This window comes from Kitasatospora sp. NPDC022785 (assembly GCF_055561295.1).
The window spans coordinates 1-57,671 of record NZ_JBVHHB010000038.1; the positions used below are offsets into that span (position 1 = coordinate 1).

A 57,671-nucleotide genomic window follows, 5' to 3' on the forward strand; every position below is an offset into this window, starting at 1 on the left:
CATTCCGAACCCGGAAGCTAAGCCTCACAGCGCCGATGGTACTGCAGGGGGGACCCTGTGGGAGAGTAGGACGCCGCCGAACAATCATTCACAAATAGGCCCCATCCGGGAACGGATGGGGCCTATTTGCATTTCTGCTAACGGCCACCCACGAAGGCCCCCGCCGACGCGCCCCGTGAACCGGGGAAGCGTCAACGGGCGGCCTGCCAAATGGCGTGCGCGCTGGTGCTACGCGGATGGCGCTACGGATGGTGCTACGCGGAGAGTCGCGTCAGCGCGTCCTCGACGGTCAGCTCCTCGCGCTCACCGGTTCGCCGGTTCTTGAGTTCGACGACGCCCTCGGCGGCCCGCCGGCCGACCACCAGTACCGTCGGCACGCCGAGCAGCTCCGAGTCGGTGAACTTGACGCCGGGGGAGACGCCGGCACGGTCGTCGACGATGACCCGAACCCCGGCCGCCGCCAGCTTCTCCGAGAGTTCCAGGGCCAGTTCCGTCTGGACGGCCTTGCCGGCCGCCACGACGTGGACGTCCGCCGGGGCGACCTCGCGGGGCCAGCAGAGGCCCTGCTCGTCGGCGGTCTGCTCGGCCAGCGCGGCGACGGCGCGCGAGACGCCGATGCCGTACGAGCCCATGGTGACCCGGACCGGCTTGCCCTCCTGGCCCAGCACGTCGAGCTCGAAGGCGTCGGCGTACTTGCGGCCCAGCTGGAAGATGTGGCCGATCTCGATCGCCCGGTCCAGCCGCAGGCCGGTGCCGCAGCGCGGGCAGGGGTCGCCGGACTCGACGACGACCACGTCGAGGTACTGCTCCACCTGGAAGTCACGGCCGCAGACCACGTTGCGCGCGTGCGTGTCCGGCTTGTTGGCGCCGGTGATCCAGGCCGTGCCCGGGGCGATCCGCGGGTCCGCGAGGTAGCGCACCCCGGTCAGTCCCTGCGGCCCGACGTACCCGCGCACCAGGTCGGGCCGGCCGGCGAAGTCCTCGGCGGTGACCAGCGCGACCGCGGCCGGGGCGAGGTGCTCGGCGAGCTTGCCGAGGTCCAGCTCGCGGTTGCCGGGGAGGCCGACGGCCGTGATCTCGCCGTCGACCTTGACCAGCAGGTTCTTCAGGGTCGCGGAGGCCGGGACGCCGAGGTGGGCGGCGAGCGACTCGATGGTCGGGGTGTCGGGAGTGGGGATTTCCTCCAGTGCGGGGTGCGCCGCACCCTCGGCCGCGGGGACGACCGTGGTGACGGCCTCGGTGTTCGCTGCGAAATCGCACGCGGGGCAGTCCGCGAAGGTGTCCTCGCCGGCCGCGGCGGGGGCGAGGAACTCCTCGGAGGCCGAGCCGCCCATCGCGCCGGAGACGGCGGAGACGACCCGGAAGTCGAAGCCCAGCCGCGTGAAGATCCTGATGTAGGCCTCGCGGTGCAGCCGGTAGGCCTCGCCCAGGCCCTCGTCCGTGACGTCGAAGGAGTACGAGTCCTTCATCTGGAACTCGCGGCCGCGCAGCACGCCCGAGCGGGGCCGGGCCTCGTCGCGGTACTTGGTCTGGATCTGGTAGAGGATCACCGGCAGGTCCTTGTAGGACGTGCACTGGTCCTTGACGACCTGGGTGAAGATCTCCTCGTGCGTGGGCCCGAGCACATAGGGCGCGCCCTTGCGGTCCTTGAGCTGGAAGAGCAGGTCGCCGTACTCGTCGGCGCGGCCGGTCGTCTCGTAGTTCTCGCGCGGGAGCAGTGCCGGCAGCAGGACCTCCTGGCCGCCGATCGCGTCCATCTCCTCGCGGACGATCCGGGAGACGTTCTCCAGGACCCGCTTGCCGAGCGGCAGCCAGATCCACACGCCGGCCGCAGAGCGGCGGACGTACCCGGCCCGGACCAGCAGCTTGTGGCTGGTGGTCTCGGCGTCGGCCGGGTCGTCCCGCAGTGTCTTGAGCATCAACTGGGACATGCGCAGGACCATTTGGCTCTCCCCGGGGGTTCTTTGAACGCTGCTGCCAAGCGTATCGAGCCCTGTGACGCCCGCTCCGGGAGCGCGGCCGACCCCCTCGGCCGTACTCGTCGCCCGGGCACTCGGGACGGCCGCCGCCCGTGCCCGGCGGCGGCCGTTGCGGGGCGGCCGTCCGGCGGGGGCGGTGCGGTGCCGGACGGGCGGGAAGGGCGGTGTGCCACGGGAAGGCCATGCTCAGAGGGGGTCCGGCCGAGGGGGCGCAGCGGCCGGAAGGTAGCATGAGGGCACCCTCCTAGCTCGAAAGATGGACTTGTGACTGTCAACGACGACGTGTTCACGGACTGGAAGAACCGCGAGGAGATCGCGGAGTCGATGATTCCGATCATCGGCCGACTGCACCGGGAGAGGGACGTCACAGTCCTGGTTCACAGCCGCTCCCTGGTGAACAAGTCGGTGGTCAGCATCCTCAAGACCCACCGGTTCGCCCGCCAGATAGCCGGGGAGGAGCTCTCGGTCACCGAGACGCTGCCGTTCCTTCAGGCGCTCACCACGCTGGACCTCGGTCCCTCGCAGATCGACATCGGCATGCTCGCCGCCACCTACGGTGCCGACGACCACGGCCTGTCGGTGGAGGAGTTCACCGCCCGGGCGGTGGCCGGCGCGACGGGTGCCGACAAGATCGAGCGCTCCGGCTCGCGTGACGTCGTGCTCTACGGCTTCGGCCGCATCGGCCGTCTCGTCGCCCGTCTGCTGATCGAGAAGGCCTCCGACAACGGCCTGCGGCTGCGGGCCATCGTCGTCCGCCAGGGCGGCGACCAGGACATCGTGAAGCGCGCCTCGCTGCTGCGCCGCGACTCCATCCACGGGCAGTTCCAGGGCACCATCACCGTTGACGAGGCGAACAGCACGATCATCGCCAACGGCAACGCGATCAAGGTCATCTACGCCAACGACCCGTCCGAGGTCGACTACACGGCGTACGGGATCAACGACGCCATCCTGATCGACAACACCGGGAAGTGGCGCGACCGCGAGGGTCTGTCGAAGCACCTCCGCCCCGGCGTCGACAAGGTCGTCCTGACCGCCCCGGGCAAGGGCGACGTCCCGAACATCGTGCACGGCGTCAACCACGACACGATCAAGCCGGACGAGCAGATCCTGTCCTGCGCCTCGTGCACCACCAACGCGATCGTCCCGCCGCTGAAGGCGATGGACGACCAGTACGGTGTGCTGCGCGGCCACGTGGAGACCGTCCACTCGTTCACCAACGACCAGAACCTGCTGGACAACTACCACAAGGCCGACCGCCGCGGCCGCTCGGCACCGCTCAACATGGTGATCACCGAGACGGGGGCCGCCTCGGCCGTCGCCAAGGCGCTGCCGGACCTCAAGGCGAAGATCACCGGCAGCTCGATCCGCGTGCCGGTGCCGGACGTCTCGATCGCCATCCTCAACCTGCAGCTGGCCCGCGAGACCACCCGCGAGGACGTCCTCGAGTACCTCCGCGACATCTCGCTGACCTCGCCGCTGAAGCGCCAGATCGACTTCACCACCGCCCCCGACGCGGTGTCGAACGACTTCATCGGCTCGCGCCACGCCTCGATCGTCGACGCCGGCGCCACCAAGGTCGAGGGCGACAACGCGATCCTCTACCTGTGGTACGACAACGAGTTCGGCTACTCCTGCCAGGTCATCCGGGTCGTCCAGTACGTCTCGGGCGTCGAGTACCCGACGTTCCCGGCCCCGGTGGTCTGATCCCGGCGGTCTGCTTCCGGGGTTCGGTCCCGGTCCTGATCCCTGATCCCTGATCTCGGACCCTGGATTCCGGACCCTGATCCCGGACCCTGATCCCGGACCTCGGTCCAAAAGCGCAGGCCCGAAGGCCGCTCCCGCTTCCGGCGGGAGCGGCCTTCCTGCATGGCCGGGGTGCCGGCCCTGGCGTTTGCGCCGGCCCGTCCGTGAGGCGAGGATCATCCCCGCTATTGACGGTGGCATGCCAGTGTCGGGAGGATGCCGGGGTCGTCCGTCCGGGCTGAGGAGAGGGACACCGATGGCTGTTCGTCCGCTGATCCGCCGAGCCGGCCGCCTGCTGGGGGCGGCTGTGCTCGCCCTCACCGGGGCGCTGGCCGCCGCCGGTCCCGCGCAGGCCGACTTCGGGAGCGACTACCACGACCCCGTCAGCGCGGCCAAGCCGCTCACCAGGCCGGACACGCGCTCCTGCACGGTCGAGGTGATGCACGACCAGCCGTTCCGGGACGGGTACGGCAGCCCGCCGGACACGCCGTACAGCGCCACGGTGGTGCCGCCCGCGGGGTGCGCGGGGCCGTGGTCGGCCGTGGTGATGGAGCTGCACGGGCAGGTGGCCGGGCGGCAGTTCGACCGGCTGTTCAGCGTGCGGGTCGGCGGGGTGCAGGTACTGCTCTCGTCCACGCCCGAACCGTCCAAGGACGGGATCGAGTGGGCGGTCGAGCGGGACGTCACCCGCTACGCGCCGCTGTTCGCGGGCGGGGCGCAGCCCTTCTCCTTCGACCTGGCCAACGTCACCGACGACACGTACACCGGCGTGTTCCGGATCTCGGCGAGCTTCACCTTCTACACCACCTCCGCGCGCTGGCCCGCCGCCCGCACCGCCGACCGGGTGCTGACCACCGGGGCGTTCGGGCTCACCCAGGCCGCCCCGACGGCGGCCCGCGAGCTCACCTTCCCGCAGAACCTGGAGCGGCTGACCGCCGAGGTGTACGCGCGGGGCGGGGGCGCCTGCGAGGAGTTCGCGTACGCCTCCGCGCCGGACGAGTTCGCACGCGCCAACCCGGGGACCGGCATCTGCGGGAAGGGGCCGTTCCGCGAGCTGCGGCTCAGCGTCGACGGGCGGACGGCCGGTGCGGTCTGGCCGTACCCGGTGATCTACACCGGCGGGTGGGACCCGCTGCTCTGGCGGCCCACGCCCGGCATCTTCGCGTTCGACCTGCCCGCCTACCGCCTCGACCTCACCCCGTACGTCGGCCTGCTGCTGGACGGCCGCCCGCACAGCGTCGGCATCACCGTCAACGCGGCCGAGGCCCAGAGCAACGACCTCTGGAGCGGGCAGGTCAACCTCTTCGCCGAGACCGACCACGGCGCCGCCCGCACCTCCGGGCAGCTCACCGAGTACCGGGTGGCCCCCGAGGCGACGGTCGGGACGGTCCTGGCCGACCACGGCGGCGGCAGTGGGGACTGGGACGTGACGGCGAACCGGCACGACCTGGCGCGCGGCTGGGTGCAGACCTCGCACGGGCGCATCACCACCGAGGTCCGCGACGACCTCGTGTTCGGCTCGGCCCAGCAGCTGCGCGACAGCGGCAACGACCTGACCCTGCGGGACCGCACCGACCTCACCCGGACCACCGCCACCTGGGGCGCCGGCCCGCGCCGCACCACCACCGTCCACGAGGGCGAGCCGCTGGACGTCACCTACAAGGTCACCCACGACGCGGCCGGCAACAGCGACCAGCGGACGGCCATGGAGCTCGGCTACCACCGCGAGTCCACCACCACCGTCGGGGCCCGGACCACCGAGCGTTCCACCGTCGACCACACGCTGCGCCCGACCGCCCACCGGCACGACGGCGACACCACCGTCCGCACCGGCGGCTCGGCGGAGGACTACCGCAGCACCGGGCCGGACGGGCCGTACCACCGCAGCATCACCACGGTGGACGGCTGGCCCGTGGGGTAGGGCCGGCGGCTGCCGGGGCGGCGGCGGTTCCGAGCCGCCCCGGTGGTCCCCGCGGGGGCGGTTCGGGTGAACGGGGGCGGTGTGTCCGGGACGGTGGCGGGCGTGGCGGCGACAGCCTGTCTGTATAGGTGGCAGTCGGACCGAACGGCACCGCCGAACGCCTCGGAAGGGGACACCATGACCCAGTCGAAGACCAGGGCCGCGCAGAGCGTCGAGGAGGTCATCGAGCGGATGCGGGCGATCAAGGCCCGGCTGGACCCCCGGGACGGCGTGGCCTGTTTCAACCGGATGTACCTGCGGGTCACCGAGCTGGTCGGCGAGCGGCTGGTGGCGGGCTACTTCCAGGACCAGTCGTTCATCGAGCGGCTGGACCTGGTCTTCGCCAACCTCTACTTCGACGCGGTGGACGCGGACGAGACCGGCCGGCCGGTGAACCCCTCCTGGCAACCGCTGTTCGAGGCGAGGGACAACCGGGTGGTCTGGCCGGTCCAGTTCGCCTTCGCCGGGATGAACGCCCACATCAACCACGATCTCCCGCTCGGGATGGTGGCCACCTGTATCGATCGCCGCACCACCCCGGACACCCCGCCCGTGCACGCCGACTACCTCAGGGTGAACGAGCTGCTCGCCCAGGTCGAGGCGGAGGTCCGGGCCTCGTTCGAGGCGCAGATCGTCAAGGTCACCACCGAAGCGGCCGAACCGCTGAAGCACCTCGTCGCCAGCTTCTCCATCGCCGACGCCCGCGACGCCGCCTGGGCCACCACCCAGACCCTCTGGCACCAGCGCAACCTGCGCCCGCTCTACGACGCGACCCTCACCACCGTCACCGCGGGCACCGTCCTGGCGGGCCGGATGCTCCTCACTCCCGTGCTGCCCCCGGTCGACCGGCCAGACGGTGGCGCCTGACGGATCCCACTTCCCCCTGGCCCGCCCGCCGGGGTCAGGCAGTCGGCCCAGTCCGACGGGCGGCGGTCGAGCGGGCCGGTTGGACTGGTGGGCGACCCGTCCCGTCGCAAGGCCCCGCAAGGCGCCGTAAGGTCCCACGGGGTCAGCCGAAAAAGGCCCCCGCAAGGCCCCCGCAAGGCCACCCCCGAAAGGCCCCGCCGATGTCCCAGCCGGTGTCCGCCCCGCCCCACCGCTACGACGACCTGCGCGCGGTGGTCCTCAACTGCACGCTCAAGCGCTCACCCGAACGCAGCCACACCCAGGGCCTGATCGACGTCAGCACCGGCATCATGCAGCGCCAGGGCGTCCAGGTCGACGTGCTCCGCGCGGTCGACCACGACATCGCCACCGGCGTCTGGCCCGACATGACCGAGCACGGCTGGGAGACCGACGACTGGCCGGTCCTCTACAGCCAGGTGATGGCCGCCGACATCCTCGTCCTCGCCGGCCCGGTCTGGCTCGGCGACAACTCCTCCGTGATGAAGCAGGTGATCGAGCGGCTCTACTCCTGCTCCTCGCTGCTCAACTCCGAGGGCCAGTACGCCTATTACGGCCGAGTCGGCGGCTGCCTGATCACCGGCAACGAGGACGGCGCCAAGCACTGCGCGATGAACGTCGTCTACAGCCTCCAGCACCTGGGGTACGTCATCCCGCCGCAGGCCGATGCGGGCTGGGTCGGCCCGGCCGGCCCCGGGCCGTCGTACCTCGACGCCGGGTCGGGTGGTCCGGAGAACGACTTCACCAACCGCAACACCACCTTCATGACCTGGAACCTGCTCCACCTGGCCCGGATGCTGAAGGACGCCGGCGGCATCCCCGCCCACGGCAACCAGCGCTCCGAGTGGGACGCCGGCTGCCGCTTCGACTTCGAGAACCCCGAACACCGCTGACCGCGCCCGACCCGGCAGGCCCCGGATCTGCCCGGGGAGCGGTGTCGGCGCTGTCGACATGGTGCGGCCACTGTTCGTAGACCGTCGGTGGCCATGATGGCGATCTCCCGGCAGCGGGTGAGCGACTCCGGCGCCACGCTGGCCAGAAGACCCGGGCCGCCGCGATCGCTGCCCGCCCCATCGGCCCGTGGGGCTCCACGCTCTACCGTCGGGATGGTGCATGGCCATTCCTTCTCGGGAGTGAAACAGGGCCGGGTCAACCCAACGAGCGGCGCAGGCGTTCCAGAAGTTCCGACCATCGATGCAAGCGCGCGGCCCCCGGATGTTCGGCCGCCACACGGGCTGCTTCCGCGGCCGCGCCGAGCACGCCGTTCTCGTCGGCCCAGCGGTACCAGCCGATGGCCTCTCCATATGCGCCGCGACGTTCATGCGCCCGGGCACCATCCAGAATGGCCGCCGCCTCGCCAGCCTCTCCGGCTCTGCGTAGCCAGGACAGGGCGGCCTGGACGTGCTCGTCGCTGCCTGCCTTCAGCTGGGCCCGGGCGACGCTCCGCATGGCCTGGGGGTTGCCGGCCTCTGCGGCCCGCAGCCGCCAGTCGAATGAGTTGGCCGAGTCCAGTCCCACCAGGGCCAGCATGGCCTCGATCTCCCCGGCCTCGGCGAGAGCGCGGTACAGCCCCATGGCCTGTCTCATCAGCTGTTTGCGCTCGCCAGGGCGGTTGGTCCGGTCGCGCAGTGCGAGGCACAGCCGGGCGGCGTCCCACCGGACGGTGTGGTCATGCAGTTCCTCGGCCTGAAGAAGGCACCGCAAGGCGTCCTCCAGCCGGCCACTTGTCTCGTGTTCCATGGCGGCGGCCCGCAGCGACGCGGGATCCGGCTGCCCTGCTGCCGTCGGCGCCTCGGGCTTCCGGCCAGGCGGAGTCGTGGTCCTTGGCGCGGCAGACTTCGGCCTGCCCGTCTCGTCCCTCCCCACCGTGGGGTTCGGCGCCGTCTGTCCCGCGGCCTTCGTCGGGACGGGACCGGCGGACGCGGGCTCTGATGCCGTGGCCGGGCCGGTGTCGGCCAGTGCGGCGCGAAGGCGTCTCACTTCGCGGGGGGCCTTCGGAAACCCCTTCTCGGCGGCGCGAAGGTACCACTTGAGCGCTTCCTGCCCCCGCCCCGTCTGTTCGAGGATCTCCGCCGTGTCGGTCATGGCGCCGAGCAACCCCTTGTCGGCGGCTGCGCGGAGATGGGCCAGCGCTTCGGTCGGCCGACCCTCCGCGCGATGCCAACGCCCCATCCAGTGCTGTGCCGTCGCGTTGTCCGCAGCGGCCGCCCGACGGTACCAATCGAGTGACTGGGCCTGTTGGTTCGGATCCTTGACCAGGATCTGGGCGGTCATCACCATGGCGTGGGTATGGCCGGCCTCGGCGGCGCACTGGTACCAGGCGAGGGCTTCTTGCTCGCGCTTCGCTCGCTGATGCCAACTGGCGAGTGCCACCATGGAGTTGACCTGGCCGTGGCGAGCTGCGACCTCGTGCTCGCGCATCAGCGCGTCGTCCGCACCGGACACCTGGGCGCGGGCCAGTGCGGCTCGGACGCGGGCCACCGCCTCGGGGGCCTTCTCATGCTTCCAGGCGGCGGCCTTCTCGTACCATTCGAGGGCTTCTGGCAGCTCGCCAGGTTCCTGCTCCAGTAGCTCACCGAGCCGCATCGCGGAGTCGACGAGTCCTCCCTCGGCCGCCCTCCGATGGAGGGGGACGACCTGGTCCTGCCGTTCCGGGAAGTGCTGCTCGATCAGTTGCGCCGCCTCCAGCGCGCCGGTGGGATTACCGGATTCAGCCGAGCGCAGGTACCAGTGCAGGGCTTCCTGCCAGTCACGGACAGTATGGTAGGCGGTCCCCAGCCGGCGCATGGCATGAGAGCTCCCTGCCTCGGCAGCAGCTCGGTACTGGGAACCCGGCCCACCTGCGGACACCTGAGCGGCCGCAGCCTCGTCAGTGGGCGTTGCCGGCGGCTGCGGCGACGGTTCAGTCTTCGGCGCAGTCTGCGCGGGCATCCGGTGCACGGGCCTGGCGTTGGTCGCCGACCGGGTAGTCGCCTCGTGAACCGACGGTCCAGGCGGTGCAGGCGGAAAGTCACGTTCGCGGGCTGGTCGGGCGGCCGGCGACGTGCCGGCGGCTGGGGGCCCTCCGGCACCGGGCCCGGGGCGGGACGGCGGTTCCTGCTCGGGGCACCGATACCGCATGGGCTCGGCCAGGTCAACGGCGAGATCGGACAGCCCGGCCAGCGCGCGTCGAAGCCCGGGTGGCAACCACTCCTGCTCCTTCGGTGACACGCTCGGCGGCAGCAGTCGGGCGAGCTCCTCAGGGGTCGGCCGGTTCTGTGGCGTCGGTTCCAGACAGGGGAGGACGACCTTTTCGACGGCGGACGGCAGGCCGGCGAGCTGCCAGCGTCCGTGCAGGATGTTCGCCCCGATCTGGGTCGCGGATCCCGGCCCGAACGGGTGCCGGTTCAGCGCCGCATACGCCAGCACCAACCCGAGGGAGAAGATGTCGCTCGCCGGCCCCACCCCGGGTTCTTCCTTCAGCTGTTCGGGTGAGGAGAAGGTTTCCGTGCGCGGTGAGGCCCCGGAGCCGGTCAGCGTGACCGCGGCGGGGGAGACGTTCCGTGCGATCCCGAAGTCGATGACGTACGGTCCGTCGCCGGCCAGCAGGACGTTCGCGAGTTTGAGGTCACGGTGCACGAGGTCCGAGGCGTGGATGCTGCGTAGGGCGTCGGCCAGGCCGGTCGCCAGGACTCGCCATGCCCGCTCCGGCAGCGGGGTTCCGCAGTGGTCGAGTGCCTCCGCCAGGTCGACCCCGCGGATGTAACGGGTGGCGAGCCAGGGCTCGGCGGCGCTCGTGTCGGCGTCCACCACCTCGGCGGTGTACGCGCTGTCGACGGCGCGGGCCGCCTCGACCTCCCGGGCGAACCGGCTGCGGAAGTTCTTCGGATTCCTCGCCAGGTGCTCGGGCCGGATCGTCTTGAGCGCGACTCCGCGGCCGAACTCGCTGCGAGCGAAGTAGACGCTCCCCCAGCCGCCCCGGCCAAGCAGGGCGAACAGCCGATACGGCCCGATCGTCTCGGGATCGTTCTCGCTCAGCGGTTCCACCTCGGCTCCCTTCCCCGGTCTTCCGGCCACCACTGCACCCCGGCGAGCGCGTTCTGCGCCCCAGCCTGGCAGTCTCATGAGGCCGCCCGCCTGCGTGTGCCGCTGGACGACCCGTGGCGTCGCACCGGTGTGACGCCGCACGACGCTGGACGACTACTCGACGCTCAGTCTGTTCTGGTCATCTGGTCGTCGTCCGTTGCACGCCTGGGCGGTTTCGCCCGCACGCCCTCGCTGCGTTCCCCCGGCCAGCGTTGGCCACTACGCCGGAGGACGACCCCGGGAACGAGCTCGATCTCGTCATCGGGACCGAACCCTCGGAACAGCCGCTCCCGTAGCGCGCCCTCGGAGCGCTCGTCATGATGAGGTAGGGGCTGCCATGGTGTGGGTTCCCGCCCCGGCCTGAGGGTACGGATCCGACTGCGGGCGGTGCTGGTGTCCAGGACCTTGAGTGTGCCCCGACGCGAGACGATGATCAGGTGGTTCCGGCTGATCCTTCCCCGGCGGTCGTCGGAGAGATGGCGCTCCTCGATCTGCGCGAGGTGGCCGCGCCCGAGGACGGACTCCCGAGTGTCGTCCTCCGTGAGGTTCTCCCAGGCTCGGCAGACGCCGTCGATCATGATCTTGAGCTGCACTCGGGGTCGGCGAGGGCCGAGGTCGTTCAGCAGTGTTCCGTGAGACCGGCAGACCACCCTGCCGGCTCGAATCGCCGGGCTGGGGTTGCAGGGTGTGCGCGGGCAGCGCCAGGACCGCTCAAGGATCTCAGAGCGAGGGCGGCCCCGGAAGTCCAGCAGGTTCCGCGCCTTGAGCTCGTCCCGCTCGCCCTCGCGGGAGATCTCCCGGTCCGCGAACACGCGCATGTCGCGCAGGACCAGCCGGACCGTACCGTCGGCGCCGCGCTTCGGCAGGAGGAAGTGCTCGCGGTCGTCCTGGATCCAGGGGTGTTCGCCCCGGTGCCCCCGGAAGTAGTCGCCGCTGATGACCCTGGTGCCGAACACCTTCGCATGGTCGAGGAGGTTCGGGTCCGCCTTGGCGATCGCGGCGATCAGGCCGCGGTCCCGCCACCCGCGGAGCAGCGCACCTTCGGCGGGGTCGGGAAAGTCGGGGTCGGACCGGCGGTACAGGAGGTTGTCGTCGGCGATCGCGTGGACGGTGACCTCCCGGTCCCCGGTCCAGTCCTGCAACGCCTCGAGGACCAGCCGGAACCGTTCGAGCGAGTTCCGAGTGCCACCTCCGAGCGCCTTCTCGCGCACCACGTTGGAGAGGTCGACCAGGTAGTCCGCCCGGGCCGCCTCACCCCGTAGGTGACGCTCCATGCGGCGGAACGCCGCCAGGTCGCTCGTCACACCTCTCCCGCACACGTCGCCGGATCCATTGTGATGGGAGAGAGGGTACCGGCAACCGGTGCTGCACGCTCCGCAGTTCGCACAGGACGCCTGCGTCCTGGCAGGACCGGAAGCATGACCGTGAGTGCCGTGCAGATGCTGAAGGGTGGCCGGAGTGGGACGCCGGCTGCCGCTTCGACGTCGAGAACCCCGAACACCGCTGAGGACGCAAACGGCCTGAGCTGACCAGGGCGCCGACGTCGATGGTCAGCCGACCTCCGGAGGGGCGGCCGGGGTTCGGAGGAGGTACCCGAGGTCCCGGCGGCGGTTCACGGGGTTGCGCGCAGGGCGTGTTGAAGGCTTGCGATGAACCGGTGGAGGACGGCGCGGTGTCCCGCGGCGCGGGCGGGGTTGAGCTCGCAGACCGAGAGTGCCCGGAAGCGCGGGTCCCGGCAGGCGGTGTCCAGCGCCTCGGACACGGCGTCGAGAGTGGGGCCGCTGTTGCGGCCGTCCGTGCTCTCGGCGAGCGGCGCGTCGGTGAAGTCCAGGACGTCGACATCGAGGTGCACGGCCAGGGGACCGGACGGGAGCGTACTGAGGGCCCGTGTCACCTCGGTCGCCGGCGTGGCGGCGAGATCGATGTGCGAGCCCCATCGCAGGCCCAGGCCTCTTGCCTGCTCGCGTTCCCAGGAGGTGGCGGCCTCGGGGTCGATGCCGAGGAGGTGGACCCGGTCCGGGGTGAGCAGCGGGCGGCGGGCGAAGGCGGCCGCCAGCGGTTCCGCGGCTCCGGGCAGGTCCAGTCCGTGGGCGAGCCCCATCCAGTCGAGGGCGCCGTCGCGGGTGCTCGCGGGCGTGTTGAGGTCGAAGTGCCGGTCGATGTAGAGCAGACCGGCGTCCGGGTCGCCTGCCGTGAGAGCTGCCATCACGCCCAGTGCGACGGTGCAGTTGCCGCCGATGACCAGGACGTCCGCGTCCTCCTCCAGCGCTCGGGCGACGTGGTCGGCGACCGCCTTGACGGCTTGGACCACTGCCGCGAGGTTCTGGGCCCGAGGGTGCTGCGGGTCCGGGGCCCACACGTGCAGCGGCCCGTCCCCGGCGTCCCGTACCCGGCGGCCCGCCGCCCTCAGGCGGTCGATCAGGCCCAGCTCGCGCAACACGCTCGGTGCGGCCTCCTGGCCGGGTGCGTAGCTGCCCGCGCTGGTCGGCGCGCCCACCACAACGAGATCCCGTCGCATCCAGCCATCATCGCCGTCCGCCCGGACGGGCGCGAGCGGGCTGCGCCGGTCCCGAGCACCGCTGACCGCGCCCGACCCGGCAGACCCCCGCGACCTCCGGGGCGGGCGGTCAACGGCCCGGGTCCGGCGGCCGGTCGTCCAGGAGCTGGAGGAGCAGGCCGTCGAGGTCGAGGTGGAGGCGCTCGGTGCCGGACGGCACCATGCGCTCGGTGGCGGCGAGGAAGGTCCGGACGGCTGCGGCCTCCGCCCGGAGGACGACCGTGCCGTTCTCGCCGCCGAGCGCGATGAAGAGGGTCTGCGGGCTCGCCCCCGTGCCCGGGTAGACGGAGACGTCGCCCAGGCCGGCCCAGGCGTCCACGCCGGCGGCCAGCAGGTCGCGGGCGAACATCCAGGTGATCGGTTCGTCGAGGTCGGTGTGGTTGTCCAGGTACACCGCGTACGGCTCGGAGGAGTCGTAGCGCAGGCGGGCGGCGACCGGGACGGTGAGGCCGGGGCAGACGACGGCCCGGAGGACCAGCGGCATGGCGCAGAGCCCGGCGGGCGCGCGCTGGGAGGGGACGCGTGGGGTCTCCGGGCAGGTCACGCCTCCTCCCCGGGGTGCACGGCGGCCGTGCTGCCGCGGCCGGGGCGGAAGAGCGGCGGGGGTTCGGTCAGGTGGCACCACTCCTGGTCGGGGCGGCCGGGCACCATCCGTCCGGCGTTGCGCCAGAGCAGGGCGAGGTGGGCGAAGATCGGGGATTCGCGCAGGATCGTTTCATGCAGAATCGTTTCGTCTAGGGCGTTGCCGCTCGCCCGGAAGTCTGAGCTCATACCGGGAACAACGAGCGGATCCGGCTGCGGCAACACCCCCGCCGCGCGGAAGCGGGCCCGCCCGCGCGCGGCGGGCCCGCCCCGGGTCAGCAGGGACCGTCGTCGGACCAGACGCCCCACTGCCCGCTCGCGGACGGATTCTCGTTCAGCGTCCACCACTTGGCGTGGTACTTGTGGCCGCTGTACGACACCTTGGCACCGCCGGTGTACGTGGTGGCGGCACTCCACGCCGGATCGGTGCAGACCCCCGGCGAGGAGCTGGTCGGCGGCGGGCTGGTCGGGGGTGTGGTGGGCGGCGTGGCCCCGGCGAACCGCACGGTGAACCTGGTGAAGTCCCAGTCGTTCTGCACCACGCTGGAGCACGACCCGGAGAGCCCCGGGTCGACCGTGCCCGGGCACTGGCGGTCCCGGTTGACCGACCAGTACGTGTACCGGGCCAGCTTGTGCGCGAGCGCGAAGTCCAGCACGGTCTGGAAGTCCGCCTGCCGGAAGTACTCGGCGGCGTCGGTGCGGCCGTTCATCAGCGAAACGCCCTCGTGCGCATAGGCGTTGGCCTCGGACCAGCCGAAGGTGGTCTGCAGCAGCCGGTTGAAGTTCACCAGCGCGTCGGTCTGCGCCGCCGCCCCGTTGAACCCGCCGTCGAACGGCATGATCGAGTAGTTGTCCGGGGTGAAGCCCTGCGCCTTGGCCTCGTTGAGCATCTGCTGCCCGAACCACCCGGTGCCGGCGTTGGTCCCGGCCGTGGTGATCGAGACGTACAGCCCCGGGTTGTCCCGCTGGAGGATCCGGGCAGCCCCGATCTCGTTGCGGATCGCGGCCGCGTTCTCGTACTCCGGCTCCTCCAGGTCGAAGTCGACGGCCTTCAGCCCGTACTTGGTGACCACCTTCTGGTACCCGGCGGCCGTGGCCTCCGGCGTCCCGCAGGTCTGGCCCAGCTTGGTGCCGCCGTACCCGCCGACCGAGACGGAGACGTCGCCGCCCTTGGCCCGGATCGCCTGGATCACGGCCGGCATGGTGGTGTCGGTGTCGATCGACGAGGTGCCGCCCCAGGCGGGCGAGCACCCGCCCTTGTCGAGGATGAACGCCAGCTGGAACGCCTTCTGTCCGGTGGCGTCCATCACCGCCGCCGCGTCCGGCGGGCTGTTGTCCTCGGGCATCAGATAGGGCGCCGAGGCGTACCAGTTGCTGCCCGGCCCGGTGCCGGTCTGCGCCGCGTCGGCCGCCGCGACCGCCGGCCCGCTCCCGGCCAGCGCCGCCAGGCCGCCGGCCACCACGCCGAGCACCCCGGCCACCGCGACCGCGGCCTTCCGGTGCCTCGGCTGCCGGTGCTGATGTCCGGGCTGTCGTCCCGACTGCTGTGGGGGAAGAGCACGTTCCATGGGAGACCTCTCAAGGAAACGGCAGGAGGAGGCCCACCCGCGCCAACAGTGGGGGAGACGCGCCGGGCCCCGGGGAGGCCGACGGCAACGCCGCGTCACCGAAGGCCCTCACTGGTATAGACCTGTCCCGAGGGGCCGTCAACCCCCGGGCAGCACACGGCTCCCGGACGCACCGAGCGGGCGGCGGGCCGGTGAGAGGCCGGCCGCCCGCGCCCGCGGCGGCGCCGAAGGCCCGTCAGCCGGTCGGCTAGGCTGGCCGGATGGGTGCGAACGGGGCGGACGAGGGGCGGCAGCCCGTCGCCGTCCGGGCGGCCCTCCGTACGCGGCCGCTGCGGTTCCTCCGGTCGCCCGCCCCGCTGCGCTGCTGGGCGCACGTGCTCAGCGGCGCGGTGCTCGGCCTGCTGCTGTTCGTCGTCCTGGCCGTGCTGTTGCTGGCCGGCCTCGCGCTGTCCGTGGCCGGTGTCGGTCTGCTCGTCCTCCTGCTCGTCGCTCTCGCGGGCCTGCCGGTCGGGGCCCTGGAGCGCCGACGGCTGCGGCTGGTCGAGCCGCTGCCCGTGCCCGACCCGCACCACCCGCTGCCCGGGGCGGGCCGCCGGGCCCGCGTCCGTACCCGGCTGCGCGAGCGGGCCACCTGGCGCGAGCTCGGCTACACCGCCCTGTTCGCGCTGCCGCTGGCCGCCGCCGACCTCGGCCTCACCGTTCTGCTGGCCTTCTCCGGGACGCTGGTCGCCACGCCGGTCGTGGTCTGGGCGCTGGCCCCGGAGACGGTGATGCTGATCCCCGGACAGGCGATCCCGGGCCCGGTCGAGGCCCTGCCCGCGACCGCCGCCGGGCTGGCCGGCCTGCTGTTCTGCGCCTATGCGGGCACCCTGCTGACCATCGGCCGGGTCCGGCTGGTCCGGTTCCTGCTCGGCCCGCGGGACGAGGACCTCGGCCGGCAGGTCCTCGAACTGACCCGCTCACGGGCCCGCCTCGTCGACGCCTTCGAGGCCGAGCGCCGCCGCATCGAACGCGATCTGCACGACGGCGCCCAGCAACAGCTCGTCGCGCTCAGCATGACCCTCGGCCTGGCCGCGTACGAGCTGGGCGGGAGCGGTGACGGCGGCGGGGACAACCCGGCCGCCGCGCTGGTCGAGCGGGCGCGCGGCGAGGCCCGGCAGGCGCTGGAGCAGCTGCGCGGCCTGGTCCGGGGCATCCACCCGCAGGTGCTCACCGACCACGGGCTGGCCGCCGCCGTCACCGAGGTCGCGCTGCGCCACCCGATCCCGGTCGCGGTCGACATCGACCTGCCGGACCGTCTGCCCGGCCCGGTCGAGACGACGGCGTACTTCACCGTCACCGAGGCGCTCACCAACGCCGCCAAGCACAGCGGGGCCGCCTCGATCACCGTCCACGGCCGGGTCGAGGGCGGCCGGCTGGTGGTCCAGGTGACGGACGACGGCCGCGGCGGGGCCGACCCGGCCGCCGGGGCCGGGCTGCAGGGGCTGGCCGACCGGGTGGCGATCCTGAGAGGAAGGCTGATGGTGACCAGTCCGACCGGCGGGCCGACCAGGCTCCGGGTGGAGGTGCCGTGCTCCGGATAGTCATCGCCGAGGACGCCGTGCTGCTCCGGGCCGGGCTGGTCGAACTGCTCACCCGCGGCGGGCACCGGGTGGCCGCCGCCGTCGGCGACGCGACCGCGCTGGCCGACGCGGTGGACGCGGACCGGCCGGACGTCGTCATCACCGACGTCCGGATGCCGCCCGCCTTTCACGACGAGGGCCTGCGCGCCGCCCTCGAACTACGCGACCGGCACCCGGGGCTGCCCGTCCTGGTGCTCTCCCAGTACGTGGCCACCCCGTACGCCACCCGGCTGCTCGGCGCGGCCGGTGCGCAGCCGGCCGGGCTCGGCTACCTGCTCAAGGACCGCGTCGGCGAGGTCGCCGACTTCCTGGACGCGCTCGCGCGGGTGGCCGCCGGGCAGACCGTGATCGACCCGGAGGTGGTCCGGGTGCTGCTGCGCCAGCAGTCGGCGGAGCGGCCGGCCGACCGGCTGACGCCGCGCGAGCGGGAGGTGCTCGGGCTGATGGCGCAGGGGCTGAACAACCAGGCCATCGGCGCGCGGCTGAGCATCACGGAGGCCTCGGTGGTCAAGCACTGCGGCAACATCTTCATGAAGCTGGACCTCGACCCGGCCGAGGGCAACCGGCGGGTACTGGCCGTCCTGGCCCACCTGCGCGGGGAGTAGGCTCCCGGCCCGCGTCCGTGCGTTCCGGGTCGAGCAGTCCGGCCAGCCGGCGCGCGGACGCCTCCCAGGACCACTCCTCCTGCACCCAGCGCCGTCCGGCCGCCCCCGTCCGGGCCCGCTCGGCGGCCGGCGCCCGCAGCAGACTCCCGACCGCCGCGGCGACCCCGGCGGGGCTGCGGCCGTCGACGACCGTGCCGGTGACCCCGTGGAGCACCGCGTCGGGGGCGCCGCCCGAGCGGCCCGCGACCACGGGCAGCCCGGCGGCCGCGGCCTCCAGGAAGACGATCCCGAGCCCCTCGGCCTCCAGCCCGGCCCGCCGGGTGCGGCACGGCATGGCGAAGACGTCCGCCGCCGCGTAGTGGGCGGGCGTCGCGGCGTGCGCGTGACCGCCGGCGAAGACCACCGACCCCGGCTCGGTGTGCCGCCGGGCCAGCGCGCGAAGCCGCCGCTCGTCCGGGCCCTGTCCGACCAGCACCAGGACGGCGCCGGGCGCGGTCCGCCGGATCAGCGGGAGCGCGCGGATCAGGGTGTCCTGGCCCTTGCGCGGCACCAGCCGGGCGACGCAGAGGACCACCGGCCCGCTGGTGCGCGCCCCGACGTCACCCGGGCGGAACAGCTCGGTGTCCACTCCGGGTACCAGCCGCTCCAACCGGGCCCGCGGCCCGAGCGCCGGGGCGATCCGGGCCCGGGTGTACTCGCCCAGGTAGGTGACCACGTCCACGCCGTCACCGATCCGCCGCAGCAGGCGGCGGGCGCCGGGGGTGCGCGCCCACCAGATCTCGTGGCCGTGCGTGGTGGCGACCGTCCGCCCGATCCCGGGGGCCCGGCGCCGCAGGCCGGGTGCCATCGCGGCGAGCGGGGCGGCCGCACCGAACCAGACCCGGTCACAGCCGTTCGCGCGGGCGATCTCGGCGGCCCGCCGGGTGACCCGCGGGGTGGGCAGCAGCGTCCGCGCCCGGTCGCGGACCACCGGGAAGGGAAGGGCGGCGTCGTACGCGGCCGCGCCGGGTTCGGCCGAGGTGTAGACGACGACCTCGCCGGCGGGCAGGCGGGTGGCCAGGGCGTGGACGAAGGTCTCTATGCCGCCCTGCCGCGGCGGGAAGTCATTGGTGACGATGAGAGTGGTGGCCATGGGGTCGGTGCAACCTCGGTTCGGGGATCGGTGGAGTACGGGGGGAGAGGTCCGGGGGCCGGCGGGCACCCGGGCCCAGACGACGAGCACGAGCGGCAGCGCCAGGTAGCCGAAGCGCCCGGCGGGCGCCAGCAGGAAGGCCAGGCAGAGCCCGAGCGCCAGCCGGTCGGCGGCGCCGGCGGCATCCCGCGGCGGGCGCAGCGCCAGCGAGCCGGCGACGCCCAGACCGGCGAGCAGCAGCAGCGCGGCGGAGGCGTACCAGCCGGCCGGGCCGAGGTCCGCGAGCAGCCGCCCGGGCAGCGGGCTGCCGGCCGGCGTGGGCAGCCCGCCGCGCCCGGTGGGAAAGGCGAACACCTGCCGGAGCAGCGGACCGGGCGAGCGCAGTGCCACCGGCAGCACCAGGGCGGCCGTGCCCGCCACGGCGACGGCCGTCGCGCGCAGCGCCGCCCGCCGGCCGGAGGTGGCGGCCAGCAGCGCGGCGGCGACCGCGACCGCCGGCCAGGCCGTCCACTTGAGCGAACAGGCCAGGGCGAGCGCCAGCCCGGCGCGGCCCGGACGGCCCCGGGCGGCGAGGGCGAGGGCCAGACAGCAGAGGCCGGTCATCGGCAGGTCCACGCCGCTGACGCAGAGCGGCAGCGCGACCAGGGGCGAGACGGTCATCAGGGCGAGCCCGCGCCGGTGCGGACGGCCGGTGGCCCAGAGGCAGCCGAGGAACACCGCGGCACACCAGAGCCGGGCATCGCCGAGCAGCCGGGCCGGCCACCCGTCCGTCCCGAGCAGGGCGCGCGGCAGGCCCAGCAGCGCCATGGCCGGCAGGTAGGGCGTGTAGTCGGTCACGCTCCGTGGATCGGCCAGGTAGGGCGAGCCGTGTTCCAGGAGCAGCGCGGCCGACCGCTCGATCACGGCGACCTCGCTCTGCCCCTGGCCGGTGAGCGCCAGCCCGAGCAGCGGTACGACGACGGCGCCGGCCGTCGCGACGGCCACGGAGACCGGCCGGGCCCGCCGCCACGGCAGCACCAGCGTGGCGAAGGCCGCCGCCAGATAGCCGGTCCCCGCAGCCGTTCCCCAGTCGCGGTGCGGCGCGAGCGCGGAGACCAGCGGGAACGCACCCGCCCAGACCGCTGCCGCGAGCCAGCCGGCGCACCACCCGGCTCGTCGGCCGAACAGGCGTGTGGGAAAGGTGAGTTGTCGGGCAGTGGGACCGCTGCGGGCCCGGTGGATCAGCACCTCTCCATTCCAGCGGTGCGGCCCGGCGCGGTCATGACGGCCAGGTCGAGACCCGGGGTCGGGTTTCCCCTACCATCGCTCCTTCGTGCTGACGTTCGGTGTCCTTCGAGTCACGTTCGGTATCCGCGGCCCGATATCGTGGACCACGTGGTGAGGTCCTGGGATGCGGCGGTGGAGCGGGCGCAGGAGCGGCTGGGGTCGACGCCCCGGCTGCGGGCGGTGGAGGAGGGGGAGGGGCGGCGGTTCGCACTCTGGGACCTGGCGTCCCGGGCCGAGGGGGAGCTGGCGGAGCGGGTCGACCCCGGGGCGCTGGGCGCGGACGCGGAACGAGCCCTGCGCGAACGGCTCGGCGAGAGCGGCCGGGAGTGGCCGGACGGCGAGCTGTACCGGCGCCGCTACTGGGTGCTGGACGACGGTGGCGGCGCGCCCGTCGGCACCCTGGCGGTCGACAACTGGACGAAGGGGCCGGGCCAGTTGGCCGTCTCCTCCGTCTACCTGCGGCCCTCGGCGCGCGGCCGCGGGCTCGCCGCCGGCGCGCTCGACGAGGTCTACCGGGCGGCCACCGCCGAAGGCCTGCCCGGCTACCGGCTGGAGGCGCACTGGACCTGGCGGCACGCCGTCCGCTACTACCTGCGGCGCGGCCTCTGGGTGGTCTCCTGGAAGCACGCCCTCGGCCTCGCCCGGATGCCGCAACTCCCGCCCTACCGGGTGGCGGAGGAGGACGGCCGGCTGGTCCTGCTGGTCGCCGGCGGCCCGCAGGGCTGGGTGCCGCTGCTCGCCGCCGGGTGCGAGGGCCGCTGGCTCCGGCTGGACGAGACGGCCGCGTACCGGCAGGCCGACGGCTGGGTCCACCACTTCGCCCGCTCGACCCTCGCCCTCCATCTGGCCCTCGCCGGCCGCCCCCTGGTCCGCGGTCCGCAGTGGTGGGCCGAGGCCTGGCGCTGGGCGGACATCGGCGAACCGGAGGGGCTGGCCTACAGGATCGAGCACTTCGAACAGCTCGCCCGCACCGCCGGCCGGCCGGTAGCGGCCGGGGGCACGGCGGCCACGGACCCCGGCGCGGGGCTGGGAGACTCGGGGGATGGCTGAGATCGAGATCGACGGTGTGCCGGCCGACGCCGGGCGGGTCGCGGCGCTGGGGTTGCTGAACTACGGGCACTTCACCACCCTGCGCGCCGAGGCCGGCCGGGTGCGCGGCCTGGCGCTCCACCTGGACCGGCTGGAGCGGGACTGCCGGACGGTGTTCGGCGCCGGGCTGGACCGGGACATGCTGCGGCAGCGGATCCGCGGTGTGCTGCCGCCGGACGGGCGGGCGGTGATCGTCCGGGTCACGGTGTTCGACCCGGCGCTGGGCCTGGAGCGTCCCGGCGCCCCCGCCGCGCCCCGGCTACTGGTGACCACCCGTCCGGCCCCGGCGTCCGCCCCCGTACCGCTGACGGTCCGCACCGCCGTGTACCGGCGTGAGCTGCCCGAGGTGAAGCACGTCGGGCTGTTCGGCCTGGTACGGCAGCGCCGACAGGCCCAACTCGACGGCTACGACGATGCGTTGCTCGTCGACCAGGAGGGCCGGATCACCGAGGGGGCCACCTGGAACGTCGGCTTCCACGACGGCCGGCAGCTGGTGTGGCCGGAGGGCGAGGCGCTGCCCGGCGTCACCGCCGCCCTGCTCGCCCGCGCCCACCCCGGCCCGCAGCGGCGCGAGCCCGTCACCGTCGCCGGCCTGGAGCGCTTCGAGGCCGCGTTCGCGCTCAACGCGGGCGTCGGCGTCCGCCCGATCGCGGCGGTCGACGGCACCGCCTTCGACCCGGCCCACCCCGCCGTCACCGCCCTGCGCGCCGCGTACGAGCGGATCGCGGGCGACGAGGTCTGAGCCGAACGGGCAGCCCCGGGGTGGGGATAACCCCACCCTGCGTCCGCCAGCGGCCTCCATGGCCCGGGCCGTCCGGCCTTCCTAGTCTGGAACACGTCGATGACCAGCGATGATTCCCGAAGGAAGGCCCCACCATGGCACCCCGCCGCGACCGCCGCCCGACCGAGCAGTACGGGCAGACCGAGCAGTACGGGCGCCCCGCCCACGCCGCGATCGAGCTGCGGGCGGTCCGGCGCAGCTACGGGCGCGGCGCCGAGACCGTGCACGCCCTGCGCGGCGTCGACCTGGTGCTGGAGCGCGGCACGTTCACCGCCGTCATGGGGCCGTCCGGCTCCGGCAAGAGCACCTTCCTGCAGTGCGCGGCGGGCCTGGACCGCCCGGACGGCGGCGAGGTCTACCTGGGCGGCGAGGAGATCACCCGGCTGAGCGAGAACCGGCTCACCAAGCTGCGCCGCAGCCGGATCGGCTTCGTCTTCCAGTCCTTCAACCTGCTGCCGTCGCTGACGGTGATGCAGAACGTGCTGCTGCCGCAGCGGCTGGCCGGCGAACGCCAGGACCGGGCCCGGGCCAAGGAGTTGCTGGCCCAGGTCGGCCTCGGCGAGCACGCCGGGCGGCGGCCGGGGCAGCTCTCCGGTGGCCAGCAGCAGCGGGTGGCGATCGCCCGCGCGCTGATCACCGCCCCGGACGTGGTCTTCGCCGACGAACCGACCGGCGCGCTGGACACCCGGACCGCGCACGAGGTGCTCGGCCTGCTGCGACGCGCCGTGGACACCATGGGCGCGACCGTCGTCATGGTGACCCACGACCCGGTGGCCGCCTCCTTCACCGACCGCGCGCTCTTCCTGGCCGACGGCGCGCTCGCGGGCGAGCTGCACCACCCGGACCCGCAGGCCGTCGCCGACCGGATGGTCAGGCTGGCCGCGCGCCCGGTCGGGGTGGCGGCATGAGCAACGGACTCGCGCGCGCCGCGGTGCGCTTCCGGCCCGCCTCCTTCGCGGGCACCTTCATCGCCCTGCTGTTCGGCGCGGCCGTCATCATGGCCTGCGGCACCCTGCTGCAGACCGGCCTCACGGCCAGCGTGGCGCCGGTGCGGTACGCGCAGACACCGGTGGTGGTCGCGGCCGACCCGACCGTCTCGGTCACCCGCAAGGTCGCCGAGAACACCGAGACCCAGAAGCTGACCGTCCCCGAGCGAGCCCGGGTGGACGCGGCACTGGCCGGGCGGATCGCCGCCCAGCCGGGTGTCGCCGCGGCCCGCCCCGACACCGCCTTCCCGATCCCCGCGGCCGCCGGCCTCCCCGGCCTGACCGGCCACGGCTTCGCCTCCCTCGGCATCGTCGGCCCGGGCGAGAAGCTGGCCGAGGGCCGCGCCCCCGGCACCGGCGAGGTCGTCCTCGACGCGGACACCGCCAGGGCCGCCCACCTCGCCCCGGGCGCCACCGTGACGCTCACCGCGCCCGGCGGCAGCGGCACGTACCGGATCTCCGGCCTCGCGGCCTCGCCGGGCGGCAGCGCACAGCAGGCGTGGTTCGCCGACCCCGTCGCCGACCGCCTCTCCGGACACCCCGGCACGGTCGACGCGATCGCCGTCCGGCCGCGCGACGGCGTGGACGGCAGGACGCTCGCCGCGCAGGTCCGCCAGGCCGTCGGTGGCGAGGCCAAGGTGCTCACCGGCGACGCCCGCGGCGCCGTCGAGCTGCCCGCGCTCGGCGAGAGCCGGACCATGCTGACCGCCCTCGGCAGCTCCTTCGGCGGCGTCGCCACCATGACCGCGGTCTTCGTCGTGATGAGCACCGTCGCCCTGGCCACCGGCCAGCGTGCCCGCGAGTTCGCGCTGCTCCGCGCGATCGGCGCCACCCCGCGCCAGATCCGCCGCACCATCGCCACCGAGGCGATGCTCGTGGCACCGGTTGCCGGCGCGCTCGGCATCCTGCCCGGACTGGCCCTGGCCCGCTGGTGGTTCGGCGAGATGGTGTCCCGCGGCGCCGTGCCCGGGGCCGTCTCGCTGGACGTCGGCCCGGTGCCGATGCTCGCCGCCGTCGCCACCTGCACGCTGGCCGCCCTGACCGCCGGCTTCTTCGCCGCCCGCCGCCCGGCCCGGCTGCGGCCCGGCCAGGCCCTGGGCGCGGCCGCCGTCGAGCCCGGCCGTCCGGGCAGGGTGCGGACCGTCATCGGAGCGCTCTTCACCGCCGGGGCCGTGGCGCTGGCCGGCGTCGCCGCCGGCCTGGACGGGACCAACGCCGCCAACACCGCGCTCGGCGTGGTGATGTGCTTCCTGGTCGCCGTCGGGCTGCTCGGCCCCTGGGTGGCCCGCGCCGCCGCCGGGGTGCTCGGCGCCCCGCTGCGGGCCGCCGCCGGCGCGCCCGGCTCGCTGGCCGCCGACAACACCCGGGCCAACGCCCGCCGGCTGGCCTCCGCGATCACGCCGATCGTCATGGTCACCGCGTTCTGCGGGACCCTGCTCTTCATGCAGGGCACCATCCGCGACGTCACCGGCGAACAGGTGCGCAGCGGCATCGCCGCCGACCACGTGGTCGGCCCCACCGGCCCGGGCCTGCCCGCCGCCACCGCCGACCAGGCGGCCAAGGTGCCCGGCGTGGCCGCCGCCGTCGGCGTGCTGCGCACCGGCGCCGTCTACCGCGACGGCGACATGCTCGCCACCGCCACCGTGCTCGGCGTCAACGGAGACCCGGCGAAGCTGCCCCGCGTCCTCGACCTCGGGGTGAAGAGCGGTGCGCTCGCCGACCTCGGCCGCTCGGCCGACACCGTCGCCCTGGACGCGGCGCTCGCCGACGCCCTCGGCGTCAAGGCCGGCGACCGTGCCCCGCTCTGGCTCGGCGACGGCACCAGGGTCGAGCCCACGGTGGTCGCCACCTACGAACGCGGCCTCGGCTTCGGCCAGGTGCTGCTGCCCCGGGCGGCCGTCGCGGCGCACGTCACCGCCGGGTACGACGACCAGGTGCTGGTCGCGGACGCACCCGGAGCCGACCACGCCGCCGTCGCCGCCGGTCTGGCCGGGCTCGCCGGTACCGGCCCGGCCGCCGTGACCGACCGGGCCGGCTACGCGGCGCAGGTCAACCAGGCCCAGGAGATCAGCGCCTGGGCGAACACCGTGCTGGCCGGCGTGCTGGGCGGCTTCGCGGCCGTCACCGCCGCCAACACCCTGGTGATGACGGTGCTGGACCGGCGCCGTGAGGTGGCGCTGCTGCGCCTGGCCGGGACCACCCGGCGGCAGGTCCGCGGCATGATGCGCTGGGAGGCGCTGCTGGTCGCCGCGACCGGCCTGGCGGTCGGCGGGGTGATCGCCTGGATCACGCTGGTCCCGATCACCCGGGGCATCGCCGGCGCCGCCCCGCACATCCCGGCCGGCACCGCCCTGCCGCTGGCCGCCGGGGCAGTGCTGCTCTGCCTCGGTGCGACCGGCCTGCCGGCGCGGGCACTGCTGCGGTCCCGTCCGGTGGCGGCGGGCGGCGGCAAGCAGTAGCGGGCACACGTGGCGGTGCCGGGACCTGGACCGCCGAGCACGGACGAACGGGCGGTGCGCGATCTCGGCGCACCGCCCGTTCGGGTGAGAAACCGGCCCCGGACCGGCGCATTGGGGTGGTCGCCGGAGACAACGCCCCTGAGGTGCACTGATCGTGATGTCCGATCAGCTACGCTCGCCGCCGCGCCGCCCGTGGCCGAGCCGCCTCCGGGGGCGTTTCCCGTTCCCCTGCCGGCCCCCGTGCCCGCTCCGCGTACCCGTGCCCGTCCCGCCGCCACCCCGGCCGAGCAGAGAGAAGCCCTCCATGAGCAGTCCTCCCGTGGCCCCCGCGCCCCGCTGGCCGCTGATCCTGCTGCGGGCGAGCGCCACCGCGTCGGCCCTCCTGGCCCTCCTGCAGACCGTGCTGGCCGGCGGATTCCTCAACGGCCACTACGAGGCGCTGTCGATGCACGCGGCGGGCGCGACGGCGCTGGCCGTCGTCGTGGTCTGCCAGCTGGTGTCCGGGGCACTGGTCGTGTGGCCCGGCCGCGGCCCGCGCCGGCCGCTCGGCGTCGCGGCGCTGCTGACGGCCGCGGTGATGCTGCAGACCGGCCTCGGCTACAACCGGGCGGTGGGCCTGCATGTGGTGGTCGGGGTGCTGCTGGTCAGCGGCGCCCTGTTCGCCCTGACCGGCGCCTGGCGGCAGCCGCTGCCGGCCCGCCCGGCGGCCCCCGCCGGAGCGGACGGCCCCGGGGACACCGACGGCGCCGGCCTGCTGCCCCGGCCGGGCGGGCACGTGGAGGTGGCCCAGTGAGGCGCCGCCGGTTCCTGGGCATCGGCGCGGCCGCGGTCGGCGCGGGCACACTGGGGGCGTTCGCCGTCCCGGCCGCCGCCCGCCTGCTGACCGAAGGCCGGCCGGGTCTGCTGCTGAACAGCACGGTGCCGCTGCCGGAGGCGTTCCAGGTGCCGCTGCCGGTGCCGCCGGTCCTGCGGCCGGTGAGCACCGACGGCGGCACCGACCACTACGAGATCACCCAGAAGGTCGCCCGGCTGGAGATCCTGCCCGGCCTGCGCACCGAGACCTGGACGTACGGCGGCAGCTACCCCGGCCCGACGCTGGCCGTCCGCTCCGGCCGGCAGACGGTGGTGCGCCACCGCAACGAGCTGCCGGTGCCGTCGGTGGTCCACCTGCACGGCGGGCACACGCCGGCGGAGAGCGACGGCTACCCGATCGACCTGATCCTGCCGGTCGGGTCCAACAGGTCCCCTGCCGCGCCGGGCGCGGCGGGCGCGGCGGGCATGGCGGGCATGGCCGGGATGGCGGGCATGCCGGGCATGGAACACCCCGCCGACCTCCCGCTCGGCCGGATCACCGCCGGCGACCGCAGCTACACCTATCCCGGCAACCAGCGCGCGGCCACGCTCTGGTACCACGACCACCGGATGGGCTTCACCGGTCCCGGCATCTGGCGCGGCCTGTCCGGCTTCCACCTCGTCCACGACGACGAGGAGGACGCCCTGCCACTGCCGCGCGGCGACCGCGACCTCCCGCTGATGCTCGCCGACCGCGCCTTCGCCGAGGACGGCTCCTTCCGCTACCCGGCCGTCGACCCCGCGCTCGCCGTCCCCGGCGTCACCGACGACTACATGAACGGCGTCCTCGGCGACGTCCTCCTGGTCAACGGCGCCCCCTGGCCCCGGCTGGACGTGGACCGCGCCCGCTACCGGCTGCGCCTGCTCAACTCCTCCAACGCCCGCCTCTACCGCCTGGAGCTCGACCCGCAGCCCTCCGGCGGCGGCGCGCTGGTCCAGATCGGCGGCGACGGCGGCCTGCTGGAGGCCCCGCTCGCGCACGACGCCGTCGAGATCGCCCCGGCCGAGCGCTTCGACATCGTGGTCGACTTCTCCCGCTACCCGCCGGGGACGTCCGTCCGCCTGATGAACCGGTTCGGCAGCGAGCGGACCACCGAGGTGATGCGGTTCGACGTCTCCTCCCGCACCGTCTCGGACGACTCGGCCGTGCCCGAGCGGCTCTCCGACTTCGAGCGGCTCGACCGGGCGGCCGCCGTCACCACCCGTACCTTCGGGTTCCGCCGCAGCCGCAGCGACGGCTGGACCATCAACGGCCAGCCGTACCGGCCGGGCCGCGCCCTCGCCCGGCCCGCCCTCGGCACCACCGAGATCTGGCGCTTCTTCACCGACCTGCACCACCCCGTCCACCTCCACCTGGACCCGTTCCAGGTGCTCTCCCGCAACCGCGCGGACCCGGGCCCGTACGACGCCGGGTGGAAGGACACCGTCGACCTGCGGCCGGCGGAGTCGGTGGAGGTGCTGGTCCGGTTCACGGACTACCCGGGCGCGTACATGCTGCACTGCCACAACCTGGAGCACGAGGACATGGCGATGATGGCGGACTTCGTGGTCGAGTGAGGGCCTTCGGGTCCTTCGGTGGGGCCGGCGGGGCTTTCCGGGGCCGCCGTGGCTTTCCGTGGCTTTCCGGGGCCGCCGTGGCCGTGGGGGCCGTGGGGGCCTCACCCGTTCGGCCGAGTGCGGGCGGGCGGGCGTGCCGCGCACCCGCCCACGCCTCGACATGCCGGGCCCCGGCAGGTGACCTACCGTCGCGAAGAAGGGAGATGACACCTGCCGAGCGGGATGCCACTCGCGGGCAGAGCCGCCACCCGCCGACCCGGGACGCCGCCCGCCGGCCGGGACGCCGCCCGGCGGAAGAGCCGCCCCGCCGACCGAGGAGCCGCGCATGACCACTTCCGCCGAACGCCGCCGGCGTGGCCGGGCCGCCCGTGACCGGGTCTCGCGCTCCGCCCACGGCCGCTGGATCCCGGCCGCCGACCGCCCGGACCCGATCGTCGTGCTGGAGCAGCAGGCCGTCGACCGGGTCCCCGAGCTGCTGCCGATCCGCTACGGCCGGATGGCCGACTCCGCCTTCGCCTTCCTTCGCGGCTCCGCCGCCGTCATGGCGGCCGACCTCGCGGCCGGCCCCGACACCGGCATCACCGTCCAACTATGCGGCGACGCCCACCTGTTGAACTTCGGGGTGTACGCCTCGCCGGAGCGCGCACTGCTCTTCGACCTCAACGACTTCGACGAGACCTACCCGGGGCCGTTCGAGTGGGACGTCAAACGTCTCGCCGCCAGCGTCGCCGTCGCGGCCCGGGACAACGGTCACGACGAGGAGCGCGTCCGCCGGGCCGCGCTCGCCGCCGTACAGGGCTACGTCAGCGCGATGCGACGGCTGGCGGCGATGGGTGAGCTCGACGTCTGGTACGCCCGGATCGACTCCGAGGACCTGCTCCCGCTCGTCCGCAAGCCCAAGCACCGCAAGCAGGTCGAGGCCGGACTCGCCCACGCCCGCCGCCGCACCAGCCTGCAGGCCTTCGAGAAGCTCACCGAGGAAACGGAGGACGGCCGGCGCCGGATCATCAGTGAGCCGCCGCTGATCGAGCCGCTGCCGAGGAACGAGCTCCGCCGCGTCGGCAAGATCTTCAGCGACTACCGCGCCACCCTGGCCGAGGACCGCGGAGTCCTGCTCGACCGCTTCCACTTCGTCGACGTGGCCAGCAAGGTGGTCGGCGTCGGCAGCGTCGGCACCCGCTGCTTCATCATCCTGCTGGAGGGCCGTGACACGGACGACCCGCTCTTCCTCCAGATCAAGGAGGCCGGCCGGTCCGTCCTGGAGGAACACCTGCCGACCACCCGCCCGCACGCCGAGGCGCCGATCGCCCACGGGGGTCAGCGCGTCGTCACCGGTCAGCGCCTGATGCAGGCCGCCAGCGACATCTTCCTCGGCTGGACCACCGGCCCCGCCGGTCGTCACTTCTACGGCCGCCAACTGCGCGACATGAAGGGCTCGGCGGACGTCGCCGACATGACGCCGTCCGCCCTGCGCTCCTACGCCGACCTCTGCGGCCGCGCCCTGGCCCGGGCCCACGCCCGCTCCGGCGACCGCCTGGCCATCGCCGGCTACCTCGGGACCGCCGACACCTTCCCCGAGGCGATCGCCGACTTCGCCGGCCACTACGCCGACCAGACGGAGGTCGACCACGCCGAGCTGCTGGCCGCCATCGCGGACGGCAGGGTCACGGCCCGGCGCGACATCTGACGTGTGATCATGTGAGCTGCGGCTCGGGCGGGAGCTCAGGCAAGCCCGGGCAGGAGCTCGGCGAGCCGCCGGAGCTGCTCGCGATGGGACGGCAGGTCGAGCGCGCCGAGCCGGGCGACGACGTGGCGCGCGCCCGCGTCCCGGTAGCGGGCGAGCGCGGCCGAGACGTCCTCCGGGGTGCCGGTGACCACCGCCTGGATCTTCTCCAACTCCACCAGCGGCATCCCGTAGTTGGCGTGTGCGTAGGCGTCCAGCGCCTCGCGGCCGCTCGCCACGTCCGTGTCCACGCGGACGGAGACGAACAGCGCCGGGGTGATGTCCGCCGCCGGACGCCCGGCATCGGCCGCCGCCTTGTGGACGTCCGCCAGCCCCGAGCGGTAGTCGGCCGGGTCGGGCGGGTAGGGCAGCCAGCCGTCGTACAGCCGCCCGGTGCGGGCGAGCGCCGCCGGCGTCGCGCCGCCGAGCCAGACCGGCGGGCCGCCCGGGCGGAAGGGGGCGGTCGCGGCCGGGATCGCGGCGAAGTCGTGGAACTCGCCGTGGAACTCGCCGGCCCCGCTCCACAGCGCCCGCCAGAGCGCCACCGTCTCGTCCAGCCGGGCGAACCGGCGCGCCCACGGCACCTCCGACAGCTCGTACAGCGGCTGCCCGAACCGCCCGGGGAAGCCCGCCCCGACCGCCACCGCCAGCCGGCCGCCGGAGAGCAGGTCGATCGAGGCGAGCGCCTGCGCGGCCTGGATCGGCCGGCGGAGGAACGGCAGCAGCGCACCGGTGCCGAGGATCACCCGCTCGGTCACCGGGGCGAGGGCGGCCAGCATGGTGAGCGTCTCGATGCGCGGGCTGAGCAGGGAGTCGTTGGCGAAGAGCGATGAGTAGCCCGACTCCTCGGCCTGCCTGGCGAAGGCGATCAGCTCGCGCGGGTCGCTCTCGGTGCCCCACTGGGCCTTGCCGGTCGGGAGAAGTACGCCGATGTCCATGCCGGTGATCGTCCCCGGTGGCCGGTAGTGCCACAATTCCCTTGAAGGAATGGCGAGTACGCCGTGGCTGCGGCTACAACTGGCCTGTGGAATTCTCCCAGACGCTCCGCGAGCGCCGCACCCGCAGCCGTATCAGCCAACTCGACCTCGCCACCCGCGCGGGCACCACCCAGCGGCACCTCAGCTTCATCGAGTCCGGGCGCTCGGTGCCCGGCCGGGGCATGGTCGTCCGGCTGGCCGAGTCCCTCGACCTGCCGCTGCGTGAGCGCAACGAGCTGCTGCTGTCGGCCGGTTACGCCCCCGCCTACCCGGAGAGCCGGCTCGACAGCCCCGACCTCGCCCCCGTCCGGACGGCCATCGAGCACATCCTCGCCGGCCATCAGCCCTATCCCGCCCTGGTGGTGGACCGCAGGGGCGATGTCGTCGCCGCCAACGCCGCCGTCGACCTGATCACCGAGGGCGCGGCCCCCGAGCTTGTCGGCCCCGGCACCAACGCCTACCGCCTCGCCCTCCACCCCGACGGCCTGGCCCCGCGCATCCTCAACTTCGCCGCCTGGGCCCGCCACATCGTGGAGCGGACGGCGCACCTCGGCGAGCTCCACGCCGAACTGGCGTCGTACGTGCCCGAGCTGGAGGACATCGGGGCCGACCACCTGGGCTTCGCGGTGCCGCTGCACCTGCGCACCTCGCGCGGCGACCTCCATCTGATGACGACGGTCACCACCTTCGCGACCGCCGTCGACATCACGCTCGCCGAGCTGAAGCTGGAGGCCTTCCTCCCGGCGGACGAGGCGACGGCGGCCGCGCTGCGGGCCGAGAGCGGCACTCAGGCGCCGGGAAACATGTAGTCGGTGGTGACCCGGTCCTCGTCGTCGAGCAGCAGGACCTCCAGCCCGCTCCCGACCGGCTCGCCGCCGTCGACGGGGACCATCTCCCAGGTGAACCTGAGGCAGTCGCGGAGCCGGACGGCGGTGCCCCTCGCCCGGAAGGTGAACTCCCCGGGGGCGACGAACTCCCGGTGGCTGCGGGAGACCCGGGTCTCGATCGCGTCGTACCCCGCCGCCTCCAGTGCGGTGTCCTCGAAGCCCAGCTCGGCGGCCCGGTCGCGGATCTCCACCGGCGGCTGGAGGACGTGGACGCCGCCCTCCGCCCAGACCAGCTCGATCGCCTTGCGGCGCAGGGCCGGGTCGGGCTCGGTCCAGAGGGCGATGTAGCGGTCGGCGATCTCCTGGGCGGTGAGGGTGGTCATGCTGTGCTCCTCGCGTTGTGTCGGCGGTGTGCCCGGGCGACACCCATCCTGCGGGGGGCGGGTGATGGCAACAATTCCCGGCGGGGAATGGCCCGGCGACCGGCGGGGTGGCCACCCCGCCGGTCGGCGGAATGACGCGGCGCTGACACCCGCCGAAGGTCCGGTGCGGCGGAACCGCCTCGCCCCAACTCGGTTGCCAGCGGCCTTGATTGACGAGGTCTTGACGATTCGTTCACAGTTTGCATGTCTTCGACAATCTTATTCCTCGTCAGTAACATGGCGGGTGCGCGGCTGTTCGAGCCGCTGCTGAAGCCACTGGTCCCGGGCGCCCGTGTGCGCGTCCGCCACTTCGAAAGAGCTTCGTTGAAGAGTCCCCTCGGCACGGCGGTCCGCCCTGCCCTCGTTTCGCTGTTGCTGCTCGGTGTCGCTGCGTGCGGCCCGACATCGGGCGCGCAGCAGGCCGCCCCGGCCACCTTTGAGCCCGCCGGCGCCGCGGCCCCGGCCACCGCCTCCTCGCCGGCGAGCCCGTCGGCGGCGCGGGCGTCCGGCGCGCCGCACGCCCACGCGTCCAGCCCGGCCGCCGCCGCGCCGAGCTCCGGCCGCCCGGCGGCCGGCAGCCTGCCGGTGACGGCCGCCCAGCCGGGCGTCCGGCAGGCGGCCATCGGCGCACCCGGGAAGGACGGCGCGGCCGTCGCCCCGGAGGCGAAGAGCCTCCAGCTCACCGCGTACGACCCGGCCGCCGGCACGGCGGTCCTGGCGGCTGCGGGCGGCCCCTCGGCCGGCCCGTCCGCGAGCGCTTCGGCGAGCGCGCCGGCGAGCTCGGCCGCGAGCCCGTCGGCCCCGTCCGCGGCGCCGACGCCGGCCGACGTCGTCAAGCCGGGCCAGCTCCTCGCCAGCCCGCCGACCGATGCCGCGCCGCAGGGGGCGCTGGTCGCGGTCACCGCCGTGAAGTCCGCCGGTGGCGGTTCCGTCACGGTGTCCACCCGGCCGGCCACCCTCTCCGAGCTGCTCGGCAACGCCGAGGCGGACGGCAAGGTCCCCGTCGACCCGGCGGCGATCAAGGTGACGCCGCTGGTCAAGGACCTCAAGGCGACCGTCGCCCGGGAGAACGGCACCACCAGGGCCGACGCCTCCGGCACCCTGGAGGTCGACGTCAAGGCGCCGATCCCGCTGCCCGACGGCCTCAGCGCCGACGCCTCCGCCTCGCTCCAGCTCCACCCGGCCCTGCACTTCGCCTACCACGGCGCCGGCATCGGCAGCCCGCGCACCGCGTCGATCGGCTTCGACCTGGGCGCCCACGCCCAGTGGAAGGTCAGCGGCGACCTCGCCCGCAGCACCGGCTCCGCGCCGATCCGCCTGCCGTTCGCCAAGCTCCAGGCCAGCCCGGTCGTCACGGTGGCCGGCCTGCCGGTCGTGGTCAACCTCGGGCTGACCTGCTACCTGGAGATCGGCGCCGACGGGAAGATCCACGTCGAGGCCGAGCAGGAGATCACCGGCACCTGGGCCGTGCACGCCGACTACACCGGCGGGCGCGGCTGGACCTCCTCCACCGACGCGGCCGACACCAAGGTCTCCCCGGTGCACGTCCGCCTCTCCGGCACGGCCGCCGTCCGCGCCGCCCTCGCCGCCGAGGTCAGCGTCGGCCTCTACGACACGGTCGGCGTCGAGGCCACCGTCGCCCCCTACCTGCGGGCCCAGGCGGACGGCTCGCTTGCCGTCGACGTCCCGGGCGGCACACCGCGGCTCCAGGGCAGTTGGGCCCTCCTCGGCGGCGTCGACCTGAACGGTGCGCTCACCGCCCACCTGAAGATCTTCGGCACCCCGATCATCGAGGGCAAGCTCCCGCTGCCGCCGTTCCACCGCGAATGGCCGCTGCTCTCGGGCGCGTTGCCGTCGGCCTCGCCGAAGAGCTGAACCACTGCCGAAACCGTGAACCCCGGGCCGATCGCGTCGGCCCGGGGTTCGCTGCTGTCGTGGTCTCGACGGACGGTGACGTGGGTGTCCGCCCAGCCGGTGTCGCTGCCGCCCCGGGCGGGTGCCGGGGCGGCCCAGCCGGGCCGGACGTCGGCCGACCCGTGCCCTCGGCGACGGCGGGGCGGGAGATGGCCTGGCCCGGTGATCATCCCGCTGCCGCCGGGCGAGCTTGGCGGGCGTGCGCTGCTGGGCGGGCGGCGTGACGGATGCGGTGGTGCCTCGCGGGCTTTCGCCGCTGCGGAGGAGATCGGTCCGGCCGACTTCCCGTGCGCGGGGGGGCTCAGCTCATCGCCCAGACATAGGGGTCGTGCGGGACGGGCTGTGCGGGTCGAGCCGGCGGCGGGGCGTGAGGGACGGTTGTGTCCAGCAGGCCGGTGTAGGCGGTGAGGGCCTCCGTCACCTCCGCGGCGGTGACGCGGCGGCCCGGAGGGCCGTCCGGCGCGGTCCTGCGGCGTTGCTCGGCCAGCGCTGCCGTGAGGCTGTTGACCACCTCGCCGTAGCGGCGTGTCAGGACGAGGTCCTGCGACGCGGTGGCCGAGTCGAGGTGACGCCGGCGTTCGGCGAGCTCCAGTTCGTAGGCGTCGGCGACCGGATCGGTGTGTGGAACGACCGTGCGGGCGCCCGCCACGGCGGCCGCCTGGTCGAGCAGGTCGATCGCGGAGCCCGGCAGGGCCTGGCCGGGCAGGTGTTCGCGGGCCAGGGCGGCCGAGGCCTGGAGCGCTTCGTCGGTGATCGCCACATGGTGATGCTGCTCCAGCCGGGGACGGGCGCGCGTGAGGATCTCCTGTACCTCGTCGACGGAGAGCGCGTCGATCTCCAGCGGTTGGAGGAGCCGGTCGAGGCTCGGGTCCGGTTCCCGTCGGCGGAACTCCGACGTCGTGCAGGCCGCGATGACGGAGACGCCGGCGCCGGCGAGCGCGGGCCGGAAGAAGGCCAGGGTCTCTGCTCTGCCGTCGGGGGTGTGCAGGACGGTGAGCGCGTTGTCGAGGAAAAGGATGAGGCCGTCACTGCGCTGGAGCTCTGCGAGCAGACCGGACATCAGCTCGGCGAACCGGCCGTGGTACTGGGGATCGGTGAACAGGGTTCCGGCGTCGAGCGAGTGGACGCGTCGGCCGGTGAAGGCCTCCGGCGCTGTGCCGGCGGCCGCGGCGTGGGCGAGTCCGGCCACGATGCTCGCCTTCCCCACCCCGGGGTCGCCGACCAGCAGCGGGACGTTCCGCTGCCGCCGGGAGAGGATCTGGATGATCCGCTTGATCTCCGTCGTCCGGCCGACGACGGGATCGAGTTCGGAGACGAGTGCCGCCCGACTGAGGTCGCGGGAGAACCGGTCCAGCAGCGGCGTCGCAGCAGGCGGTGGCGGGCCCGGATCGGCCGCGGAGCCCGACAGGGCCAGCACCTGCCGGCGCAGGCGGTTGGGGTCGACGCCCATTTCGGCCAGGACTTGGATGCCGATGCCGTCGCCCTCGCGGAGCAGGCCGAGCAGTATGTGCTCGGTGTCGATGTGGTTGCGGCCCAGCCGCACGGCCTCCCCGGACGACAGTTCCAGGGCCGTCTTCGCCCGGGAGGTGAGGGGGATGTAACCGGCCATGGCCTCCTGGCCCTGGCCCATGAGCTCCACGACCTTCCCGTGGACGGAGCTGTAGGAGAGGCCGAGGCTGTTCAGGGCTTCGGCAGCGGTACCCACACCTTCGTTGAACAAGGCCAGCAGGAGGTGCTCGGTTCCCACGCAGGTGTGCCTGAGCATCCGGGACTCGTGCTGAGCCAGGCCGATGACCCGTCGAGCGTCGTCGGAGACGAGGACGTTGGCTGTGCTCATCCCCTCGCCTCATCGTCGCCGAGAGCCGCCAGATCCGCCCGCGCCCGCCGTGTGTGCGGGTGGTCGGGGCCCAGCACCCGCTCCCGCTCCGCCACCAGCTGCCGCAGCAGCGCCGCCGCCTCGTCGGCCGCCCCGGAGAGTGTGAGGTTGCGGGCGAGCATGTGCCGGGTGCGGAGCGTGTGTGCGTGCTCGACGCCGAGGACGCGGCTGCGGTCGGCGAGCAGGACGCGCAGCATGGCGACGGCCTCCTCCCGGTGGCCCGCCTCGCCGAGGTTCACGGCGAGGAACTGCCGGGTGCGCAGAGTGTCCTCGTGCTCGGGGCCCAGTACGCCGTTCTGGTCGACCAGGAGCAGCCGCAGCAGGCGGGCCGCCTCGGCAGGGTCTCCGGCGCCACCGAGACTGTGGGCGTGTGACTGTCGGCCGAGCAGGGTCTCCTCGTGCTCGGGGCCGAGGACGCGGACCGCCTCGTCGAGGAGGGCGCAGAGCGTGTCCGAAGCCCCCTTCCAGTCACCGAGCGTGCCCTGACTCACCGCCGAGACGCGCCGCCTGCGCAGCTCTCGCTCAGCCGCTGCCGCGTACGCGCGGTTGACGCCGAGGGCGGTCAGGCCCGCCGTCCGGGTACCGCGGTTGAGCGGAACCGGCAGGCCCTCGGCGGTCATCGTGGCTGCGAGCCGCCGGTAGAGGTCATCCACGGTGAGGAGTTCGGGGCCGCCCGCCACACCCTCGCGCAGCAGGCGGATCAGCCGTCCGGAGAAGGCAGTGTGGTCCTCCCCGGGCAGCGAGAGGGCGACCTGGTCGCGCTGGGCGGAGGTCAGGACGTACGTCCCCTCGACCTCCAGGCGGTTGAGCCGGTCATCGTCCCCGCCCGCCATCGAGTCGGTGACGACCCGGCCGGAGAAGCAGCAGTCGAGGATGATGATCTTCGAAGCGGCCCTGCTGTCGAGCACCGCACCGCGCAGTTTGTCGTACTCCAGTGAGCTGAACCATGGGGTCTCGAACGCGCTGTCCGGTAAGGCCAGATAGAGGTCGTGGCGGCGTCCGGCGACCAGTCCGTGCCCGGCGTAGTAGACGAGCAGCAGGTCCTCGGCCTCCTGCACGGCGGTGTGCAGCCGTTGGCCGATGCTGCGCAGGTCGCCGTCGTCCAGCAGCACCGTGCAGTGGCCGGCGGGCACCAGCCCGTGGAGGGGGTCGGTGAACAGGTCGGCGAGGTCGTCGATCGTCTGCCGTACGGCGGCGAGGTCCGGGAGTCTCGGGTCGGAGTAGCTTCCGGCGCCGATCAGGACGATCCGGGACCGCTGGGGATCCGGAAGACGCACGTCACTCCTGCTCGGGTGCGCTGCCGTCCAGTACCTGGCGCAGGACGGCCTCCAGGTCCTTGCCGCGGATCCGCTTGGCGTCGAGCTCGACGGTCTCGCCGCCCGGCCGCCGGATCTTCAGCCGGACGTCGCTCCGCTTGGGCTGGGCGAACCAGGTGCGCAGTGAGGCGGCCAGCACCGAGACGGCGCCGCCGGCCCCGGCCGCGACCGTCACGAGGTCCGCCACCGAGCCGAGTTCGCCTGGTGCCGGTGCCGCACCGGTCAGAGTGACGCCGGCCAGCCCCGGTTCCCCCCGAAGCCAGTCCGCGAGCGACTCGGCCTCCGCGGCGGTCTGCTCACCGGTCACCGACATCTGCACGTCCACGGCGCCCCCCAAGTGGCCTGGAAATGAATAAAGTCGATGCCGAAGTCTACTGACCCGGGTGGCCCGCAGGGCCGGAAACGGGCGGGAGATAGCCTGGCCCGGTGATCATCCCGCTGCCGCCGGGCGAGTTCCGGGCCTACCTGTTCGACTGCGACGGCACCGTCGCCGACTCCATGCCGCTCCACTACCGCGCGTGGAAGCAGGCGCTGGACGAGTGGCACTGCGTGTTCCCCGAGGAACTCTTCTACGCCTGGGGCGGCCGGACCGTCGCCGGCATCATCGCCTCGCTCAACGAGGAGCAGGGACTGGCGATGCCGGTGGAGGCCGTCGCGCGCCGGAAGGAGGACCTCTACGGCGGGCTGTTGCCGCAACTCACCGCCGTGCCCGGCATTCTGGCGCACGTCGAGTACGCGCACGGCCGGCTGCCGAGCGCGGTGGTTTCCGGCAGCGCCCGGGAGTCCGTCACGGCGTCGTTGACCACCCTCGGGCTGCTCGACAGGTTCGACCTGCTGGTCTGCGCCGGCGACTACACGAACGCGAAGCCCGACCCCGAGGCGTTCCTCCTCGCGGCGGAGCGGCTCGGGGTCCCGCCGCAGGACTGCCTCGTCTTCGAGGACACCGACCTGGGGATCGAGGCCGCGACCGCCGCCGGCATGGCGTCCGTGCGCGTCCCCCCGCCCCAGGAGCGCTGAGCGGCTCGGAGGCGGGCGCAGGAGGCCCGGCGGGGCCGGCCTCCTGCGCCGGGGGCGTCGGCGTTCTCCGGTCAGGCCGGGGCGAGCAGGTGGAGGGCGCCCGGGGCGACGGTGACGTCGATCGGCAGCGCCGCCATGAACTCGCCGTCCGCGTAGGCGGTGATGCCCGGCGACTCGATGCGGAGCGAGGCCGTGCGGTGGGTGGTCACCTCCGGGCGGTCGACGTGCGTGCCCTTGAAGAGGGTGGGGAAGAAGCGGGCGATCCTCAGCCGCGGCATGGCGGCGACGAGGGTGAGGTCGAGCAGGCCGTCGGCGGGGTCGGCGGTGGGGCAGATGAGCATGCCGCCGCCGTAGCTGGTGGTGTTGCCGACGGCGGCCAGGGTGAGGTCCTGTTCGATGACCGTGCCGTCGGCGAGGGTGATGCGGAAGGGCAGCGGGCGCAGGTTGGCGAACTCGACCAGGATGGCGAGGTTGTAGCGCATCCGGCCGCGTGGCCAGCGGAGCCGGTTGGTGCGGTCGCTGACGAGGGAGTCGAAGCCGCTGGCGAGGACGGAGCCGAACCAGCGTGACGTGCCGTCGGAGGCCGTGACCCGCCCGAGGTCCACGGCGCGGGTGTGGCCGGCGGCGATGACCTCGGCCGCGGCCTCGGGTGCGCCGCGCGGCAGCCCGTACGCGCGGGCGTGGTCGTTGCCGGTGCCCGCCGGGACGACGCCGAGCGGGACGCCGGTGCCGGCTGCCGCCTGGAGGCCGAGGTTGATCATGCCGTCCCCGCCGGCCACCACCAGCGCGTCGCAGGTGCCGGAGGAGACGGCGGCGTGGGCCAGCCGGAGGGAGTCCTCCGGCGAGGAGCCCGCCCGTTCGTCCACCTCGACGCCGAGGGCGCGCAGGCGGGCGGTGGCGCGGCGGGCCGCCGGCTCGGCGTGGCCGGCGGCCGCCGCGGGGTTGGTGAGGAGGACGACGCGGCGGACGGCGCCTCTCGGGCCGCTCATGCGCCCACCTCGCTTCGTTCGGCGCGGGCCCGGGCCCGGGCGCACCCCTCGACCGTTCGCCCGCTCAAGGGATCAGCTTTCCGGGGTTGAGGATGCCTGCCGGGTCGAGCTCGGCCTTGACCGCGCGCAGGATCCGGATGCCCAGCTCGCCGATCTCGTCGGCCATCCAGGGCCGGTGGTCGGCGCCGACGGCGTGGTGGTGGCTGATGGTGCCGCCACCCGCGACGATGGCGTCCCCGGCGGCGCGCTTGGCGGCGGCCCACCGCGTGAGCGGGTCCTCGCCGAGGGCGGCGACGACGGTGAAGTAGAGCGAGGCGCCGGTCGGGTAGACGTGCGAGATGTGGCAGAGGACGAGCGCGCCGGGGAGGGCCTCGGTCAGGGCGGAGGTGACGGCGAAGCGCAGGTCGGCGAGCCGGCGCCAGTCCGTCGCCGTCTCCAGCGTCTCGCAGAGCGCGCCCGCGGCGAGCAGCGAGTCCCGCAGGTACGGGGCGCTGAACCGGCCGTGCTCCCAGGCCCGGGCGGGCGCCTCGCCGAGGGAGGTGCCGCCGGCGGCCAGCAGGACGGCCCGGGTGAGCTGGTGGCGGGTGGCGACCTGTTCGGCGGTGCCCTCGAAGACGGTGACCGCCAGGCAGCCGCTGACGGCCGGCTCGCCGCCGATCTTCTCCGTCATGGCCAGGTTGACCATGGTCTCGGCCTCGTCGGAGAGCCGGATGACGGTCGGGCCGGTGTCCTGCTGCTCGACGGCGCGCAGGGCGGCCGCGCCGGCGGCGAAGTCCGGGAAGGACCAGGCCTCGTAGGCCTTCACGGCGGGCACCGCGTGCACTCGCACCCGGACGGCGGTGATCACGCCCAGCGTGCCCTCCGACCCGAGGAAGAGCTCGCGCAGGTCGGGGCCGGCAGCGGAGGCGGGGGCGCGGCCGAGGTCCAGGACGCCCGCCGGGGTGACGACGCGCAGGCCGCGCACCATCTCGTCGAAGCGCCCGTACCCGGCGGAGTCCTGGCCGGAGGAGCGGGTGGCGGCGAACCCGCCGATGGTGGCGAAGCGGAAGCTCTGCGGGTAGTGGCCGAGCTCGAAGCCGCGCTCGGCGAGCAGAGCCTCCGCCGCCGGGCCGGTCAGGCCCGCGCCGAGGACGGCCTCGCCGGAGGTCTCGTCCAGGTCGAGGAGCCGGTCGAAGCGGCGCAGGTCGAGCGAGACGACGGAGCTGAGCCCGCCGCGCTCCGGGTCGAGCCCGCCGACCACGCTGGTGCCGCCGCCGAAGGGGACGACGGCGATCCGGCGCTCGGCGCAGAGCGCGAGCAGCGCGGTGATCTCGTCCTCGCTGCCGGGCAGCACGACGGCGTCGGGCGCGTCCTGCGGCTCGCGGCTGCGGCGGCGCAGCAGGTCGGGGGTGGACTTGCCGCCGGACCGGGGGAGGCGGTCGGCGTCGGCGGCACTCACATGGGCCTCGCCGACCACGGCCGCGAGCGCCTTCAGGTCGTCCTCGGCCAGCCGCGAGGGGTGCAGCACGACCTCGTCGGCGGCCGGGCCGGGGGCGGCGTCGCCGGTGACGCCGAGGGCGGCGGCGAGCAGGGCCTTGATGTCGGCGGACAGCTCCTTGGCGAGGGCCGGGTCGCCCCAGGCGTCCCACTTCATCGGGGGGAGCGGCAACGCGGCGCCGGCCGGTCCCGCTTGCTTCTCAGGTGCCATGCGTTACAGTTTCACACATCATGTCAAGTAGTAACGCGAGCTCAGGCGGTTCCCACGGCGCAGGCACCCCGGGTGGCCCTGGCGTTCCGGGCACCCCCGGCACCCTCGGCGGCGCCGGCACTCCCGGCGGTGCCCCGGAGCCCCGCTCCACCGACGACGCGATCCTCGACGCCGCCGCCGAGCTGATCGTCCACCTCGGCGTGCGCCGGACCCAGTTGGCCGAGATCGCCCGCCGTGCCGGGGTCAGCCGGCCGACCGTCTACCGGCGCTGGCCGGACGTCCGGGCGGTCATCGGGGCTCTGCTCACCCGCGAGATCCGGGCCACCCAGGAGACGGTGGCGCTCGCCGGCGAAGACCGCGAGGCCCTGGTGGACGGGGTGGTCGAGGTCGCCGTCCGGCTGCGCGACCACCCGGTGCTCGGCGCCCTGCTGCGTTCGGCCGACTCCGACACGCTCTTCGAGTACGTCGTGGAACGGCTCGGCACCAGTCAGCGCGGCCTGATCGAGGCGCTGCGCGCCGGCATCGAACAGGGGCAGGCCCACGGCTCGATCCGGGCCGGCGAGCCAGTCGAACTGGCCGCCATGGTGCTGCTGATCGCCCAGTCCACCGTGCAGTCGCACCGCATGGTCGCCGCGCTGCTGTCCGAGGAGGCCTGGCGGCGCGAACTGGCCCGGGCCCTGAACGGATACCTCGCGCCGTGAGCCGCCACGAGCGCGCCATGACCGGCCGTGCTGCCGGGACGTGCCGGGTCGCCGGGGCCGACCGGGCCGTCACGGCCGGTCGGGCCGCCACGGCTGGCCGGAGCATCGCAACCGATCGGAACACCGCGACGAACGGAGGCACCAGATGACCACCGCCGCAGGGCCCTACGCCGGAACCACCCGACTCGACGCCAGGCGCAGGGAGTTGGAGCTCGACGACCTCACCGACGGGCCGGCCGTCGACCTGCTGGTGATCGGCGGTGGCGTGACCGGCGCGGGGGTCGCCCTGGACGCGGCCGCCCGCGGCCTGCGCACCGTCCTGGTCGAGGCCCGTGACCTCGCCTTCGGGACGAGCCGGTGGAGCTCCAAGCTGGTCCACGGCGGCCTGCGCTACCTCGCCTCCGGACGGGTCGGGGTGGCCCGGGAGAGCGCCGTCGAACGCGGTGTGCTGATGACCCGCACCGCCCCGCACCTGGTCCGCCCGATGCCCCAACTGGTACCGCTGCTCCCGGGGTTGATGAGCCGAGGGCAGACCTCGCTGGTCCGTGTCGGGTTCGTCGCGGGCGACGCGCTGCGGCTGAGCGCCGGGACGCCGGGCGGGCTGCTGCCCCGGGTGCGCCGCGTCGGCGCCGAGCGCGCCCGCCAACTGGTGCCCGGCGTCAGGGCGGAGGGCCTCACGGGTGCGCTCGTCGCGCACGACGGCCAACTGGTCGACGACGCACGGCTGGTGGTGGCACTGGCCCGGACGGCCGCGCAGTACGGCGCCACCGTGCTGACCCGGGTGCGGGCGGAGGACGTCTCAGGCACCTCGGCCCGGCTGACCGACGCCCTCACGGGCCGGTCCCTCACCCTCGCCGCCCGCGCCGTGGTCAACGCCACCGGCGTCTGGGCCGGCGACGTCGACCCGTCGATCCGGCTGCGGCCCAGCCGCGGCACCCATCTGATCGTCGACGCGGCCGCCCTCGGCCGGCCGGCCGCCGCGCTCACCGTGCCGGTGCCGGGCTCCACCAGCCGGTTCGTCTTCGCGCTGCCGCAGCAGCTCGGCCGGGTCGCGATCGGCCTCACCGACGAGGACGCGCCCGGCCCGATCCCGGACGAGCCCCAGCCGACCGAGGGTGAGCTCGCCTTCCTCCTCGACACCGTCAACGCCGCCCTGCAGACCGCGCTGACCAGGGCGGACGTGCGCGGCGCCTACGCCGGGCTGCGGCCGCTGATCGACACCGGCGGCGGCGCCACCGCCGACCTCTCCCGCCGGCACGCCGTGCTGGAGTCCCCGTCCGGCGTGATCACCGTGGTCGGCGGCAAGCTCACCACCTACCGCCGGATGGCCGAGGACGCGGTGGACACCGCCGCCCGCCTGCGCGGCCTGCCCGCCCGCGCCTGCTGGACGGCCCGGCTGCCCCTGGTCGGCGCACCCACCCACCGCGACAGCCGTCCGGCGCCCGAGGGTGAGGTGCCCGCCTCGCTGCTCGCCCGGCACGGTGGCGCGGCCCGCGAGGTCCTGGCGGAGGGGACGGCCCTCGGCGCCGGCTACGCGGCGCCCGTCGTGCCCGGTATCGACGTCACCCGCGCCGAGATCGCCTATGCGGTCACGCACGAGGGCGCGCTGGACGCCGACGACGTGCTCCACCGCCGGACCAGGATCGGTCTGGTGGCGGAGGACGCCGACCGCGCCCGGGCCGCCGTCGAGGAGATCGTGGCAGAGATCGCCGCGGAGGCCGGACAGGCGTGAGGGCGCGTCCGGTGCCGGCCGCGCGGAGCCCTCAGTACTCCGTGTGTTCCGGCATCGGGTGGGCGGCGCCGCCCAGCTCCAGCACACAGGCGAGCGGCTGCTCGGGCGCCCCGGTCCGCTCCAGCCGGACGGCGAGCGGCACCGGCGGCTCCTCGGCCAACTGGGCGGCGAGGGTGAGCGGGTAGACGCCGTGCCCGTGCACGCGGTGGAAGGCGAGCTCCTTGCCGTCCACCAGCAACTCGGTCTCGGTGATCCAGCCGGACCGGACGTTCACCGTCACGGAGTGGTTGCCCCGGTCGAGGTGGAAGCTGTGCCGCTGGCGCATGGGGACCTCCTGGGGGACCCGTGCAGGGGAGCGGGAGCGGTGCGCGAACGCCGCACGGTCAGTCTACGTCCGGTCACTGCGGCAGGCCCGGGCCGACGGGCGCCTCCGGCATGCGGCGAGGTGCCCCTGCGGGCGGGGTGCGCGGCCGGGACGACGGCCGCTCACGCCGGTGGGTGCCTCACGCCAGGCGGCCGCCGCCGTCCACGTGGAGGACGGTGCCGGTGACGAAGGGGCTGGTCATGGTGAACAGGACGGCGCGGACGAGGTCCTCGGTGGTGCCGACGCGGCGGGCCGGGTTGCGTTCGGCGATCGAGCGCAGGAACGGCTCCTTGTCGGTGCCCATGCGGTCCCAGGCGCCGCTGTCGACGATGCCGGGGGAGACCGCGTTGACGCGGACCGGGGCGATCTCGACGGCGAGGGCCTGGACGAGGAACGCCAGCGCGCCGTTGGTCGTGGCCATCACGGTGCGGGCGGGGGCGGGGCGCCAGGCGGCGACGCCGGAGAAGAAGGTGAAGGACGCGCCGTCGGCGCTGCCGGTTGCGGCCTGGCCGGCGAGGTGCTTGGCGAGCAGCAGCGGACCGTAGACCTTGGCGGCGAACGCCCGCTGGACGTCGGCGAGTTCGAGCTCGGCGAGCGGTCCGTTGGCGGGCGTCGCGGCGGTGGAGACCAGGTGGTCGAAGCGGCCGGTGGCGCTCGCCAGGGCGGCGATGGAGGCCTCGTCGGCGAGGTCCACCGGGACGACCTCGGCCGGGCCGGTGAGCTCTCCGGCCGTCCACTCCAGCTTGCGCGGGTCGGGGCCGGCCAGGACCAGTTCGGCGCCGGCCGCGGAGGCGGTGCGGGCGAGGGCGCGGCCGGTGTTCGAGCCGGCGCCGACCACGACGATGCGGCGGCCGGAGAGGTCGGCGGAGGGGAGGGCGGTGGAGGTCATGACGGTGGCTCCTGTCAGGGGGTGCGGAGGGGACTTCGGTACGTCCGACCTTCCACCGGCACCCGCCGATGAGTCCAAGGCTTGTTTTCTCGCCCACCCATAAACTCCCTGCATGGCTACGCTGCGACAGCTCGAATACCTGGTGACCGTCGTCGACACCGGTTCCTTCACCCGCGCCGCCGAGCAGCTGCACGTCACCCAGCCCGCGCTCTCGCACCAGGTGCGGGCGTTGGAGCGGGCCGTCGGCGGCACCCTGCTGGAGCGGCTGCCGCGCGCCGTCCGGCTGACGCCGATGGGGCGGGCCGTCCTGCCGCACGCCCGGGCGGCGCTCGCCGACGCCGAGCGGTTGCGGACGGCGGCCCGCCGTACCGCGGGGCTGGACGGCGGCGAGCTGGAGCTGGCCACCGTCTACTCGGTGAGCCTCGGCATCCTGCCGCCGGTGCTGCGCGCCTGGCGCCGGCTCCATCCGCAGGTGCGGATCCGGCTGCGGGAGTACGCCCACAACGACGAGCTGCGCGCCGCGCTGGCGGCCGGGCAGGCGGACGTCGCGGTCGGCACGCCGCCGGCGGACTGGGAGGGGCCGATCCGGGAGCTCGGTGTGGAGGAGTTCGTCCTCGCCCTGCCCGTCGACGAGGAGTTGAGTGATCGTCACGTCATCGGCCTGGCCGACCTGTCCGAGCGCGACTGGGTCCACTACGCGCCCGGCAACGGGCTCGCGGATCTGCTGGACCGGGCCTGCGCGGAGGCCGGTTTCCGGCCGCGGGCCGCGGTGCGGACGGAGCAGACCGCGGCCGCACCGCTGCTCGCCGCCGCGGGGCTCGGGCCCGCCCTGGTGCCCGCCAACATCGTGCCGCCGGGCTTCGACGGCCTGGTCCGCCGGCCCGAACCGCCGGTGCGGCGCCCGCTCGCCGCGTACACCCGGACCCGGCCGGATCCGCTGACGGCGGCCTTCGTCGAGCTGCTGGCCCGGCAGGCGTGCCTGCTGCCGCCGCACGTCGCCGAGCTGCTGGCGGCATGAGGGTGTCGATGGGCTCGACCACCGCGAGACCCGGGGCCGCTCCCGCCACCCCGGGCGCACCCGCCCCGCGGCCCCGCGCCCCCACACTCCGCCCCCGTGCGCCCCGCGTCTCGCGCTCCCGCGTCGCTGCAAGCGGATTCTCGTGATCTCTACAGTGTTGTAGATTCTTGGGCAGGGAGAGCAATCGAGGAGGGCATCGTGGGAGTTTCGCTGGCCAAGGGTGGCAATGTCTCGCTGACCAAGGAGGCGCCGGGCCTGACCGCCGTCATCGTCGGCCTCGGCTGGGACGTGCGCACCACCACCGGGACCGACTACGACCTGGACGCGAGCGCGCTGCTCTGCAACGCGCTCGGCAAGGTCGTCTCGGACCAGCACTTCGTCTTCTTCAACAACCTGCGCAGCCCTGAGGGTTCGGTCGAGCACAGCGGTGACAACCTGACCGGTGGCGGCGACGGCGACGACGAGCAGATCAAGGTCGACCTGGACGCGGTGCCGGTCGACGTGGCCAAGGTGGTCTTCCCGGTGTCGATCTACGACGCCGACGCCCGCCTGCAGAGCTTCGGGCAGGTCCGCAACGCGTTCATCCGGATCGTCAACCAGGCCAACGGCCAGGAGATCGCCCGGTACGACCTCACCGAGGACGCCTCGACCGAGACCGCGATGGTCTTCGGCGAGCTGTACCGCAACGGAGTGGAGTGGAAGTTCCGTGCCATCGGCCAGGGTTACGCCTCCGGCCTGCGCGGCATCGCCACCGACTACGGCGTCAACGTCTGAGGCGATGCCGGCGGCAGGCCGGTGAACTCCTACTCCGCCCGGGAATTCTGAGGGAGGGTCGGCGGCCGCCCGATGGCGTGGCCGCCGAACCCGCCGGTGCCGGCGACCTGCTGCTGCCACCAGGCGATCATCGACGCCTCGTCCATGGCCGACCAGTCGGGCGCCCCGGTCACCTGGGCCTGCCCGAGCCGGCGCCCCACCTCGACGGTCTCCCGCCCGACCACGCCGCGTTCGGCGTCGTACGCGGGCAGCAGTTCGGCCCAGGAACCGGCCGTGCGCCACGTCTCCTCGAAGGCGCAGGCGTCCTGCAGCGCCTTGACGACGCCGCTGGTGTTGTGTGGGCGGACCACGGTGGCCGCGTCCCCGGCCAGCAGCAGGCGGCCGGCGGTGCGGCGCGGGACGGCCAGGTCGTAGATCGGCTGCAGGAAGGTCCGCTCACGCGGGGTGAGGGTGACCACCCCGGCCCAGTACGGCGGCAGGTGCCGGTCGGCCAGTTCGGCCAGCTCCTCGAACCGGGCGGTGGTGAGCGTTCCGGCCGGGACGCTGGTCGCGCCGTCCAGCCGCAGCCAGGACGGCGTGGGGGCGTAGAAGACCCAGTTGACCTGGGTGGAGCCGGGCTCCACGCCCGGGATGCGGTAGAGCACCACCTGGCCGCCGGGGTAGCAGACGGTGATCACCTCGCCCTCCGGCCAGAGCGCCGCGCCGCCGGGCAGCCCGTCCAGAAGCCCGGCGTCGAAGCTGCCGCGCCAGCAGACGTACCCGGCGAAGGCGGGCCGGGCGCCGGGGAAGGCGGATTCGGGGCAGACGGCCTCGCGGACCACCGAGCGGTAGCCGTCGGCGCCGACCACCAGGTCGTACGTCTCGCGTCCGCCGCCGGCGCTCTCCACCCAGGCCTGCCCGCCGTTGCCGCTGTTCCCGTTCCCGCTATTCCCGTTCCCGCCGTCCCCGTCCGCGCCGCCCACCGCGGTGACGGCGTCGCCGAGGCGGAAGGTGACGCTGTCGGGGGTGCGTTCGCGCAGGGCCTGCCAGAGCACACCCCAGTGGTAGGAGTGGAACGGCATCTCCTGTGCCCAGAGGAGCCGCCCGCGGGGCGTGCCCCCGCCGGTGGCCCCCGTCCCGCCCCCGTCCCCTTCGCGGGTGAGCCAGTGGCGGTGGCTGAGCCGGTGGTGCCGGATGCCGTCGTCCAGGTGGCCGGCCCGGACGAGCTCGTCGTAGCGGGGGTCGAGGACGCAGAGGCCGACCCCTCGGTCCTCCAGCCGGCCCGGGCTCCGTTCGAGGACCACCACCTGTTCTGCCCCGCCCCGCGCGGCGGCCCGCGCGAACGCGCACCCCGCGATGCTGCCGCCGACCACGGCTATCGACCCGCCCCGCACTGCCGCCCCCTCCCCGGGGGTCCGCTGCGAAACCCCCTGTCGCGCAACGACCATACGCGTGTTCGGCGGTGGGCTGACGGGTGGTCAGCGATATTCGGCGGCCGCGGTGGGCATTCCGGTTATGCAACTTGTTGCATAGAGTCCGACGCATCCCCTACCGTGTGGTAACAAAGAGCCGCCCCGCCGCCAGGAGACGTCGATGAGCACCACCGCCCAGCCGCCCTACCCCCACCTGCTGAGCCCGCTCGACCTCGGCTTCACCACCCTCCCCAACCGCGTGATCATGGGCTCGATGCACGTCGGCCTGGAGGAGGCCCCCGGCGGCTTCGACCGGATGGCCGCCTTCTACGCGGAGCGCGCCCGCGGCGGCGTCGGCCTGATCGTCACCGGCGGCATCGCCCCCAACGAAGCCGGCCGGCCCTGGGGCGGCGGCGCCATGCTCACCACCGAGGCGGAGGCCGACCGGCACCGCACCGTCACCGACGCCGTGCACGCCGCCGGCGGCCGGATCGCGATGCAGATCCTGCACTTCGGCCGCTACGCCTACCACCCGGACCTGGTCGCCCCCAGCGCCCTCCAGGCCCCGATCAGCCCGTACGTGCCGAACGCGCTCGACCCCGGGCAGGTCGAGCAGACCATCGAGGACTTCGTCCGCTGCGCGGCCCTCGCCCAGCGCGCCGGGTACGACGGCGTCGAGATCATGGGCTCGGAGGGCTACCTGATCAACGAGTTCATCGCCGCCGCCACCAACCGGCGCGAGGACGAGTGGGGCGGCTCCTACGAGAACCGGATGCGCTTCCCCGTAGAGATCGTCCGCCGTGTCCGCGAGCGGGTCGGCCCCGACTTCATCCTGATCTACCGCCTCTCCATGCTCGACCTCGTCCCCGGCGGCTCCACCCTCGCCGAGGTCGTCCGGCTCGCCCAGGCCGTCGAGGCAGCCGGCGCCACCATCATCAACACCGGCATCGGCTGGCACGAGGCCCGCATCCCGACCATCGCCACCTCCGTCCCGCGCGGTGCGTACGCATGGGTGACCAAGAAGGTGATGGGCTCGGTCACCGTGCCTCTCGTCGCCGTCAACCGCATCAACACCCCCGAGATCGCCGAGGAGTTGCTCGCCGACGGCTGCGCCGACCTGGTCTCGCTGGCCCGGCCGCTGCTCGCCGACGCCGACTTCGTCGCCAAGGCGCAGGACGGCCGCGCCGCCTCCATCAACACCTGCATCGGCTGCAACCAGGCCTGCCTGGACCACACCTTCAGCGGGCAGATCACCTCCTGCCTGGTCAACCCGCGGGCGTGCCACGAGACCGAACTCGTCCTCGCGCCCACGAAGGTGCGCAAGCGGATCGGCGTCGTCGGAGCCGGACCGGCCGGCCTCGCGTTCGCCGTCTCCGCCGCCGAACGCGGCCACGCCGTCACCCTGTTCGACGCCGCCGACACCGTCGGCGGGCAGCTGAACATCGCCCGGCGGATCCCCGGCAAGGAGGAGTTCGACGAGACCCTGCGCTACTACCGCACCCGGCTGGCCGAGTTGGCCGTCGAGCTGCGCCTCGGCGCCGTGGTCGGCGCCGGGCAGCTGGCCGCCGAGAGCTTCGACGAGATCGTCCTCGCCACCGGCGTCAGCCCGCGAACCCCGGCCGACCTGCCGGGAGTCGACCACCCGAGCGTGGTCGGCTACCTGGACGTGCTGCGGGACGGCGCCCCCGTCGGCGAGCGCGTCGCCATCCTCGGCGCCGGCGGCATCGGCTTCGACGTCGCCGAGTACCTCACCGACCAGGGCGACGCCGCCAGCCTCAACCCGCCCGTCTTCCACCGCAAGTGGGGCATCGACCCCGAATACCGGGAGCGCGGCGGCCTCACCAGCCCCGAGCGGCCCAAGCCCCCGCGCAGCGTCCACCTGCTCCAGCGCAAGACCACCAAGGTCGGCGCCGGCCTCGGCAAGACCACCGGCTGGATCCACCGCACCGAACTCAAGCACCGCGGCGTCACCATGGTCGCCGGCGCGAGCTACGAACTGATCGACGACGCCGGCCTGCACTTCGCCGTGGACGGCGAACGGCAGCTGCTGCCCGTCGACACCGTCGTCCTCTGCACCGGTCAGGAGCCGCGCCGCGACCTCGACGCCGCCCTGCGCGAACTCGGCCTCACCCCGCACCTGATCGGCGGCGCCGACGTGGCCGCCGAGCTCGACGCCAAGCGCGCCATCAAGCAGGGCACCGAGCTGGCCGCCGCGATCTGATCCGCCGGTGGGGCGGACCTCTAGGATCGACCCCATGTCGCTGCCGCACGCCATCCTCACCGCCCTGCTGGAGAAGCCGTCCTCGGGGCTGGAGCTGACCCGGCGGTTCGACAGGTCGATCGGTTTCTTCTGGTCCGCCACCCACCAGCAGATCTACCGCGAACTCGGCCGCCTGGAGACCTCCGGCCTGATCCGGGCCCTCCCGCAGACCGGCCCCGTACGCGGCCAGAAGAAGGAGTACGAAGTCCTGCCCGCCGGCCGCGCCGAACTCGAACGGTGGACGGCCGGCGGGGACGACCCCAAGACCGTCCGCGAACCCCTGCTGCTGCGCCTGCGCGCGGCGGCGGTGGTCGGCACGGCCGGGCTGGACGCCGAACTGGCCCGGCATCTCGCCCTTCACCGTACGCAGTTGGCCGACTACGAGGAGATCGAGCGGCGGGACTTCCCGCCCGAGAAGGCGGCCGGGGAGAACCGGCTCCAGCACGCCGTGCTGCGGGCCGGGATCGGGCTGGAGGCGTTCTGGGTGGAGTGGCTGACGGAGACGCTCGCCGCGCTGCCCGGTGCTTCCGCGCCGCCGGGCTCTCCTGCGTAGCCCGGTGGTTCGAGGCGGCCCGGCTCCAGTGCGCAGCCCGGTGCTTTGAGGTGGCCCGGTTCTCCTACGAGGCCCGGTGCTCCCGCGCGGCCCGCTGACCCATCCTGACCTGCGCTTCTGCCGCCAGGGCGGGCGGTGGGGCGGCCCCGGTGCGACACTGGGTGCCTGTCCCTGTCCGACTCCTGATCGGGGGCCCGCATGTCCCGTTCGCGGCCTCTCCTCACTCTTGCCGCCGTGGCCGTGGCCACTGCCGTCACCCTCGGCTCGGCCGACAGCGCCACCGGCGCCGCCCCACCGGCCACGCTCACCGTCCGAGTTGCCCCGGCCGAGCAGTTGCCCACGGCGGACCAGTTGAAGGCGGCCCTGCTCACCGCCGCCGAGCTCGGCCCCGACTTCACCGAGGCCCCGGCGGGCGTCGGCCCCTCGCCGAGCGGCGGAGCCTCCCCGGTCGCCGGCTGCGACGCACTGCGCGCCCTGCTGAACCGGAGCGGGGCCCAGGCCTCGCCACAAGCCCCGCATCAGGAAGTCGAGTTCGACGGCCCCGACGGCAACCCGATGGTGACCGAGTCGCTCACCGCCGAGGACTCCGCCCGGCTCACCACCGACTTCGCCACCGTCACCGACGCGTTCGCCTCCTGCCACAGCCTCACCTTCAACGACGACGCCGGCGGGGCCGTGACCTTCACCGTCACCCCCATGACACTCGGCGACCGCCAGGGCGCCCCCGCCGTCCGGCTCGACGGCACCCTGGGCGGCGTCCAGCTCAACGGTTACATCGCCGTCGAACGCTTCGGTTCCGTCGCCATGTCCTACGGCTTCTTCCAGCGCGACGACGGGTCCTCCCAGCTCGCCTCCCTCTACTACCGCGCGGCCGTCGCCAAGGCCGAGCGCACCCTCGGCAGCACGGCCGGCAGCGCCACGGCTCCGGCGGCCCCGGCAGCCCCGGCCTGACCGGGCGGCGAAGGCCCGGGCGACCGGTGCGTGTCCCGCTGGGCATGCCCTGACGCACTGCGGCGAGGCTTATGACAACACCATTGACGTGTTGAGCGCGGCGGCGCTTTCATGGGCGCCACGGTCCCGACGCCCCCAGGAGCAGCACCCATGTCCAAGGCCGACCTGGTCTTCACCAATGGTCCCGTTCACACCGGCGACCCGGCCCGCACCCGGGCGAGCGCTCTCGCCGTCACCGGCGAGCGGATCACCGCGGTCGGTCACGACGAGGTCCGCGAGCTGATCGGTCCGAAGACCGAGGTGGTGGACCTGCGCGGCAAGCTGCTGATCCCCGGCTTCCAGGACGCGCACGTCCACGCGGTCTACGGCGGGGTCGAGCTGGCCGAGTGCGACCTGACCGGCACCACCGAGGTGGACGAATACCTGCGCCGGTTGGGGGAGTTCGCCGAGGCCCACCCCGGGCGGACGTGGATCACCGGCAGTGGCTGGTCGATGGAGAGCTTCGACGGCGGGCTGCCCACCCGGCAGCTGCTCGACTCGGTCGTCCCGGACCGGCCGGTCTTCCTGCTCAACCGCGACCACCACGGCGCCTGGGCCAACACCCGCGCCCTGGAGCTCGCCGGGCTGGCCGCCGAAACCCCCGACCCGGCGGACGGCCGGATCGAGCGGGAGCCGGACGGCACCCCTAGCGGGGTGCTCCAGGAGGGGGCGACGGCACTGGTCTCCCGCCACGTGCCGCCGAGCACCGCCGCCGAACGGCTGGCCGGTCTGCTCCGGGCGCAGCAGCTCCTGCACTCGCTGGGCATCACCGGCTGGCAGGACGCGATCCTCGGCGTCTTCAACGGCCAGCCGGACCCGTCCGACGCCTACCTCGCCGCCGCCCGGGCCGGCACCCTCACCGCCCGGGTCAACGGCGCCCTGTGGTGGGACCGTTCCCGTGGCGCCGAGCAGATCCCCGAACTCGTCGCCCAGCGCGAGAAGTTGAACGCCGGCCGGTTCCGGGCCGGCTCGGTCAAGATCATGCAGGACGGGATCGCCGAGAACTTCACGGCCGCCCTGACCGGCCCCTACCTGGACGGCTGCGGCTGCGCCACCGCCAACACCGGTCTCAGCTTCGTGGACCCGGCCGCACTGCGCGACCACGTCACCGCACTGGACGCGCTCGACTTCCAGGTGCACTTCCACGCCCTCGGCGACCGCGCGGTGCGCGAGGCGCTGGACGCCGTCGAGGCCGCGCGGGCCGCCAACGGCCGGCGCGGCACCCGGCACCACCTCGCCCACCTCCAGGTGGTCCACCCGAGCGACATCGGACGCTTCGCCCGGCTCGGCGCGATCGCCAACATCCAGCCGCTCTGGGCCGCCCACGAGCCGCAGATGGACGAGCTGACCATCCCGTTCCTCGGCCCCGAACGAGCCTCCTGGCAGTACCCGTTCGGCGACCTGCTGCGGGCCGGCGCCACCCTGGCGGCCGGCAGCGACTGGCCGGTCAGCAGCCCGGACCCGCTCGCCGGAATCCATGTCGCCGTCAACCGGATGGAGCCCGGGGCGACGGACGGGCGGGTCTTCCTGCCCGAGCAGCGCCTCGACCTCGCCACCGCCCTCGCCGCCTACACCGCCGGCTCGGCCCACGTGAACGACCTGGACGACGCGGGCAGCCTGCGGACCGGCCACCTCGCGGACCTGGTCGTCCTGGACCGCGACCTCTTCGCCGCCCCGGCCGCGGAGATCGCCGATGCCCGCGTCGAACGCACCTACGTGGGCGGCGAGTTGGTCTACGCGTCAGCCTGAGCCGTTGCCGCCGAGCCGGGCCGCCGACCAGGCCGGCCCGGCTCGGCGGCCCAGGTCTGAACAGCGGCGGTCCGAACAGCAGCGCCCCCGTCGAGCGGATGCTCGACGGGGGCGCTGCCATCTCACTGCGGAGGGCGTGCACAGGTGATCAACGCGTCTGGGCCTCGAAGTACCAGCGCTGGTTGGGGTTCCCGAGGCACTCCCAGACATCCAGTGCGGTGCCGTTGTCGTGCTTCCAACCGGGCAACTCCAGGCACGTGTTGGACGCCGGGTTGTAGATCGACCCGTCGTAGCGCCGCTCCCAGGTCTGCGCCGCGGGGTCGTCGCCGCACGTCTGGAACCTGACCGCGGTACCCCAGCCCACGGGCTTGTCCGCGGTACCGAGGCACCTGTTGGTTCCCGGTACCTGGATCTGGTTCTTGTCGGTCAGCGTGAAGTGCTGCTGGTCGCCGTTGTAGCAGTCGTACACGGCGGCGGCCGTACCGATCGCGCCACCCCAACTGTCGATACAGGTGCCCGGGCTGAAGACGCTGCGGATCCGCGCACTGGAGCCGGTGGTGGCCAGGGTGTTGACCTGCTGGTCGGTCAGCGCGTAGGGGTACACCCGGACGTCGCTGATCCCGCCGTTGAGGCGGCTGTCGGGGCCCGGGCGCACGGACGTGGTCTCGCCGCCGATGTTCAGGCTACCGGTTGTCTTCCACCCCGCCGGGACCCGTGTGCTGCCGGCGGCCCTGCCGTTGACGTACAGCGTGACGCTCTGCGTGTCCCTGTTGTACGTGCCCACGAGGTGGGTCCAGGCGCCGACCTGCGGCGGCGCCGAGTCGACGGCCGAGTAGTAGGCGCTGGGGCTGTAGTTGTCCGATGAGGGCAGAGTGAAGGACCAGGCACCGAACGTGGGGGAGTACTGCAGGTAGAACGGGCTGCGCTCGTTGCCGGTCATCGAGACGGCGGTCTGGTAGCCGTTGGTGTTGTTGATCTTCACCCAGGTGGAGACGCTGTAGCTCTGGCTGGTGTCGATGCCGGCTTGGTTGGTGCTGCGGTAGAGAGTGGATCCGTCGAAGGCCGTGGCCTTGTCGGCGGCTCCGTTGTGGTCCGCGGTGCGGGTGTAGGCGCTCGGGTACAGCTTGTTGGTGGCATCGGTGTCGACAGTGGTGATGCCGTCGAGGGCCCACCAGAGCGGGTTCACCGAGGTGTTCGCCATGGTCTGCGGCCCGGCCTGCCAGTTGAAGCCGGCGTCGGCCGTGCCCGGGTTGCTGGTCTCACCCCACCAGATGTCGATCTGGCCGTCTCCGCGCTTGCCCCAGAGCGAGGGGGAGCCCTTGCCGGTGAGGTCACCGTCGGAGCCCATGGTCGGCCATGTGTCGGTGGGGACGGAACCGATCGTGAGGCCGGCGGACATCTGGGCCAGCGTGGGGACCGTCACGGGCCGGCCGTCGGCGCCGACCACGGGTTGGCCGCTGCTGTAGGTGGAGACGGTGGTGCCGGTGGTGAAGGTGTAGGCGAGGAGAGCGCCCTGGCCGCCGTCCGGTGCCGCCTGCAGGTTACGGGTCCAGAGGCCGGGGTGGCCCTGTTTGGCCCAGTCACCAGGGGTGATGAGCTCCTTGTCCTTCCAGCCGGAGGCGGCGAGTCGGACGGGCTTGCCGAGGGAGTTGGGTGCGGTCGTTGCGGGGTAGTACCAAAGGGCCGCGTCCGTGCCGTTGTTGGTGCTCTCGACGGTGAGCAGGCCGGTCTTGTTCTTGAACTTGAGTCTGTAGTCGAGGTCCGTGTTGACCGGGTCGCCGATCGCCGCCACCCGCAGGGTGGCGGACCAGTCGGTGGCGTTGTAGCCCGCTGCGGTGTACCAGGAACAGTCCTCTGTGGGCGTCTGGACGCACTTGGGCTTCGAAATGAGGACCTTGGTGTCGACCCGGCCGTAGTAGCCGGTATTGCCGGGGTTCCCGTAGAGCCAGAGGTTGGGGTCACCGGGCGCGTGAGCGATGATGTCGTCGATGTTGTTTCCGCCGGTCAGTGTGCCCCGGTGGGTGAACTGGATGTTTCCCCAGCCCTGATGGGTCGGCGAGTCGGCCGGCGTGGCCACCAGGGAGACGGCGGGGCGCTTGGCGAGCGAGTTGCCGGGCACGCCGTAGCTGCGCAGGTAACCGGCCTGGTCGGGGGTCACGATGTCGGGCGCGGAGTCCCCGGTGACGTCGCCGAAGACCGGCGGCGGCCCGTCCGGGTTCCACGGGACGTAGAAGGCGTACTGGGCGACCGGTGAGACGTTGCGCGCGTTGTCCATCACCTGGAGGTACACGATGTTGGTACCCCAACGGCCCGGGAGCACGCCGACCCCTCCCTGCGGCAGGGAGGATCCGCACTGCCAGTCCGCGCCGGCGAGCTGCGGGTCCCACGACCAGCGGGCGCAGATCACGCCGGAGCCGGTGCCGCCGTTCGGGGCCGGGTCGGCCGCGGTGAACGGGACGACGCCCCACTCGCCGGCACGCTTCCTGGTGACCTGGCCGTTGCCGGACGGCGGGAACTGGCTCTCCAGCGCGCCGTCGGACAGCTGGGAGTAGACGTTGGGCACCGACAGGGTCGGCGGGGTGAGGTCGACACCGAACCGGCAGGTGGGCGTCGAGCTGGACATCGCCTTGATGAGGTCGTCGTAGGAGTGGGAGCTCCAGCCGTAGACGTGACCGTCCTTGATCACGTCGCTGGGGACCTGGAAGCTCGCGACCGCGCCGTTGGCGACCTCCGACGAGGTGCCGCTGGCCACGTCGGGGACACCGGGCAACGAGTAGTCCCAGATGTGACTCCAGGACTGGAGCGAGTTCTGTGCCCGGCTGTGAACGGAGGCGTTCAGCGACACGTTGCCGTTGAACCCGGCCGAGGAGTTCATCCACGCCAGGGACGAGCCGTCACAACCCTGGTTGTCCGCCCACGGCACGGCCGTGTTGGGGACCGGCCAGGCGCTCGGGTCGGTGGGGGTGTCCGGGTAGCGGTCGTACTCGACGACGACGACCGGCCGGTAGTCCATCCGCTTGAACGCGTACTTGTTCTGCTCGTCCCGGGCGAAGAGACCGAAGGTCAGCGCCTCACGCGTCGGTGCGTAGTTCTGGTAGGTGGAGGTGACGTCGTAGTCGAACTGGCGGTTGTCGTGGCAGCCGGCGCCGCCGGAGCCGGCCACGTCGGCGGTGCCGATGCGGCCGCCGACGAGGCCCGGAGGCTTCCCCCAGGTGGTCTCCTGTCCGATGGGGCCGGTCAGGTAGAGGTCCACCGGATAGGTGTTGGTGCAGGAGAGGTCCGATGACTCGTACTCCCAGACCGACAGGGTGGCCCTGTTGATGACGATGTCGTTGTACCAGCGGGTGTCGAACTGGAAGTAGGACTTCTCGACGCCCTTGTCGATCCGCCAGCCCTGGTAGCCGACGCCAGGATGGCCGTACTGCCCGAGTTCGGTGGTGGTCTTGAGGTAGTTCGAGGTGCCCGGGTAGGCGGACTGCGTCCACGTCCAGGCGTTGCCCTCGCGCCGGTCGTACAGCCAGACCGGGTCGATGAACCAGGGGCCCTGACCCTTGCCCAGAACCGACTGGTCGGGGGTCACCTCGATGCCGTCCGCGGTCGCGGTGGTGGTCATGGTGGCGACGTTGGCGCCGACCCCCGGACCGTCCGCGGTGCTGGCACGCGGGGACTTCGCGGGCGTCCCGTCGGGGGTGCCGTCGGTGGCCCCACCCTCTTGAGCGGGGGTGGCCTGACCCGGCTTTCCACCCGGGGCCGGCTTCGCGGTCGGGCCAGCCTCCGTGGCGGAGCTGTCCCACATCTGCGGCGCGGAGGCGTGGAACCTGACGGTGCCGTCCGGGGCCGTGGCCGCGAGGTTGTTGCCTGCGTCGGCCTTCACGGTGACACCCTTGGTGCTGGTGCCGAACCGTATCTTCTTGAGCTTCGGGTCGGCCGCAGCCTCGGCTGTCTTGACGACCAGGACGGTACTGAAGCCGCCTGTGGCGGCGGCGGTGACCTTGAGGTCGACGCCCGGGATGACCTCCGGGTAGACCAGGCCGTTGCTGTCCTCGTCGACCGTGGGCTTGGTGAGCGGGAACGGTGAGTCGATCGAGAGCGTCTCACCGTCGCGGGCGGTGAGCGTGCCGAGCGGACCGGAGCCGCCGCCCGAAAGGTGCACGCCCGCGGCGGCGGCCTTGGGACGGTAGCCGCCGGCCGGATCGGGGACCAGGGTGGCGTCGAGCTTGGCCCAGCCGCCGTCCTGCTTCACGCGCTGCTGCTCGCCGTGCTGGCTCCGGGAGAGATGGCCCTGCGGGGTGGCGACGGTCTCGCTGAACTCGTCGGTCAACTCCGCTACGGGAACGGGCTTCCCGGTGGCCTTCGCCTGGGCGATCGCCTTGTCGCTGGCTGCAACGAGGGGCTTTTCCTTGGCTCGCTTGGCGTCGGCCTCGGCCATGATGCCGGCGAGGCCCGGCGGAACGGTGGGCGACGTGCCGGTGGACGGACTTGTTCTCGGCGGGGTGGGAGCCGAGTCGGCGAATGCGACCGGCGCCACCGCGGTCAGCGCGAGGACGAGGCCGGCGGCCGCAGCGGCGGAGCGCCGGGATGGGAATCTCGAACGGCGCGCGCCGGAGCGGGCCCCGGGCGGAGCGGCAGGCATGGTGAAGTCCCCCACGGAGTCGGATTCAGCTGCGCGTGGAAGGTCGGTGAAGACTACGCGCAGAGGTCGTCAGCAAGCTCCCGCACGGCTGATGGTTCGTCAACTTCTTATCCTGCGAGGATGTCCGTTTTGGGCTCGACCGCTCCTGTTTACTCACTGT

General features: G+C 73.7%; 43 protein-coding genes and 1 rRNA gene. 25 read left to right on the top strand and 19 right to left on the bottom strand.

What is annotated here, in order from left to right:
• Positions 1-82 (top strand): 5S ribosomal RNA (gene rrf, locus ACZ3YO_RS36995); the annotation flags it as partial.
• Between the two features lie 172 nt (positions 83-254).
• Here the strand turns inward: rrf and ACZ3YO_RS37000 are convergent.
• Entirely contained in the window at positions 255-1,931 is a 1,677-nt protein-coding gene (locus tag ACZ3YO_RS37000) for a proline--tRNA ligase (RefSeq protein ID WP_465578283.1), read from the bottom strand.
• A 312-nt stretch (positions 1,932-2,243) separates the two neighbouring features.
• Between ACZ3YO_RS37000 and ACZ3YO_RS37005 the strand changes: the two genes are divergently transcribed.
• The 4 genes from ACZ3YO_RS37005 (at position 2,244) to ACZ3YO_RS37020 (ending at position 7,481) form a co-directional block, all read left to right on the top strand.
• The gene (locus ACZ3YO_RS37005) at positions 2,244-3,686 is read left to right on the top strand and encodes a glyceraldehyde-3-phosphate dehydrogenase (protein WP_405362084.1); all 1,443 of its coding nucleotides are present in this window, start codon (positions 2,244-2,246) and stop codon (positions 3,684-3,686) included.
• 295 nt (positions 3,687-3,981) lie between these two features.
• On the top strand, positions 3,982-5,646 hold the full coding sequence (locus ACZ3YO_RS37010) for a peptide-N4-asparagine amidase (protein WP_465578285.1): 1,665 nt from the start codon (positions 3,982-3,984) through the stop codon (positions 5,644-5,646).
• Between the two features lie 177 nt (positions 5,647-5,823).
• A complete protein-coding gene (locus ACZ3YO_RS37015) occupies positions 5,824-6,552 on the top strand; it encodes a DUF5995 family protein (protein WP_465578287.1) in 729 nt (242 codons plus the stop codon).
• 200 nt (positions 6,553-6,752) lie between these two features.
• Positions 6,753-7,481 (top strand): flavodoxin family protein, encoded by a 729-nt coding sequence (locus ACZ3YO_RS37020; protein ID WP_465578289.1) that lies wholly within the window; start codon positions 6,753-6,755, stop codon positions 7,479-7,481.
• A 256-nt stretch (positions 7,482-7,737) separates the two neighbouring features.
• Here ACZ3YO_RS37020 and ACZ3YO_RS37025 read toward each other — a convergent pair whose 3' ends face one another.
• From ACZ3YO_RS37025 to ACZ3YO_RS37050, 6 genes are all read right to left on the bottom strand, one after another.
• Entirely contained in the window at positions 7,738-10,614 is a 2,877-nt protein-coding gene (locus tag ACZ3YO_RS37025) for a serine/threonine-protein kinase (protein ID WP_465578291.1), read from the bottom strand.
• Positions 10,615-10,778: 164 nt separating this feature from the next.
• Positions 10,779-11,957, bottom strand: a complete 1,179-nt coding sequence (locus ACZ3YO_RS37030) for an FHA domain-containing protein (RefSeq protein ID WP_465578293.1) — start codon at positions 11,955-11,957, stop codon at positions 10,779-10,781.
• 308 nt (positions 11,958-12,265) lie between these two features.
• Positions 12,266-13,171, bottom strand: coding sequence for an arginase family protein (locus ACZ3YO_RS37035; protein ID WP_465578295.1), 906 nt, complete (start codon positions 13,169-13,171; stop codon positions 12,266-12,268).
• Between the two features lie 109 nt (positions 13,172-13,280).
• A complete protein-coding gene (locus tag ACZ3YO_RS37040; protein WP_465578297.1) occupies positions 13,281-13,754 on the bottom strand; it encodes an SsgA family sporulation/cell division regulator in 474 nt (157 codons plus the stop codon).
• Positions 13,751-13,981: a hypothetical protein gene (locus ACZ3YO_RS37045; RefSeq protein WP_465578299.1), complete on the bottom strand. Its 231-nt coding sequence runs from the start codon at positions 13,979-13,981 to the stop codon at positions 13,751-13,753. The genes ACZ3YO_RS37040 and ACZ3YO_RS37045 overlap by 4 nt, the downstream gene beginning before the upstream one ends.
• 86 nt (positions 13,982-14,067) lie before the next feature.
• Positions 14,068-15,360 (bottom strand): chitinase, encoded by a 1,293-nt coding sequence (locus ACZ3YO_RS37050; protein WP_465578301.1) that lies wholly within the window; start codon positions 15,358-15,360, stop codon positions 14,068-14,070.
• Between the two features lie 260 nt (positions 15,361-15,620).
• Here ACZ3YO_RS37050 and ACZ3YO_RS37055 point away from each other — a divergent pair, with 260 nt between their 5' ends.
• Both ACZ3YO_RS37055 and ACZ3YO_RS37060 read left to right on the top strand, forming a co-directional pair.
• Positions 15,621-16,943, top strand: a complete 1,323-nt coding sequence (locus tag ACZ3YO_RS37055; RefSeq protein WP_465578303.1) for a sensor histidine kinase — start codon at positions 15,621-15,623, stop codon at positions 16,941-16,943.
• Entirely contained in the window at positions 16,931-17,587 is a 657-nt protein-coding gene (locus ACZ3YO_RS37060) for a response regulator (RefSeq protein ID WP_465578305.1), read from the top strand. The genes ACZ3YO_RS37055 and ACZ3YO_RS37060 overlap by 13 nt, the downstream gene beginning before the upstream one ends.
• Here ACZ3YO_RS37060 and ACZ3YO_RS37065 read toward each other — a convergent pair.
• Positions 17,511-18,719: a glycosyltransferase family 4 protein gene (locus ACZ3YO_RS37065; protein WP_465578372.1), complete on the bottom strand. Its 1,209-nt coding sequence runs from the start codon at positions 18,717-18,719 to the stop codon at positions 17,511-17,513. The genes ACZ3YO_RS37060 and ACZ3YO_RS37065 overlap by 77 nt on opposite strands.
• A gap of 1,374 nt (positions 18,720-20,093) precedes the next feature.
• Here ACZ3YO_RS37065 and ACZ3YO_RS37070 point away from each other — a divergent pair.
• The 7 genes from ACZ3YO_RS37070 (at position 20,094) to ACZ3YO_RS37100 (ending at position 29,396) form a co-directional block, all read left to right on the top strand.
• Positions 20,094-21,035, top strand: a complete 942-nt coding sequence (locus ACZ3YO_RS37070; protein ID WP_465578307.1) for a GNAT family N-acetyltransferase — start codon at positions 20,094-20,096, stop codon at positions 21,033-21,035.
• Entirely contained in the window at positions 21,028-21,816 is a 789-nt protein-coding gene (locus ACZ3YO_RS37075) for an aminotransferase class IV (RefSeq protein ID WP_465578309.1), read from the top strand. Before ACZ3YO_RS37070 ends, ACZ3YO_RS37075 begins: the two co-directional genes overlap by 8 nt.
• A gap of 134 nt (positions 21,817-21,950) precedes the next feature.
• A complete protein-coding gene (locus ACZ3YO_RS37080; RefSeq protein ID WP_396319680.1) occupies positions 21,951-22,763 on the top strand; it encodes an ABC transporter ATP-binding protein in 813 nt (270 codons plus the stop codon).
• On the top strand, positions 22,760-25,300 hold the full coding sequence (locus ACZ3YO_RS37085; protein WP_465578311.1) for an ABC transporter permease: 2,541 nt from the start codon (positions 22,760-22,762) through the stop codon (positions 25,298-25,300). The genes ACZ3YO_RS37080 and ACZ3YO_RS37085 overlap by 4 nt, the downstream gene beginning before the upstream one ends.
• A 304-nt stretch (positions 25,301-25,604) precedes the next feature.
• Positions 25,605-26,093: a hypothetical protein gene (locus ACZ3YO_RS37090; RefSeq protein WP_465578313.1), complete on the top strand. Its 489-nt coding sequence runs from the start codon at positions 25,605-25,607 to the stop codon at positions 26,091-26,093.
• Positions 26,090-27,709 carry a multicopper oxidase family protein gene (locus ACZ3YO_RS37095; protein ID WP_465578315.1) on the top strand — a complete coding sequence of 540 codons (1,620 nt, stop codon included), beginning with the start codon at positions 26,090-26,092 and terminating at the stop codon, positions 27,707-27,709. The genes ACZ3YO_RS37090 and ACZ3YO_RS37095 overlap by 4 nt, the downstream gene beginning before the upstream one ends.
• Positions 27,710-28,034: 325 nt before the next feature.
• Entirely contained in the window at positions 28,035-29,396 is a 1,362-nt protein-coding gene (locus tag ACZ3YO_RS37100; RefSeq protein ID WP_465578317.1) for a DUF2252 domain-containing protein, read from the top strand.
• A 35-nt stretch (positions 29,397-29,431) separates the two neighbouring features.
• Here ACZ3YO_RS37100 and ACZ3YO_RS37105 read toward each other — a convergent pair whose 3' ends face one another.
• On the bottom strand, positions 29,432-30,370 hold the full coding sequence (locus ACZ3YO_RS37105) for an LLM class flavin-dependent oxidoreductase (protein WP_465578319.1): 939 nt from the start codon (positions 30,368-30,370) through the stop codon (positions 29,432-29,434).
• A gap of 86 nt (positions 30,371-30,456) precedes the next feature.
• Here ACZ3YO_RS37105 and ACZ3YO_RS37110 point away from each other — a divergent pair, with 86 nt between their 5' ends.
• Positions 30,457-31,218, top strand: coding sequence for a helix-turn-helix domain-containing protein (locus ACZ3YO_RS37110; RefSeq protein WP_396319687.1), 762 nt, complete (start codon positions 30,457-30,459; stop codon positions 31,216-31,218).
• On the opposite strand, the gene ACZ3YO_RS37115 is transcribed toward ACZ3YO_RS37110, so the two are convergent.
• A complete protein-coding gene (locus tag ACZ3YO_RS37115) occupies positions 31,197-31,619 on the bottom strand; it encodes a hypothetical protein (protein WP_465578322.1) in 423 nt (140 codons plus the stop codon). The two genes, ACZ3YO_RS37110 and ACZ3YO_RS37115, sit on opposite strands and share 22 nt — an antisense overlap.
• A 363-nt stretch (positions 31,620-31,982) precedes the next feature.
• On the opposite strand from ACZ3YO_RS37115, the gene ACZ3YO_RS37120 reads away from it, so the two are divergent.
• A complete protein-coding gene (locus tag ACZ3YO_RS37120) occupies positions 31,983-33,533 on the top strand; it encodes a hypothetical protein (RefSeq protein ID WP_465578324.1) in 1,551 nt (516 codons plus the stop codon).
• A 340-nt stretch (positions 33,534-33,873) separates the two neighbouring features.
• Here the strand turns inward: ACZ3YO_RS37120 and ACZ3YO_RS37125 are convergent, their stop codons facing one another.
• Genes ACZ3YO_RS37125 through ACZ3YO_RS37135 form a run of 3 tightly spaced genes read right to left on the bottom strand, consistent with a single transcriptional unit; the run spans position 33,874 to position 37,089 of the window.
• Positions 33,874-35,409 carry a Clp protease N-terminal domain-containing protein gene (locus ACZ3YO_RS37125; protein ID WP_465578326.1) on the bottom strand — a complete coding sequence of 512 codons (1,536 nt, stop codon included), beginning with the start codon at positions 35,407-35,409 and terminating at the stop codon, positions 33,874-33,876.
• A complete protein-coding gene (locus ACZ3YO_RS37130) occupies positions 35,406-36,725 on the bottom strand; it encodes a caspase family protein (protein WP_465578328.1) in 1,320 nt (439 codons plus the stop codon). The genes ACZ3YO_RS37125 and ACZ3YO_RS37130 overlap by 4 nt, the downstream gene beginning before the upstream one ends.
• A gap of 1 nt (position 36,726) precedes the next feature.
• Positions 36,727-37,089, bottom strand: coding sequence for an effector-associated constant component EACC1 (locus tag ACZ3YO_RS37135; RefSeq protein WP_465578330.1), 363 nt, complete (start codon positions 37,087-37,089; stop codon positions 36,727-36,729).
• 101 nt (positions 37,090-37,190) lie between these two features.
• On the opposite strand from ACZ3YO_RS37135, the gene ACZ3YO_RS37140 reads away from it, so the two are divergent.
• A complete protein-coding gene (locus tag ACZ3YO_RS37140) occupies positions 37,191-37,781 on the top strand; it encodes an HAD family hydrolase (RefSeq protein WP_465578332.1) in 591 nt (196 codons plus the stop codon).
• A gap of 71 nt (positions 37,782-37,852) precedes the next feature.
• Here ACZ3YO_RS37140 and ACZ3YO_RS37145 read toward each other — a convergent pair whose 3' ends face one another.
• Together ACZ3YO_RS37145 and ACZ3YO_RS37150 are read right to left on the bottom strand one after the other, a co-directional pair.
• Positions 37,853-38,770, bottom strand: a complete 918-nt coding sequence (locus ACZ3YO_RS37145; protein WP_465578334.1) for a diacylglycerol kinase — start codon at positions 38,768-38,770, stop codon at positions 37,853-37,855.
• Positions 38,771-38,834: 64 nt separating this feature from the next.
• Positions 38,835-40,457, bottom strand: a complete 1,623-nt coding sequence (locus ACZ3YO_RS37150; RefSeq protein ID WP_465578336.1) for an FAD-binding oxidoreductase — start codon at positions 40,455-40,457, stop codon at positions 38,835-38,837.
• Positions 40,458-40,477: 20 nt separating this feature from the next.
• On the opposite strand from ACZ3YO_RS37150, the gene ACZ3YO_RS37155 reads away from it, so the two are divergent.
• Positions 40,478-41,158 carry a TetR/AcrR family transcriptional regulator gene (locus ACZ3YO_RS37155; RefSeq protein ID WP_465578338.1) on the top strand — a complete coding sequence of 227 codons (681 nt, stop codon included), beginning with the start codon at positions 40,478-40,480 and terminating at the stop codon, positions 41,156-41,158.
• Between the two features lie 145 nt (positions 41,159-41,303).
• Entirely contained in the window at positions 41,304-42,890 is a 1,587-nt protein-coding gene (locus ACZ3YO_RS37160) for a glycerol-3-phosphate dehydrogenase/oxidase (RefSeq protein ID WP_465578340.1), read from the top strand.
• Positions 42,891-42,921: 31 nt separating this feature from the next.
• Here the strand turns inward: ACZ3YO_RS37160 and ACZ3YO_RS37165 are convergent, their stop codons facing one another.
• Together ACZ3YO_RS37165 and ACZ3YO_RS37170 are read right to left on the bottom strand one after the other, a co-directional pair.
• The gene (locus ACZ3YO_RS37165) at positions 42,922-43,215 is read right to left on the bottom strand and encodes a hypothetical protein (RefSeq protein WP_465578342.1); all 294 of its coding nucleotides are present in this window, start codon (positions 43,213-43,215) and stop codon (positions 42,922-42,924) included.
• Positions 43,216-43,393: 178 nt separating this feature from the next.
• Positions 43,394-44,143 carry an SDR family oxidoreductase gene (locus tag ACZ3YO_RS37170; RefSeq protein WP_465578344.1) on the bottom strand — a complete coding sequence of 250 codons (750 nt, stop codon included), beginning with the start codon at positions 44,141-44,143 and terminating at the stop codon, positions 43,394-43,396.
• Between the two features lie 112 nt (positions 44,144-44,255).
• Here ACZ3YO_RS37170 and ACZ3YO_RS37175 point away from each other — a divergent pair, with 112 nt between their 5' ends.
• Together ACZ3YO_RS37175 and ACZ3YO_RS37180 are read left to right on the top strand one after the other, a co-directional pair.
• Positions 44,256-45,161: a LysR family transcriptional regulator gene (locus ACZ3YO_RS37175; RefSeq protein WP_465578346.1), complete on the top strand. Its 906-nt coding sequence runs from the start codon at positions 44,256-44,258 to the stop codon at positions 45,159-45,161.
• Between the two features lie 198 nt (positions 45,162-45,359).
• A complete protein-coding gene (locus ACZ3YO_RS37180) occupies positions 45,360-45,935 on the top strand; it encodes a TerD family protein (RefSeq protein WP_465554155.1) in 576 nt (191 codons plus the stop codon).
• A gap of 29 nt (positions 45,936-45,964) precedes the next feature.
• Here the strand turns inward: ACZ3YO_RS37180 and ACZ3YO_RS37185 are convergent, their stop codons facing one another.
• Positions 45,965-47,308 carry an FAD binding domain-containing protein gene (locus ACZ3YO_RS37185; RefSeq protein ID WP_465578349.1) on the bottom strand — a complete coding sequence of 448 codons (1,344 nt, stop codon included), beginning with the start codon at positions 47,306-47,308 and terminating at the stop codon, positions 45,965-45,967.
• 199 nt (positions 47,309-47,507) lie between these two features.
• On the opposite strand from ACZ3YO_RS37185, the gene ACZ3YO_RS37190 reads away from it, so the two are divergent.
• From ACZ3YO_RS37190 to ACZ3YO_RS37205, 4 genes are all read left to right on the top strand, one after another.
• Positions 47,508-49,547: an oxidoreductase gene (locus ACZ3YO_RS37190; protein WP_465578351.1), complete on the top strand. Its 2,040-nt coding sequence runs from the start codon at positions 47,508-47,510 to the stop codon at positions 49,545-49,547.
• A 34-nt stretch (positions 49,548-49,581) separates the two neighbouring features.
• Positions 49,582-50,139 (top strand): PadR family transcriptional regulator, encoded by a 558-nt coding sequence (locus ACZ3YO_RS37195; RefSeq protein WP_465578353.1) that lies wholly within the window; start codon positions 49,582-49,584, stop codon positions 50,137-50,139.
• Positions 50,140-50,373: 234 nt separating this feature from the next.
• Positions 50,374-51,090 (top strand): hypothetical protein, encoded by a 717-nt coding sequence (locus ACZ3YO_RS37200; RefSeq protein ID WP_465578355.1) that lies wholly within the window; start codon positions 50,374-50,376, stop codon positions 51,088-51,090.
• Between the two features lie 150 nt (positions 51,091-51,240).
• Positions 51,241-52,878 carry an amidohydrolase gene (locus tag ACZ3YO_RS37205; RefSeq protein WP_465578357.1) on the top strand — a complete coding sequence of 546 codons (1,638 nt, stop codon included), beginning with the start codon at positions 51,241-51,243 and terminating at the stop codon, positions 52,876-52,878.
• 148 nt (positions 52,879-53,026) lie between these two features.
• Here ACZ3YO_RS37205 and ACZ3YO_RS37210 read toward each other — a convergent pair whose 3' ends face one another.
• Positions 53,027-57,406, bottom strand: coding sequence for a LamG-like jellyroll fold domain-containing protein (locus tag ACZ3YO_RS37210; RefSeq protein ID WP_465578359.1), 4,380 nt, complete (start codon positions 57,404-57,406; stop codon positions 53,027-53,029).
• Positions 57,407-57,671: the final 265 nt, after the last annotated feature.

Coding starts and splice junctions, on each gene's coding strand:
- ACZ3YO_RS37010 (WP_465578285.1), top strand. CDS start 3,982: ATGGCTGTTCGTCCGCTGATCCGCCGAGCCGGCCGCCTGCTGGGGGCG.
- ACZ3YO_RS37100 (WP_465578317.1), top strand. CDS start 28,035: ATGACCACTTCCGCCGAACGCCGCCGGCGTGGCCGGGCCGCCCGTGAC.
- ACZ3YO_RS37150 (WP_465578336.1), bottom strand. CDS start 40,457: ATGGCACCTGAGAAGCAAGCGGGACCGGCCGGCGCCGCGTTGCCGCTC.
- ACZ3YO_RS37170 (WP_465578344.1), bottom strand. CDS start 44,143: ATGACCTCCACCGCCCTCCCCTCCGCCGACCTCTCCGGCCGCCGCATC.
- ACZ3YO_RS37125 (WP_465578326.1), bottom strand. CDS start 35,409: ATGAGCACAGCCAACGTCCTCGTCTCCGACGACGCTCGACGGGTCATC.
- ACZ3YO_RS37020 (WP_465578289.1), top strand. CDS start 6,753: ATGTCCCAGCCGGTGTCCGCCCCGCCCCACCGCTACGACGACCTGCGC.
- ACZ3YO_RS37080 (WP_396319680.1), top strand. CDS start 21,951: ATGGCACCCCGCCGCGACCGCCGCCCGACCGAGCAGTACGGGCAGACC.
- ACZ3YO_RS37105 (WP_465578319.1), bottom strand. CDS start 30,370: ATGGACATCGGCGTACTTCTCCCGACCGGCAAGGCCCAGTGGGGCACC.
- ACZ3YO_RS37085 (WP_465578311.1), top strand. CDS start 22,760: ATGAGCAACGGACTCGCGCGCGCCGCGGTGCGCTTCCGGCCCGCCTCC.
- ACZ3YO_RS37055 (WP_465578303.1), top strand. CDS start 15,621: ATGGGTGCGAACGGGGCGGACGAGGGGCGGCAGCCCGTCGCCGTCCGG.
- ACZ3YO_RS37145 (WP_465578334.1), bottom strand. CDS start 38,770: ATGAGCGGCCCGAGAGGCGCCGTCCGCCGCGTCGTCCTCCTCACCAAC.
- ACZ3YO_RS37035 (WP_465578295.1), bottom strand. CDS start 13,171: ATGCGACGGGATCTCGTTGTGGTGGGCGCGCCGACCAGCGCGGGCAGC.
- ACZ3YO_RS37045 (WP_465578299.1), bottom strand. CDS start 13,981: ATGAGCTCAGACTTCCGGGCGAGCGGCAACGCCCTAGACGAAACGATT.
- ACZ3YO_RS37065 (WP_465578372.1), bottom strand. CDS start 18,719: ATGGCCACCACTCTCATCGTCACCAATGACTTCCCGCCGCGGCAGGGC.
- ACZ3YO_RS37190 (WP_465578351.1), top strand. CDS start 47,508: ATGAGCACCACCGCCCAGCCGCCCTACCCCCACCTGCTGAGCCCGCTC.
- ACZ3YO_RS37090 (WP_465578313.1), top strand. CDS start 25,605: ATGAGCAGTCCTCCCGTGGCCCCCGCGCCCCGCTGGCCGCTGATCCTG.
- ACZ3YO_RS37000 (WP_465578283.1), bottom strand. CDS start 1,931: ATGTCCCAGTTGATGCTCAAGACACTGCGGGACGACCCGGCCGACGCC.
- ACZ3YO_RS37205 (WP_465578357.1), top strand. CDS start 51,241: ATGTCCAAGGCCGACCTGGTCTTCACCAATGGTCCCGTTCACACCGGC.
- ACZ3YO_RS37160 (WP_465578340.1), top strand. CDS start 41,304: ATGACCACCGCCGCAGGGCCCTACGCCGGAACCACCCGACTCGACGCC.
- ACZ3YO_RS37165 (WP_465578342.1), bottom strand. CDS start 43,215: ATGCGCCAGCGGCACAGCTTCCACCTCGACCGGGGCAACCACTCCGTG.
- ACZ3YO_RS37015 (WP_465578287.1), top strand. CDS start 5,824: ATGACCCAGTCGAAGACCAGGGCCGCGCAGAGCGTCGAGGAGGTCATC.
- ACZ3YO_RS37175 (WP_465578346.1), top strand. CDS start 44,256: ATGGCTACGCTGCGACAGCTCGAATACCTGGTGACCGTCGTCGACACC.
- ACZ3YO_RS37115 (WP_465578322.1), bottom strand. CDS start 31,619: ATGACCACCCTCACCGCCCAGGAGATCGCCGACCGCTACATCGCCCTC.
- ACZ3YO_RS37075 (WP_465578309.1), top strand. CDS start 21,028: ATGGCTGAGATCGAGATCGACGGTGTGCCGGCCGACGCCGGGCGGGTC.
- ACZ3YO_RS37050 (WP_465578301.1), bottom strand. CDS start 15,360: ATGGAACGTGCTCTTCCCCCACAGCAGTCGGGACGACAGCCCGGACAT.
- ACZ3YO_RS37195 (WP_465578353.1), top strand. CDS start 49,582: ATGTCGCTGCCGCACGCCATCCTCACCGCCCTGCTGGAGAAGCCGTCC.
- ACZ3YO_RS37155 (WP_465578338.1), top strand. CDS start 40,478: ATGTCAAGTAGTAACGCGAGCTCAGGCGGTTCCCACGGCGCAGGCACC.